Here is a 57,671-nt window from a genome sequence, read left to right on the forward strand (position 1 = left end):
GTCTGTCAAAAGCTCGCAGCACTATTGCTGTTTTAACCACGCCAGAATGAACGCCACAATCTCGTCAGTATTATTCAAATCCAGAACCGGGCTCTGAACTGCCAAAGGAACATCACTGGCGATGGCGATCACATGCTCATCAAGCACTAATTCTTTTGCGTCGTGACTACCGCCCTTTCTGAAAAGCATAATTTTTGCCACTGGTTCGTGCTTAAATCCCTCGACAAGAACCAGATCCAGCGTCGAGGCATCCATTCTGCTGACGAGCCAGTTAAGATCCAGCTCAGGTTCTTCCGGCGTTTCAGTCATGAGCGCCCAGCGTTGTGCACTGGCCACAATAGTCTGGGCGGCGCCAGCCTTGCGCAATTCATAACTGTCCTTACCTGGCGTATCAACATCCATATTGTGATGCGTATGTTTTATCAGTCCTGGACGCACACCGGCTGCACACAGCGCAGGGATTAGCTTTTTAAGCAGGGTTGTTTTGCCCGTTCCGCTCCAGGCGGCAACCGCAAGTAGTGGAATCATGCCTTCTCCTGCCAGCGGGCGAGATCTTCTGGCGTATTCACGTTTGCAAACGCTGGTTTAAGGTGACTCAAATCCACACTGTGCCCGCCGTTTTCACGCATAAAAACCATTACCCTGCGCTCGCCTCGCGCCAGATAGTCAGCCAAAGCCGGAATAATACGGCGATGCATTAACGCGATAGTTGGATGATCGCGTTCGCCATCATGAACCCATACGACAGGCGCATCGTGTCGTTTATCCTGTAGACACGCTGCCAGTGTCTGAGGGATATGAGGGGTATCGCAAGGGCAAAACAGGAACCATTCATTGTCACTGCAGTGCTGCATTACCGAAAGCATACCCGCTAATGGCCCGGGGTAATCCGCCAGGCCGTCCTGAATAACCAGAAGACCACTTTCCTGATAAATTTCCAGATTTCGGTTAGCGCTAATAACCACAGACGCGACCTGTGGTGCCAGTGTATCAGCAACATGTTTCCAGAGCGGTTTACCGTTCAGCATCAGCAATCCTTTATCCTGGCCGCCCATGCGCGATGCTTTTCCTCCTGCCAGTATCACTCCGGTCACCGGTCCTAATGCATTCACCAGTATCGCCTCTTTTATTGTGGGATTGACCCTGTTACCGTGTCTCTCTCAAGAGTAAGGAGCACGACCATGAAATGTAAACGTCTGAACGAAGTTATTGAACTTCTCCAGCCAGCCTGGCAAAAAGAGCCGGAACTGAATCTTATGCAATTTTTGCAGAAACTGGCGAAGGAGTCAGGTTATGACGGTGAACTGGCTGATTTATCCGATGATATTCTGATCTATCACCTGAAAATGCGCGACTCCAGCAAAGATGCCGTCATTCCTGGCATTCAAAAAGATTACGAAGAAGACTTCAAAACGGCGCTGTTACGCGCCCGCGGTGTTATTAAAGAGTAAAACCTTGTAAGCAGAGCCACCGAAATTGCTGTGAAATGATATCCTGAATTATTCGTATCGTTTTCGGGAACAGGATGAACGACAAGGCTTTCACATTCCAGACACTTCACCCGGATACCATCATGGATGCACTGTTTGATCAGGGGATTCGGGTGGATTCGGGTCTCACTCCTTTAAACAGTTATGAGAACCGTGTCTATCAATTTCAGGATGAAGATCGTCACCGTTATGTGGTGAAGTTTTATCGTCCTGAGCGCTGGTCCGCAGAGCAAATTCTTGAAGAACATCAGTTTGCACTGGAGCTGGAGCAGGATGACGTCCCCGTTGCCGCACCGCTCGTCTTTAACCATCAGAGCCTGCTGACACATCAGGGCTTTTATTACGCCATATTTCCCAGCCTCGGTGGGCGCCAGTTTGAGTCGGATAACCTTGACCAGATGGAGTGGGTTGGACGCTATCTTGGCCGGATACATCAGACCGCGCGTAAAAAACGCTTCGTGGTCCGGCCGGATATGGGCGTCACAGAGTATCTGATTGAGCCTCGCCAGATTTTCGAAACTGCTCCCCTTATTCCCGGTAGCTTAAAAGCGGCTTTTCTTGCAGCAACGGATTCGCTCATTGATGCTGTCATGGCGCAATGGCATGGTCGGTTTAATACGCTGCGTTTACATGGTGATTGCCATGCAGGCAATATTCTCTGGCGCGACGGCCCGTTATTTGTGGATCTCGATGATGCCCGCAACGGCCCGGCCGTCCAGGATTTATGGATGCTGCTAAACGGTGACAAAGCTGAGCAGCGTATGCAGCTGGAGATGATCATTGAAGCATATGAAGAATTTAATGCCTTCAATACCGATGAGATCGCCCTCATAGAACCTTTACGTGCCATGCGTATGGTTTACTATCTGGCATGGTTGATCAGACGCTGGGACGATCCTGCCTTTCCCAGAAATTTTCCGTGGTTAACCGGGGAAGATTACTGGCGTAAGCAGATCGCAACTTTTCTAGAGCAGGTGAAGGTTCTGCAGGAACCCCCTCTTCAATTAACGCCAATGTATTAATTTGATATTTCAGGAGAGAATGACATCATGAAAAAAATTTGGCTGGCGCTGGCCGGTATGATTCTGGCATTTAGCGCATCCGCAGCGCAGATCACCGACGGTAAACAATACATTACCCTCGATAAGCCGGTTGCAGGAGAGCCTCAGGTACTCGAGTTCTTCTCCTTTTATTGCCCGCACTGTTATCAGTTTGAGGAAGTGTTGCACGTTTCCGATACCGTGAAGAAAAAGCTGCCGGAAGGCACCAAAATGACCAAATATCACGTCGAATTCCTCGGACCGTTGGGTAAAGAGATGACCCAGGCATGGGCTGTAGCGATGGCGCTGGGCGTAGAAGACAAAATCACTGCACCGATGTTTGAAGCTGTGCAAAAAACACAGACTGTGCAGACGGTAGCAGATATCCGTAAAGTGTTCGTGGATGCCGGTGTGAAGGGTGAAGAATACGACGCAGCATGGAACAGCTTTGTGGTGAAATCGCTGGTTGCTCAGCAGGAAAAAGCGGCGGCAGATCTTCAGTTGCAGGGGGTCCCGGCAATGTTCGTTAACGGTAAATATCAGCTGAATCCGCAGGGCATGGATACCAGCAGTATGGATATTTTTGTTCAGCAATATGCCGACACAGCGAAACAACTGGTCGAGAAGAAATAAACAAAAACGCCGGTCAATGACCGGCGTTTTTACAGGCAGATTTAATCGCTTCTATCTGAATATCTTTTTCATTCCACAGGGTATTCAGCCACAGCTGGAAACGGCGCTTAAAATTCTTATCGTTAACGTAGTCACCGTGTAAATCCTCAGCCACTGGCTCCATATTGATACGCACCACAATCCGGGTTAACCGGCCGGAAATCATATCAAAAAACGGTGTTTTATCATTTTCCGGGTAGCACAGCGTAACATTTAACAGTTTATCGAATTGCGAGCCCAGCACGTTTAACGCCATGGCAATACCCGCCGCTTTTGGCGGTAACAGATTCTTGTATGGCGAACGTGTCTGGCGCTTTTTCTCTTCGGTAAAACGAGAGCCTTCCACAAAATTCACAATCGTGGTGGGATGCGCGCGGAATTTCTCACACGAGCGGCGTGTGGTTTCGACATCTTTTCCACGGCGTTCCGGATGACGAATCAGATAGCTTCTGGAATAGCGACGCATAAAAGGCATATCCAGCGCCCAACACGCCAGACCAATAAAAGGCACCCATGCCAGCTGCTGTTTCAGAAAGTATTTATTCATCGGAATATGCTTGCGGAACAGTACGCACAACACCACGATATCGGCCCAGCTATGGTGGTTACAAATCAGCAGATACCAGTTTTTTTTATTCAGCCCTTCAAGCCCTTCAATATCCCATTTCAGCCAGGGATTAAGGTGCAACAGCATCGCCAGACCTTCACACCAGCAATACATCATGAAATTGCAAAAAGCCGAGATCGAACGCCAGACGGCTGGAACGGGCAAAAGAAGTTTAATCATCCCGGCAAGAATGATCGGCACGGAACACAGCACTGTGACCAGAATAGTAAGAATAACGCTAAGCAGGAGCGTTAAAAGAGCGAGTAATCTCGACATAGTTCATTATTTCAGATAGTTAGCCACACAACGTGCTCTGAGACCCGGCACAGGGGGCTGATTTTATCAGAAAATGCACACTATGATGGGGCTTCGCGGGTGAGAAAAATAAATATTACTTATATCCACATGGAACAAATTGTCATCGTTTTGTTTTATAGCGGCTTGATCATATTATAATTTATTGAAATATTTGACTTAATTTAATCCCCCGTGACGTTGTGACTATGGTTTTATTAGTCATCACAATTCTATGCACAAACTTATCCACAGGTGAGTTTTGCGAGCGATCTTCTGGATCTGCAAATCTTCTCAACAAATGTGGCGAAAAATTCATGTTTTCAGTCCGTCTGTGGCATCCTTTACCCCTATTCTGAAAAACAGGCACGGAAATTATGGTTCAGATCCCTCAAAACCCACTCATTCTTGTTGATGGCTCTTCCTACCTCTACCGGGCGTATCATGCGTTTCCTCCGCTGACGAACAGTGCAGGCGAACCCACCGGAGCGATGTATGGTGTGCTGAACATGTTGCGCAGCCTGATCATGCAGTACCAGCCTACCCATGCGGCGGTTGTTTTTGATGCGAAAGGTAAAACCTTCCGTGACGAACTATTTGAACATTACAAATCCCATCGCCCGCCGATGCCGGACGATCTTCGTGCGCAGATCGAGCCACTACATGCGATGGTAAAAGCAATGGGGTTACCGCTGATGGCTGTCTCTGGCGTTGAGGCGGATGATGTTATCGGCACCCTGGCGCGTGAAGCCGAAAAAATGGGCCGCCCGGTGTTGATCAGCACCGGTGATAAAGACATGGCGCAGTTAGTCACGCCAGGTATCACGCTTATCAATACCATGACCAATACCATCCTTGGTCCTGAAGAGGTGGTAACGAAGTATGGCGTACCGCCAGAACTTATTATCGATTTCCTCGCATTGATGGGGGATTCTTCAGATAACATCCCTGGTGTACCGGGCGTTGGCGAGAAAACGGCGCAGGCGTTGCTGCAAGGGTTAGGTGGTCTGGATACGCTGTTTTCTGAGCCAGAAAAAATCGCCGGGCTGACCTTCCGTGGTGCGAAAACCATGGCGGCGAAGTTGCAACAGAATGAGGAAATGGCCCGTCTTTCCTATCAACTGGCTACCATCAAAACGGATGTTGAACTGGAACTGACCTGTGAACAACTGGAAGTCCAGCAGCCGATCGCCGATGAACTGTTGAGCCTGTTCAGAAAATATGAATTCAAGCGCTGGACGGCAGACGTCGAAGCTGGCAAATGGTTACAGGCCAAAGGCGCCAAACCTGCAGCAAAACCGCAAGAGACGCTGGTGATTGAAGCTGAGCCAGAAGCACCTGTTTCAGCACTGTCAGCCGAAAACTATGTCACCATTCTTGACGAAGAGACGCTAAAAAGCTGGATCGAAAAACTGAAAAAAGCGCCGCTCTTTGCCTTCGATACGGAAACAGACAGCCTGGATAACGTCAGCGCCAATATGGTTGGGCTCTCTTTTGCAACTGAACCTGGCGTTGCCGCGTATGTGCCGGTTGCCCATGATTACCTCGACGCGCCAGCGCAAATCCCACGAGATCGGGTTCTGGAATTATTAAAACCGCTACTGGAAGATGAAAAGAGCCTGAAAGTGGGGCAGAACCTGAAATACGACCGGGGGATCCTGCAAAATTATGGCATCGAGCTGCGTGGTATTGCCTATGACACCATGCTGGAATCGTACACGCTGGACAGCGTTGCGGGTCGCCATGATATGGACAGCCTTTCCGATCGCTGGTTGAAACACAAAACCATCACTTTTGAAGAAATTGCCGGTAAGGGCAAAAATCAGCTCACGTTTAATCAGATAGCGCTTGAAGAGGCGGGACGTTACGCGGCAGAAGACGCGGATGTTACTCTGCAATTGCACCTGAAAATGTGGCCGAAGCTGCAACAGGATAAAGGACCGCTGAATGTCTTTCAGAACATTGAAATGCCGCTGGTGCCAGTGCTTTCACGCGTAGAACGTAACGGCGTAAAAATCGACCCTGTGGTGCTGCACAAGCATTCAGAAGAGATTGCTAAACGGCTGGTGGAACTGGAGCAGAAGGCGCACGACATCGCCGGAGAGCCATTTAACCTCTCTTCCACCAAGCAACTGCAAACGATTCTGTTCGAAAAACAGGGCATTAAGCCGCTGAAGAAAACACCTGGCGGTGCGCCATCGACGTCGGAAGAGGTGCTGGAAGAGCTGGCCCTGGATTACCCGCTGCCGAAAGTCATTCTGGAATATCGTGGTCTGGCGAAGCTGAAATCGACCTACACCGACAAGCTGCCGTTGATGATCAACCCGAAAACCAGCCGTGTGCACACCTCTTATCACCAGGCGGTAACGGCAACCGGGCGTTTATCTTCTACAGATCCGAACCTGCAAAATATTCCTGTGCGTAATGACGAAGGGCGCCGCATTCGTCAGGCATTTATTGCCCCTGACGATTACCTGATCGTTTCTGCTGACTACTCGCAGATTGAGCTGCGTATTATGGCGCATCTGTCGCGTGATAAGGGGTTGCTGAAAGCATTTGCTGAGGGGAAAGACATTCACCGCGCCACGGCGGCGGAAGTCTTTGGCCTGCCGCTGGAGAGTGTCACTGGCGAACAGCGCCGCAGCGCGAAGGCGATCAACTTTGGCCTGATTTATGGCATGAGTGCGTTTGGTTTGTCCCGTCAGCTCAATATTCCGCGCAAAGAGTCGCAGAAATATATGGATCTCTACTTCGAACGTTACCCGGGCGTACTGGAATATATGGAGCGCACCCGCGCACAGGCGAAAGAGATGGGCTACGTTGAAACCCTTGAAGGGCGTCGCCTCTATCTGCCGGACATCAAATCCAGTAACGCGGCGCGTCGCGCTGGAGCGGAACGTGCCGCGATTAACGCACCTATGCAAGGAACCGCCGCGGATATCATTAAGCGTGCAATGATCGCTGTGGATGCCTGGCTGCAAAAAGAGCAACCCCGCGTGCGTATGATCATGCAGGTACACGATGAACTGGTGTTCGAAGTGCACAAAGATGAGCTTGAGGCGGTATCGAAGAAAATTCACGAGCTGATGGAAAACAGCACAACGCTGGATGTTCCGCTGCTTGTGGAAGTCGGTAGTGGCGAAAATTGGGATCAGGCCCACTAAATCGGCTTTCCTGACCGCGATTTTTTGTAACTTAGCAACATAACTTATCGCATTTTGTGATGGTTATTAGAATTTGCTATGTAAACAATGAAAAAAAACTACAAAAAGTGCTTTGTTACACGCACAAAAAAGAGTAGAGTTACTCGCGTAGGGTACAGAGGTAAGATGTTCTATCTTTCAGACCTTTTACTTCACGTAATCGGATTTGGCTGAATATTTAGCCGCCCCAGTCATTTATGACTGGGGCGTTTTTTATTGCGCCAAAGAAAAAGCGCGCTCAGTGTTATTCTTCAGCCACCGCCTCTTCGGGAGGGATGTCGCTAAACCAGATGTCCAGCTTCTGGCGAAGCTTATCCACCCCCTGTTTTTTCAGGGAGGAGAATACTTCCACCTGCACGTCGCCGTTAAAGGCAATCACCGCTTCGCGAACCATGTTGAGCTGCGCCTTACGCGCCCCGCTGGCCAGCTTGTCGGCTTTCGTCAGCAGAACCAGTACCGGAATGTTGCTGTCTACCGCCCACTCAATCATCTGCTGATCGAGATCTTTCAGGGGATGACGGATGTCCATCAGCACCACCAGACCTTTCAGGCACAGGCGTTTTTCCAGATATTCACCCAGTGCGCGTTGCCATTTCCGCTTCATCTCTTCCGGTACCTGGGCATAACCGTAGCCCGGCAGGTCGACCAGGCGCTTGCCTTCTGCCGTTTCGAACAGATTAATCAACTGCGTACGGCCTGGCGTTTTTGAGGTGCGGGCCAGGTTTTTCTGATTTGTCAGCGTATTCAGGGCGCTGGATTTACCCGCGTTGGAGCGGCCTGCAAACGCCACTTCGATCCCGGTATCTTCCGGCAAGTGGCGAATATCCGGCGCGCTGGTGATAAAACGCGTCAGTTGATAATTGTAATTTGCCAAAACGGTCGTCTCCGTTAATTCATGTTATTGCGGGGATTATACCTGAACCGGGGGAAAACGCTGTTTTTCCCGTTGTGGGGCTGTCAGAAAATGCCCTCGCCGCTGTGAGATTATTGCCCGAGTACTTATAAGAAATCTAAGAGAAGCCTCAGGTGACGGAATTTTTGAAATTAGAAAAATCAATGGGTTAGACTTAAGAAAAAATCCTAAAGATGAGATTTGGTCATTTTTTGACTTGTTAGTTTCCTGGAACACGGTAAAGTAGCTTTCAACGGAGAGGACGCCGTTGGATAACAGACTCAGGACGAGGGTCAGGAGCGCCAGGAGGCGAAGACGAAAGGATTGTCAGGAAGACAAAACGTCCGGAGACGTTAGTGTAAGGATAAGGAACTGCACACGGAACGTTCACGCTAAGGGAAAGACAGGGTTCGTCGATAGCAGACAAGGAATGTGAAACCCGAATGGGTTGTGAGTCAAGAAAAAGGCGGCAGATTACTCTGTCGCCTTTTTTCTTTGTGCGGATTCTGCTAGATTCCGCCTCAATTCTATACTGAAAAAAAGCGTAAAGACCCACAATCATGAAAAAACCGACATCCGCACCGCGCGGTAAAGCACCGGCAAAAAATCGCCGTAAAACGCGCGAAGAACTGAATCAGGAAGCCCGCGACCGTAAACGCGAGAAAAAGCATCGTGGTCACGCGGCGGGCAGCCGTGCGAATGGCGGGTCTGATGCATCGTCGAAAAAACAACAGCAGCAAAAAGATCCACGAATTGGCAGCAAAAAACCTATCGCGCTGGGCGTTACCGACGCGCCAGTGACCAAGAAGCAGCACAAACCACAGAGCGAGAAACCTATGCTTTCACCGCAGGCTGAGCTGGATATGCTGGAAACTGATGAGCGCCTGGACGCGCTGCTGGAACGACTGGAAGAAGGTGAAACCCTGAATGCTGAAGAGCAGTCATGGGTGGATGCCAAACTGGATCGTATCGATGAACTGATGCAGCAACTGGGTCTTTCCTACGATGACGACGAGGAAGAAGACGAAGACAACGGCAAAGAAGATATGATGCGCTTGTTGAAAGGCGGAAACTAACATTTGCATCCCGTTGGTCTTATTGTCCTGCTTATAACCCTTCCGGTTATATGTTATCTGGCGTGGTTATTCGTTAAACTACGAAGGTTGTCGCAGCAGCAAAAGTGGCTGCGCAACCGGCTGCTGAACCGTTATTCGGGCAGAGCGGTGCGTCGTACCCGCCAGCGACACCATCGGAAGGAGTGAACATGTCTGAGCAACAAATCGACTGGGATCTGGCCCTGATCCAGAAATATAACTATTCCGGGCCACGCTATACGTCGTATCCGACCGCGCTGGAATTTAATGAGAATTTCGGCGAGTCCGACTTTTTGCAGGCGGTGGCGAAATACCCGGACCGCCCGCTGTCGCTGTATGTTCACATCCCGTTCTGCCACAAACTCTGCTATTTCTGCGGCTGCAATAAGATAGTGACCCGCCAGCAGCATAAGGCTGATCAATACCTCGATGCGCTGGAGCAAGAAATCAGGCATCGTGCGCCGCTTTTTGCCGGGCGTAATGTCAGCCAGCTTCACTGGGGAGGCGGTACGCCAACCTACCTCAACAAGGCGCAAATCAGTCGCCTGATGGGGTTGTTGCGCAGCTATTTCCAGTTTAATGGTGATGCTGAAATTTCCATCGAAGTGGATCCACGCGAGATTGAACTCGACGTACTCGATCACCTCCGTGCGGAAGGCTTTAATCGCCTGAGCATGGGCGTGCAGGATTTCAATAAAGAAGTTCAGCGTCTGGTGAATCGCGAGCAGGATGAAACCTTTATTTTTGCGCTGCTGAACCATGCGCGTGAGATCGGTTTCACCTCCACGAACATCGATCTGATTTATGGTTTACCGAAGCAGACGCCGGAGAGTTTCGCTTTCACGCTGAATCGCGTGGCGGAACTGAATCCTGATCGTCTGAGTGTTTTTAACTATGCGCATCTGCCGACGCTGTTCGCGGCGCAGCGTAAAATTAAAGATGTCGATCTCCCCTCCGCACAGCAAAAGCTGGATATTCTGCAGGAAACCATCGCTTCACTGACCCGAGCGGGCTATCAGTTTATCGGCATGGATCACTTCGCCCGTCCTGACGATGAGCTGGCGGTGGCGCAACGCAATGGCGTGTTGCACCGCAATTTCCAGGGTTACACCACCCAGGGCGATACCGATCTGCTGGGCATGGGCGTTTCCGCCATTAGTATGATCGGCGACTGTTACGCGCAGAACCAGAAAGAGCTGAAGCATTATTACCAGCAAGTGGATGAAACTGGCAATGCCCTGTGGCGTGGCATTGCGTTAACGGAAGATGATTGTCTTCGTCGTGACGTGATCAAGGCGCTGATCTGTAATTTCCGGCTTGATTTTACTGCGGTCGAAAAACAGTGGGATGTGGATTTTCAGGATTACTTTGCGGAAGATTTGAAACTGCTCGCCCCACTGGCGAAAGACGGGCTGGTGGATGTCGATACGCAGGGCATTCAGGTGACGCCAAAAGGGCGCCTGCTGATCCGCAATATTTGCATGTGCTTTGACGCGTATCTGCGTCAGAAAGCGCGGTTACAGCAGTTCTCGCGAGTAATTTAAGCGTTTGAGGCCCGTTCCCGGGCCTCAACTAGCTAAACAGCCCGACCAGTGCCGCACAGAGCAACGCGGCCACCGCCGTTTGTGGCGTATGGCTGTCGACTGCGCCGCTCGACACCAGATTGATCAATGATTCAAGCATGATAACCCCCTGCGTTGCCGCGCAAGATCATACCCAACTCATCGGAACAGTAAAGCGCAAAATAACGGCACTTTGCGCCAGGCCGCTATTCTTTACATTCCGCCGGAGATTACTCCATCCCCAGCTCTTTCAATTTGCGCGTCAGCGTGTTGCGCCCCCAGCCTAACAGGCGAGCCGCTTCCTGTTTATGTCCCTGCGTATGGCGTAACGCGGTGGTTAACAGCGTGCGTTCCATCTCCGGTTGTGCTTCCGACAGCAAATTTTGATGACCGGAACGCAGCGCCCTGTCCGCCCACTGCGCCAGAAGCGTGGCCCAGCTGTCGGTTAACGCATGCGTCGGGCTTTCCGGCATGGTGGTTTCGAACAGTTCGCCAGGCAGATCCTGAATCAGCACTTCCTGACCGGCAGCCATTACAGTTAACCAGCGGCAGGTATTTTCTAACTGGCGAACGTTACCCGGCCAGGCGAGACGTGTCAGCGCCGCTTCGGTTTCCGCATGCAACTGTTTAGCTTCAACACCCAGCTCACGCGCGGCGATTTGCAGGAAGTGGCGCGCCAGGCGGGGAATATCTTCCCGACGCTCGCGCAGCGGCGGTAAATGCACCCGAATCACGTTAAGGCGGTGAAACAGGTCTTCGCGGAATTTGCCTTCCTGCACCCGCAATTCCAGATTCTGGTGCGTGGCGGCAATAATGCGGACATCCACTTTCACCGGTGCATAACCGCCGACGCGGTAAAACTGCCCGTCGGCCAGCACGCGCAGCAAGCGCGTCTGTACATCCAGCGGCATATCGCCGATTTCATCAAGAAACAGCGTACCGCCGTCTGCCTGCTCAAAACGGCCCTGACGCACAGTATTAGCACCGGTGAACGCACCCTTCTCATGACCAAACAGCTCAGATTCGATGAGATCTTTTGGAATCGCCGCCATGTTCAGCGCAATAAAAGGCGATTTAGCGCGCGGGCTGTGACGATGCAGGGCATGCGCCACCAGTTCTTTACCGGTGCCGGATTCACCATTAATCAACACACTGATCGACGAGCGCGACAGGCGGCCAATAATGCGGAACACATCCTGCATGGCCGGCGCTTCACCGATGATATCCGTGGTTGGGCCGTTGACCTGTACATTGCGCGGCTGCTGCTGTTCCTGATAGTGGCTGATAGCACGTTCAACCAGCGCGACGGCTTCATCAATATCAAATGGTTTGGGCAAGTAATCGAACGCCCCCTGTTGGTAAGCGCTTACCGCGGCGTCCAGATCAGAATGGGCGGTCATTATGATGACCGGAAGCATCGGGTGGCGTTGTTTAATCTGCTTGAGCAGCGCCAGCCCGTCCATGCCCGGCATACGGATATCCGACAACAACACATCCGGGGTTTTCGTCGTCAGTGCGTTAAGCACCTCATTACCGTTTTCAAACGTGGTACACGCCAGACCTGCGCCCGTGAGCGCGCGTTCAAGCACCCAGCGGATAGAGCTATCGTCGTCAACGATCCAGGCAATCCCTCGTTGCATAAACTAACCCCTCTATTTCCGAATTGGCAGGTAAACCGAAAACTCGGTATGGCCCGGCCAACTGGTAAATTCAATTTTGCCGGAGTGTTGATCAATCAGGTTACGGGCGATGGACAATCCCAGCCCCGTTCCGCCTTCGCGTCCGCTGACCATCGGGTAAAACAGCGTATCCTGCAGATACGCCGGAATGCCAGGGCCGTTATCTTCTATATCGATACGCGCCGCCAGACGGTGGCGCTCGCCATGCAGTGTGAACTGAAACGCCGTACGGGTGCGGAGGATAATTTCGCCACCGGTTGGCCCCAGCGCTTGTAGCGCATTACGGACAATATTCAGCAATACCTGCTCAATCTGGTCGGGATCGTGCGGGAATTCTGGCAGACTTGGATCGTAATCGCGTACCAGCTGGACGTTAGCTGGCAACTCCATGGAGACCAGATTCACCACCCGTTCCGCCACTTTGTGAATGCTGTCCGTCACATGCATGCCGGGCTGTTGCGGGCCAAGCAGGCGATCGACCAGATTACGCAGCCGGTCTGCCTGCTCGATAATCACCTGCGTATATTCGCCCAGTGACGGATCCGGCAGGGCTTTGCTGAGCAGCTGCGCCGCGCCCCGTAATCCACCCAGCGGATTTTTAATTTCATGCGCCAGACCGCGAACCAGATCGCGCGCGGCCACTTGCTGAGCGTGCTGTAACTGCTCCTGGCTCAAACGGCGCTGATTATCCATGGGTGACATTTCCAGCAGGATATAGCCGTCAGGCAGACGCTGAGCCGTTAAAGAGAGCACATGCGAGCGACCATCAATCACCAGCGTGACTTCGTTATCCGTAAATCCCTGACCCGAACGCAGACTTTCTTGCATCAGGTTGATATTTAATGAGAACCAGGTCAGCAATTCCGGCAGCGGCGTACCGAAGAGCTTGCGTGAGCTTTGGGCCAGCAGCTGCTGTGCCGCCGGGTTGGCGTAATGTATCGCCAGGTCGTCATCCACCAGCAATATGCTGTTGATTAACGAATTAAGGATCTGCCCAGCATCGGGCAGCATGCCTGTTGCCATTCAGCAGTCCTCCAGGATGTGCACCATTTTAGTGCAGTATAGCGTTTATTGGATGAAAAGCGCGTGATATCAGTTCGTTGGTGGTGAAAAAAGCCCATCATGAGATGGGCTAAAAGTTTCCACGGCAACTAAAAATCCTCTGTGTCTTTCTCGCCGTAGCTGTGTTGGCTGCCCTCAGTCACCCGAATCACTTAGTGGACTAAGCTCATCGGGATTCCTTCGGTTGCCGCCTTGCTACGACAACAAATCCACTGAGTATTTACTAATAAATGGTACTGTTAAACGCTGTAATACAGCTCAAACTCAACCGGGTGCGGTGTCATGCGAACGCGGTCGTTCTCTTCCAGACGCAGCGCAATGTAGGCATCGATTGCTTCATCGGTGAACACGCCGCCTGCTGTCAGGAACTCACGGTCTGCGTTCAGTTCGTTCAATGCTTCTTCCAGCGAGCCAGCAACCTGTGGGATCTCTTTCGCTTCTTCCGGCGGCAGGTCATACAGGTTTTTATCCATGGCTTCGCCCGGATGGATTTTGTTCTTGATACCGTCAAGGCCTGCCATCAGCAGTGCTGCGAAGCACAGGTACGGGTTCGCTGCTGGATCCGGGAAACGCACTTCGATACGACGCGCTTTCGGGCTGGCAACCACCGGAATACGGATGGATGCGGAACGGTTACGTGCGGAATAAGCCAGCATAACGGGTGCTTCATAACCCGGGACCAGACGCTTATAAGAGTTGGTGGTCGGGTTAGACAGGGCGTTAATCGCTTTCGCGTGTTTGATCACACCGCCGATGTAGTACAGCGCGGTTTCAGACAGGCCTGCGTATTTGTCGCCAGAGAACAGGTTGGTGCCATTTTTGGCCAGTGACATGTGGCAGTGCATACCGGAGCCGTTATCGCCAAACATCGGTTTTGGCATGAAGGTCGCGGTTTTGCCGAAACGGTGTGCGACGTTGTGCACAACGTATTTGTAGATCTGAATTTCGTCCGCTTTTTTGGTCATGGTGTTGAAGCGGGTCGCCACTTCGTTCTGACCTGCGGTCGCCACTTCGTGGTGGTGTGCTTCAACGACCAGGCCCATCTCTTCCATCACCATACACATGGTGGAACGGATGTCCTGTGAAGAGTCTACCGGCGGAACCGGGAAGTAACCGCCTTTCACGCCAGGACGGTGACCTTTGTTACCACCTTCATATTTGGTGGAGGAGTTCCAGGCACCTTCGATGTCATCGATAGACACATGAGAACCGGAGATGGAGCTGCCGAAGCGAACGTCGTCAAACAGGAAGAATTCTGGCTCTGGCCCGAACAGGACGGTGTCAGCGATGCCCGTGGAGCGCAGGTACTCTTCAGCGCGCTTGGCGATGGAACGCGGGTCGCGATCGTAACCCTGCAGTGTGCCAGGTTCGAGTATATCGCAACGGATGATCAGTGTCGGTTCTTCGTAGAACGGGTCAATGACAGCAGTGGTGTGGTCAGGCATCAGCACCATGTCTGATTCGTTAATGCCTTTCCAGCCGCCAATCGAGGAGCCATCAAACATTTTGCCTTCTTCGAAGAATTCAGCATTTACCTGATGAGCCGGAATGGTGACGTGCTGTTCTTTACCTTTGGTATCGGTGAAGCGCAGATCGACAAACTTCACTTCATGCTCATTCAGCATCGTCAATACATGTTCAGCGGACATACTTAAACTCTCCCGGATTGGTCATTGTCGTCGTGGTAACGAACTACATAACACTGCGTCTAAATGGCGTTGTTGCCGTAAAAATATCAAAGCGAAAACTGTGCCAACTTTTAAATACCCCCCAAAAGGCTGTATCATGCGCACCATAGTGCAAAAGGGTTGCACCATGGCAGTTGGATTGCACCAGTATAGTGCTTCAATGTGAACATTAAGCACCATATTGGTGCAATTTACGTTTTAAAGCCCTTTTCCTACACCGTGAAAGCGATCACAAAGCAACTCTGTAATACTTGTTTGCGGAGGATGTTTGTGATCCTGTTTAGTCCTTCGATTAATACGTGTACAATAACGCGCTATTTCTAATGCCTGAGGCAAAGTTGTGATCGAAAATCTGCGTAACATCGCCATCATTGCGCACGTTGACCATGGTAAAACGACCCTGGTTGACAAGCTGCTGCAGCAATCTGGTACGTTCGACGAACGTGCTGAGACACAAGAGCGTGTGATGGACTCCAACGATTTGGAGAAAGAGCGTGGGATTACCATCCTCGCGAAAAACACTGCAATCAAATGGAATGATTACCGTATCAACATCGTTGATACTCCTGGGCACGCCGACTTCGGAGGTGAGGTTGAGCGTGTAATGTCCATGGTTGACTCTGTGCTGCTGGTGGTTGACGCTTTTGACGGCCCGATGCCGCAAACGCGCTTCGTGACCAAAAAAGCCTTTGCCCATGGCCTGAAGCCTATCGTTGTTATTAACAAAGTTGACCGTCCTGGCGCGCGTCCTGACTGGGTTGTGGATCAGGTGTTTGACCTGTTCGTCAACCTCGACGCCACCGACGAGCAGCTGGACTTCCCTATCGTTTACGCCTCTGCGCTGAACGGTATTGCCGGTCTGGATCACGAAGACATGGCTGAAGACATGACCCCACTGTATCAGGCGATTGTCGATCACGTACCGTCGCCGAACGTTGACCTTGACGGTCCGTTCCAGATGCAGATCTCCCAGCTTGATTACAACAATTATGTGGGTGTTATCGGCATCGGTCGTATTAAGCGCGGTAAAGTGAAGCCGAACCAGCAGGTCACCATCATTGATAGCGAAGGCAAAACTCGTAACGGTAAAGTCGGTAAAGTACTGGGCCATCTGGGCCTGGAACGTATCGAAACCGACGTTGCGGAAGCGGGCGATATCATCGCGATCACCGGTCTTGGCGAACTGAACATCTCTGACACCATCTGCGACACACAGGCGGTTGAAGCACTGCCGGCGCTGTCCGTTGATGAGCCAACCGTTTCTATGTTCTTCTGCGTAAACACCTCGCCGTTCTGCGGTAAAGAAGGTAAATACGTCACGTCCCGTCAGATTCTGGACCGTCTGAACAAAGAACTGGTGCACAACGTGGCGCTGCGCGTTGAAGAAACCGAAGACGCCGATGCGTTCCGTGTTTCTGGCCGTGGTGAACTGCACCTGTCTGTTCTGATTGAAAACATGCGTCGTGAAGGATTCGAACTGGCGGTTTCCCGTCCGAAAGTTATCTTCCGCGAAATTGATGGCCGTCGTCAGGAACCGTTCGAAAACGTCACGCTGGACGTGGAAGAGCAGCATCAGGGTTCTGTGATGCAGGCGCTCGGCGAGCGTAAAGGCGATCTTAAAAACATGAATCCGGATGGCAAAGGCCGCGTACGTCTCGACTACGTGATCCCAAGCCGTGGCCTGATCGGCTTCCGCTCTGAATTCATGACTATGACTTCTGGTACCGGTCTGCTGTACTCCACCTTCAGCCACTACGATGATATTCGTGCGGGCGATGTTGGCCAGCGTCAGAACGGCGTGCTGATCTCCAACGGTCAGGGTAAAGCGGTTGCGTTTGCGCTGTTCGGTCTGCAGGATCGCGGTAAGCTGTTCCTTGGCCATGGTGCCGAAGTGTATGAAGGCCAGATCATCGGTATTCACAGCCGTTCTAACGACCTGACAGTTAACTGCCTGACCGGTAAGAAACTGACCAACATGCGTGCGTCAGGGACGGATGAAGCCACCGTGCTGGTTCCGCCGGTTAAAATGACGCTCGAACAGGCGCTGGAGTTCATTGATGATGACGAACTGGTCGAAGTCACCCCGACGTCTATCCGTATTCGTAAGCGTCATCTGACGGAAAACGATCGTCGCCGTGCTAACCGTGGCGCGAAAGAAGAGTAATTAAAACGCGCTCAAATAAAAAACCCCAGGCCAATGTGACCTGGGGTTTTCTTTTAGCGGTATCGCGATTATCAGAAGCTGTATTTAATGCCCAACATGCCCTGGGTATTGCTGTAGCTCTTCTCACCGACCTGTTGAGCAACGTTGCCCCACATCGTCAGACGCGGTGTAATCTGACCTTCCACACCGATTTTCAGCTCACCGATGTTTTTCGCACCACGCATATCGACGCTGACATCGTCCATCCGCACGCTTTGATCCTGCGTGTTGTGGATCCAGTTCGCTTCAATGAACGGCTGGAAGCCACGTGCATTTTCAACGCCTTCCGGCTGCTTGCTGTTCATCTGTGCTCTGACTCCCAGACGTGTCATCAGATTGCCGTCGGTTTCGTCCTTAATGCGGGTACCGTTTTTCTCACGATGATCGTCAGCCTGCACGTCCATCCATACCAACTGTGCTTTCGGTTGGATCCAGTAGCTGAAGTTTTCGCTTTCACCAACCCGGAAGCTGTAACCGGCTTCAACAGAGGCACTCAGACCACTGGAGTCATACTCTTCGGTCGGTCTGTCCTGACCGGTGACTTTGTTATTAAACCAGTTGTACAGTGCCCAGGTATCCACATAGGCGCCGGTTTTATCTGCTTCGTTGGCATACCAGGTGCCGTACAGCCCGACGCTATAACCTGACACTTCACCACGTGAAGCGTAACCATTCAGTTTCGACTTCGTGTGGTTAGAGCTGTTCGCGTAGCCTGCCATTGCCCCCAGATGCCAGCGGTCGAGACCGTTGGTACTCCACTGCGCCAGGTCGCCCCCAATCTGCAGGACATAGCTGTTGCTTCGGGTGGTTAATGTGCCGCTGCTGTCTTTAAAGCGGTTATGGTTACCAACGTTACGCATCCACATGCTGGTGACTTTTTCTTCGCCAGTCAGCACATCGGTATACTGGGTTTCACCCAGGCGATCATGCAGTCGGGTCATAAACAGCGTATTCGCCGCGTAGTTGTTGGCCAGATAGCTGCCCCCTTCCGGACGAACCTGACGCGGACCTTCCGGCTCCACTGGTGGTGCAGGTGGTACTGGCGGTACTGGTGGTACTGGTGGTACTGGTGGTTCAGGTGGTACCGGTGGTTCAGGTGGTACCGGTGGCTCTGGCGGTACCGGTGGCTCCGGTGGAATCGGATCATCTGGCGTCAGCGCACTGGTCAGGAACCAATCATTGCCTTTTTTCACCACATCATAGTCATAAGCACCGGCAACGATACGACCCGCTTTGGCGAATACGCCGTCAGAGGAACCATCAACCTGTATAATCTTGATCCCTTCAACGGTTTGCGAGCCGGTACCGCCGATGTTTTCCACAGCGACTTTTGCATTACCGGAGGTGTTGCCCAGTACGTGCATCAGGTCAGTATTCGACGAGTCGTCAAACAGCACCGTATTAAAGCGAACTGTACCGCCGTTACCGACAAAGTCCTTATTAACCGTCAGTGTCTGCCAGGTCGTACTATCCTCTGCATGCTGGAAGTTCACCGTACTGCCGTCGTTGAGCGTCAGGTTGGTCACGGTGGAGCTGTCCGTCATGTTCCAGGTGGCGTTGGTCATAGAGAGATCAATCACCCCGGTCCCGGCTGTGGTAGTGGCAATATAGGAAGCCCCGTTCCACAGAGAGCCGTCCATCATATTCAGTGTAATGGTACTGTCCTGTGCAGGGGTTGTACCGCTGGCAGCAACACCGCCATTGGCTAAAAGGTCGCCGTCGATGGTGAAGCGGCCCCCGGTTGAGGCATCAATCACCCCACCGGTTTCTGCGTTCATAGCGTAGACTTGATCGCTATTGGTGCCTGCCATGGTGATCGCTGCGCCGCCGGCCAGGTTAATCTTGCCGCGGGAAATGGCATATAACCCTGACGGGGATTTGGTGGCAAAGCCGCTTGCTTTCGTCGTGCTATTCACAGTGATATTTGCGTTGTTCCCGATATTCGCCGTTGCTGTGTAAGCATAAACCCCGTGTGAGCTGGCACCGTCAACGGATAATGTCGCGTTGTCTCCGAGAGAAACAATAGACGAGCTGGCTGAGTAAACCGCAGACGCACTCGAACCTATGGTCGTGATTTTTGCATCGTTTCCAAGGTTGATCTTTGAAGATGATGCCGCATAAAGTGCGTGTGAGGAATCCCCCGTCGTTTCAATAATTGCAGTGTCGCCCAGGAGAACAGAAGAGCCGCTCTGCCCTGTTCGAATACCTTCAGCACTACCTCCTGTGGTGACAATGTGTGCACGATCACCGACGACGATCTGGTTTTTTGCCTGGCTGGCATCTCTCATTGCGTTCGCAGTGATACCTCGCCCCTGAAAACCTGTCGTTTTTATATATAAATCATTGCCGACATAAATATTTGCTGATCCAATCCAGCCCTGGCTCAGTGAGTTATAACCTGCGTTGATACCGTCGCCGGATTGACCATCCACAAAAATCTGAGTCCGATCACCGGTAATAATAAATACCGGATTGTTTGGTGTGTTTGCACCATGCGTACGGATACCATCAACGTCTGTACCGTTGTTTGCAGGGTTTTTGGACTGGGTTTTGATGGTCAGATCATCACCAAAAATCACGCCTGGACTTCCCGATGAAGAGTTCTGAAGTACCATGACGGTGTGTTCAAAAGCTTCCATCCCCGGGCCATTCAGCGTCAGACCATCGCCATAAACCGTAATTGGCCCCGTGTCCCATTTATAGACATAGTTAGGAGTTGATGTGTTTTTTGCAAACGACGAATTTGCGCCCGCTGGGATCAGAGCCTGAATCTCAGCGGGTAAATCGGTTACCAGCCCGGTGGCCGGTAAACTGTCAAAATCTATATATGACGCCTGCGCAGAAAAAACCATAGACGCAAGCGCTGTTGAGACTGCAACAGCAATTCGAGAATATTTCTTAGGATACGGCATAATTACCTCTAGCCTTCCAATGTAGGGTTTTACCACGTCGAAAAGATGTGGTATTCCAGTTGCTTAATTAGCGGTAATCGAATCAGGTAAACGTTGCTCGTTGAATTTGGTGTCCTGGTTTATTAAGTAAATACTTACCTGCGTGATAGCGACGGATCACGTAGGAGGATTTTAAAATGCTAATAAAAATCAGAGGATTAATAACCTGCCGTGGTTGTTGCTACATCCCTGGCGGAATATAATTAATCCTTATCGTACTGTCTTTATAAAAAACTGATGTAAATCATCATAAGTGATTTACTTAGTTTCTTAAGTGCAATATTTCATTGGTTACTGAATGTGTCAATATGCTTAATAAATGTTTCGCACAAGAGCAGCAAAGCTAAATGTTTGCACTGATATAAATTCTTATTATTTCTCTTCGTAGTGGGAATATACTTATGTTTTATCTACTCTCCTTTAAAAATGAATAAGAATTTATTTCCATATTCAGGAATATCTTCTATGAATTCTGAATAGTAAATAAAGCTTAACATAGCACTATTTGCTAAAAGCCTCAGAGGGATAGCGCCTGAGTAAAGGATTACTCAGGCGCTATCCGGGCACTGAAGGGGAGTATGTGATACAGGCCCCCTACAGGACATGAGAGATGATTTTATGGATGCTGTGCCCCAGCTTCTGTTCGAGACGAAGTTTATGGACATACACTTTCTTCACATCGATATTATCAATCCTGATGATCTGCTGGATGCTTGCGCCAGACATAAAGCGTTTGAGCAACGTAAACTCAGCAAAGTTGAGCGTACGCCCACGCTTGGTGTTAGCAAGTCGTCCGGTAAACAGGCGACGAATCTTTTGCTGTTGGATGAACTCATCATCATCAGCATAGATTATCCCCTGAATTTTATTACTCTTCGTCAGCCAGTAGTTCGCAAGCGGCATCAGACTTTTATCAGCAATAATAACAATGTGCATCCCTGTCTCTGCCAGATGGTCGACCCACTCCTGATCGGCAAAATAGCGTAGATTGGGAAACGAAAAATCGACAAAAACAAAACCACTGGATAAATGATTTTGATTCTCAAGTAATAATTTACCAATAACTCCCGACTTCAGGAAGTTATTGCCCTCTGGCCAAATAGAAAATGTTGCATTGCTGCAATAATGTGATCGAACTGTATTATCGGGATATAATTGACAGGACAATTCACAACTAATACAGCGAACAGTTTGATTCGACTTTTTCATCATTCAAAGCGACTCCTGTCGTTTCTTAGATTTCAAATATTTCATTGGCAAATAAATGTGTCAATGCGGAAACATTTTATTCGCACGATGGTTAATTACGGATTGTAATCACTAACGAAATAAATTCTTATGCCACTTCTTAAATGCGAAGCGGTATACTATGTTTTAATAGGTTATTACCTGTCTTTAATGGCGGATTTTTTACCTCTCGTCCAGGAATTTTATACACAATTGCCCAATTTTGATGGGGTTGGGCAATAGCACTTATTGCTAAAAATATTGCCGGAAGCAGCGACAGGACTGAGACATACGTCATGTTCTGGTGTTGGCCTGCTTCGTGTCGGCAATCAATATAAATTTAAAAAATAAAAAGCTGTAATGAATTCTTATTATTAAACATGAAATAAATTTTAAATGTGCTATTTCACATATAACTTATTGTATTAAAAGGAGTTTATTTAATTTCTTAAATCGAAATTAATGGGTGATATAAACAGTGATCTTAAATGCTCATATGAATTATCATGTAACAACAATGTTTATTTCGCGCTGAGGTGTACTTTTTTTTCACATAATTATGGAAATAAAGGAAAAGCGTTGCATCATTTTTATGCGCTGAAACGAGGCAGGCAGATGGGGTAACCCATCAATTTTACTAAACAGATACGTATTGCGAGAATTCCCGCAAGATTCACGTTTATTCACCCATCAGAACCTTGTTACCGGTAAAATCTGGACGGGGCTGCCTGAGCGTTTATTGCTGGTAAGTAAAATTTTTCTCAGGACCGGGTGGTGCGTAGTCAAACCCTCTCTTTCCCGCTACAGTTAATCTTCGACGGCGTGAAAGGGGACAAAAATGCTCTATATCTTTGATTTAGGAAACGTGATTGTCAATATCGACTTCAACCGGGTTATGGGGGCATGGAGCGATTTCACGCGTGTTCCGCTGGCAACGATCAAACAGAAATTTACGATGGGTGAGGCATTTCACCAGCATGAACGCGGTGAAATCAGTGATGAGGTATTTGCTGAGAAATTATGTCTCGAGATGGACTTGCCGCTCAGCTATGAACAGTTTTCCCATGGCTGGCAGGCGATCTTTGTCGCGTTACGACCAGAAGTGATAGAGATTATGCATAAGCTGCGCGAGCAGGGGCACCGTGTGGTGGTGCTGTCCAACACCAACCGGCTACATACCACGTTCTGGCCGGATGAATATCCGGAAGTTCGCCAGGCGGCAGACCACATTTATCTCTCCCAGGAAATGGGAATGCGCAAGCCCGAAGCGCGGATCTATCAAAAAGTCCTGGAACTGGAGGGTTATGCGGCTGCCGATGCGGTCTTTTTTGATGACAATGCCGATAATATAGAAGGGGCTGATCAGCTTGGTATCACAACCATCCTGGTGACTGACAAAGAGACCATTCCGCACTACTTTGCGAAACAGCTATGCTAAAAACCGTTCATCAAAAAGCCAAAGCACGAATGGGGCCGCTGACCGCATGGCTCAGGCTGCTCTGGCATCGTATTGATGAAGATAACATGACGACACTGGCGGGGAACCTCGCTTATGTCTCTTTGCTTTCGCTGGTACCGCTCGTCGCGGTGGTTTTCGCATTGTTCGCAGCGTTTCCTATGTTCTCAGACGTCAGCATACAGTTGCGGCATTTCATTTTTGCCAATTTCCTGCCGACGACAGGGGATGTCATCCAGCGCTATATCGAACAGTTTGTCGCGAACTCCAGTAAAATGACGGCAGTCGGCGCCTGTGGTTTGATCGTCACTTCTCTGTTGTTGATGTATTCCATTGATAGCGCCCTTAATGTCATCTGGCGCAGCACGCGCGTGCGCCCTCGCGTCTATTCGTTCGCCATTTACTGGATGATATTAACGCTCGGCCCGCTGCTGGCTGGTGCCAGTCTTGCCATCAGCTCCTATTTACTGTCACTGCGCTGGGCCAGCGATTTCAACAGCGTGATTGATGATGTCCTGCGGATTTTCCCGTTAATTCTTTCGTGGCTGGCTTTCTGGCTGCTCTACAGTGTCGTTCCGACTACGCGCGTCCCCAATCGTGATGCGATTGTAGGAGCGTTTGTCGCGGCGCTCCTGTTTGAGCTGGGAAAGAAAGGGTTTGCCCTCTACATCACGATGTTTCCCTCATATCAGCTGATTTATGGCGTGCTTGCCGTTGTGCCGATCCTCTTTGTCTGGGTGTACTGGACGTGGTGTATCGTCTTGCTTGGTGCAGAAATTACTGTCACTCTCGGTGAGTACCGCAAACTTAAATTAGCCGCAGAACAACAAGAAGCAGAAGAACCATGATCGCATTAATTCAACGCGTAACCCGTGCCAGCGTCACCGTGGAGGATGAAGTGACGGGTGAAATCGGCCCAGGACTTTTGGTACTGCTCGGTGTCGAAAAAGAGGACGATGAGCAGAAAGCGAACCGCTTATGTGAGCGCGTCCTGGGATACCGCATTTTCAGCGATGCGGACGGTAAAATGAATTTAAACGTACAACAGGCGGGGGGCAGCGTGCTGGTTGTATCTCAGTTTACGCTGGCTGCCGATACAGAACGCGGGATGCGTCCGGGCTTTTCAAAAGGCGCTTCGCCGGAGCGTGCAGAAGCCCTGTATGAGTATTTTGTGGCGCGCTGTCGCCAGCAGGAAATGAATACGCAAACCGGGCGATTCGCTGCGGATATGCAGGTTTCGCTGGTCAACGATGGTCCCGTGACGTTCTGGTTGCAGATATGAGCCAGCTTGCTGGCTGGTCGCGGGCCGCTAAAGAGAGTGCCGCTATGTATCACCTTCGTGTACCGCAAACAGAAGAAGAATTAGAAAGCTACTACCAGTTCCGCTGGGAAATGCTGCGTAAGCCGTTGCATCAACCTAAAGGCTCAGAACGAGACGCCTGGGATGCGATGGCGCATCACCAGATGGTTGTTGATGAAGATGGAAAACTGGTCGCTGTCGGGCGCGTCTACATTAACGCGGATAACGAAGCATCGATCCGTTTTATGGCTGTGCATCCTTCCGTACAGGATAAAGGCCTGGGCACGCTGATGGCGATGACGCTGGAATCGGTTGCCCGTCAGGAAGGGGTGAAGCGCGTGACCTGTAGCGCAAGGGAAGATGCGGTTCCGTTTTTCGCCAAGCTCGGTTTTGTTAATCAGGGAGAGATCACGACGCCGCAAACCACACCAGTTCGCCACTTTTTAATGATTAAACCCGTCGCCACGCTGGATGACATTTTGCATCGCGGCGACTGGTGCGGGCAGTTGCAGCAGGCGTGGTATCAACACATTCCGCTCAGCGAGAAAATGGGGGTGCGCATTCAACAGTACACCGGGCAGAAATTTATCACCACCATGCCGGAAACCGGCAATCAGAATCCGCACCACACGCTCTTTGCCGGTAGTCTGTTCTCTCTCGCCACGCTGACGGGCTGGGGGCTCATCTGGCTGATGCTGCGCGAGCGCCACCTCGGCGGCACCATCATTCTGGCCGATGCACATATCCGTTACAGCCAGCCGATCAGCGGTCGCCCGATGTCGATTGCCGATCTCGGCTCCCTGAGCGGTGATCTCGACCGTCTGGCACGTGGTCGCAAAGCGCGCGTTCAGTTGCAGGTGGAGATGTACGGAGACGACAAACTCGGTGCTGTCTTTGAAGGGATTTACATCGTGCTGCCCGCTAAACCCTTTGGGCCGCTGGAAGAGGGCGGTAACGAAGAGGAGTGACTGGCGGGATTCTGAAAAGCGCCTCGCAGAAGCACATTTTATTATGCAGAACGCAGGCGTTGTGACGCCTTATCAGCTTTAGCCGGGCAACGCTGCGCCGCCCGGCAAACACAATGGCGATTATTCCCCTTCTCCCGGGAACAGGAACGGATTGATGGAGCTGCGGGCAAAGCCTTCCTGCTCCATACGTGCGTCCAGCACCAGCGAGGCGAGATCGTCCGCGACCGCTTCGACATTCGGGTCTTTTTCCTGATACAGGATCTTCAGGTACGTCCCGCAGTCGCCGCAGCTTTCCGCTTTTACCGCCGCCTGCTCGTTATCCAGTGACCAGTAATGCAATTCACGGCTCTGTTCACAGTTGCTGCATTTCACGCGTACCACATGCCACTCGGTTTCACACAGGTTGCAGTGCAGGTAGCGCAGACCTTGCGTCGTCCCAATTTGCACCATGCTGGAAACCGGCATCGAACCGCAGACCGGGCAATACTGGCGTGCTTCGCCATACTCTGCGCGCGCTTTGCCGGGAATAAGACTGGCCATTTGCGCCCAGTAGAGTGACAGCGCGGCCCAGATGAACGGGGCTTTATCGCTGCTGACTGACGCAAAGTCAGAGGCAAACAACGCGCTCGCCATCTGCTCCAGCTCTTGTTCAGAGGCTTTTTCGAGGTTTTCAATCACCGCCAGCGCCTGACCGCTCATCTCGGGCTTCAGCTCGGCAATCATCGAGTGCAGCAGCGTATGCCAGTGTTTGTCACGGGGCAGAACATGAATATCCAGCGGTGGTTTGCCCTGAGCAGCGGCTTCTTTGATTCGCGCGGTTAAATCCATTTGCAGCGGATGATCGTAAAGTACCACTTCCTGGGCGTGAGCGATGAGTGCCGCAAAGCGCAGGAAATCGCCCAACGGGTTATTTTCCGCCAGCTCGCGCAGACGCTCGGCACGACGGTTATAAAGATTTTTCAGTCTGGGGAATAATAAGGGCGGAATTGCTTCCGCTGCGCGTTTCTCGCTCTTCTCCAGCTCATCTTGCGGGATGATGCGAATGCTCATTCAGTCACTTCCTGGTTTCGGCGAATTGACAAAATCCGCCTGGTGATTTGGCAAGCCAGGGATCGCAGGCCTGGCCAGGTGAATGTCATAATGATAACCGCAATCGGTCTGCAGGAGATACCCAATGCATCTCAATGCGTGCTCACGATACCTGATAACGGTATCCCAGACCATGCACCGTTCGGATTAGCTGGGGGTGATTAGCATCCACTTCTATCACTTTACGTAACCGGGAAATATGCTGATCGAGTGTGCGACTGTTAGGCAAGTAATCGTAGCCCCAGGCGGCGTCAAATAACATGTCGCGCGTTACCACCTGATTTTTATGCCGTTGCAGACAGCTCAGGATATGCACTTCCCGCAGCGTCAGTTCCAGTTTTTGCTCGCCACGCCACGCACAAAGTTCGTTGGGGTAAACGGTTAAATCGCCGAAAGGAAAGCTAATGTTGGGCTGGCTGGCGTTATGACTCAGGCATCGCCGGGCAATGGTTTTAATTCGCGCCCGCAACTCATGAATACCAAACGGTTTGCTGATGTAATCATCCGCGCCCAGTTCCAGCCCCACAACGCGGTCGATCTCTTCATCTTTGGCGGAGAGAAATACAATCGGAATGTGTTCGTCGTGGCGGCGTATTTCCCGGCAGACCGAATAACCGTCCATTTCGGGCATCATGATATCCAGCAGGACAAAATCCGGCTTGTCGCGATGATAACTCTCCAGCGCCGCTCGCCCGTCAGGCGCGGCAACAAGGGTATAGCCTTCGCGCGACAGCGCATCCACCAGGCCCTGGCGAATGTTAGTATCATCTTCCGCAATTAATATCTTCATTATGTCATCCTTGCGGTAAGGTCAGCGTAAAACGGACACCGGGGTTTTCCTGCGTGACGCGTATCTCCCCATGCAGGCGTTGCGCCAGTTGTGAGGCGATGGTCAGTCCGATGCCGGTGCCAGAAACCCCTTCGGTAATTGACGATTTTACCCGGTAGAACGGGCGGAAAATCATCTTCATCTCTTTTTCCGCGATACCCGGCCCATAATCACGAACGGCGATTTCGACGCGGTCCGTTAATGTCTGCACGTTAATATCCACTCGCTTGCCCAGCGCGGCATATTTTTCGGCATTGCTCAGGAAGTTACTGACAATTTGCGTAATGGCGTCGCGATCGGTATGCAGTGTGATATCTGGCGGACAGGTCATTTCAATTACCATTCCCCTGGCGTGGAAGGCCGGAGTAAAGATATGGGTGATCTCTGCCATCAGGCGGGGGATATCTACCGTCTGCAAATGTGTTTTGGGTGCTCGCGTAAAGGTCAGGATGTTCTGGATAAGCCGTGATAAGCGCTGCCCTTCCTGGGTGATGACATCCAGATAGCGTTGCTCGTGCGTTTGCTCATCGTCCAACCCTTCTCGCAACAGTTCGGCATACAGCGTGATGTTGGTCAGGGGGGTTTTCAGCTCATGCGACACCTGGCTGACAAAATCCACCTGCTGGCGCGCCTGGCGGGCGGAGCGGGTATATTCCCGCCACAGGGAATAGCCCAGCAGGGCCACCACCGCCAGTAACAAAATAATTAATGCACTGCCCCACAGCCAGACGTGGTAAAGCGGCGCCTTCACCCCATAAACGCTGATTTGCCACGTGGTCAGCGGGTATTCCAGCGTGCGGGTATCCAGTTCTGTTAACTGCTGCAGTTGCGCCGCTTTGTTCTGATAAAGCTGGCGACCGTTCTCGGTTACGCGCACAACCGGGTCGTCTTGTGCCTCGCTGACCTGAATACTATTGACGATGTCCATCATCAGTTGCACATAGGAGAGGCGAAAGCCGATGACCAGATTGCCCTTCTGTCGCCAGTAGAGCAGCAGCGGCTCCTGGGTTTCATGAGTGATAAACCAGCCGGCCTGCGGTGTTTCCTGCTCCGCATGGGGGATATGGCTGGTCAGCAGGCTGGGATCGTTAACCAGTGGTGTCAGTTGCCGCACCCACTCCCGCTCTTCGTTGCTTAACGGCTGACGTTCATCCGGGTAGAGCAGTTGGTTTTTGCGCAGGGTAAACACGGCATTAATGTCCCTGTCCTGATCATTGAGCGCGGTAAGGGCCGTGGCATCGTCAGGATCGATAAAATCGCTGATGGCATGCAGGCGCGAGGCTTTTTGTTGCAGGAGATTTTCAATGCCTGCGGCGACGCGGGCGGTCTCCGCTTCAGCAAGGGTCTGCGTCTGGTAATGGCGTAACAGCACCTCATGCTCCAGCGTACGGATGCCCAGATAAGCAAGCAGAATAAAAAACATCACGGTAGCGATGAGATATACCAGCTTGTTTCTGAGCATCCGGCACTCCTTGTGGATCAGTTCGATTTCGACTTCTGGTTTTTGGTGTTGTAATTCTGCTCTTTCAGCGACTTACGAGACACTTCTTTGCTTTCGGTTTCCATTTTTCCCAGTACTTCGAGGTTTTCCTGCGCGCTGGCTTGCGCTTTCATCCTCGCGGCGGGTGCGCTGACGGGCAGGGAATTCAGTTCATCGGAACTCTGACGCAAGACCGCTTTCGCCTCATCCATTTTGCCTTCGTCGATAAGCTCCAGCGCCCGCTCATTCTCAATCGCCGATTTCTGAATCGCGGAATCCACAATCACCTCATCGACCTGTTCTTTCTGGACTTCACTGGCCGAGGCGGTATAGCGCATCGCCAGTTTTTCGTCCCAGCGATCTTTCTGTTTCGTGACCAGGTTGCTATAGCTGACGTTCACGTCGGCCAGCGGCTTGCTCTGTGCCGCGCTGCCTTTTGCCGGAAGTACCTCCAGCATCACGTATTTTTCCTGATTTGCGTACAGCTGATTCAGTTTCACGGTGACGGTATCGCCGCGAATTTCGCCTTCGCGACCCAGCAGGCGCAGCGGTTTGACGTTATCGGCCATCCTGATTTCGACGACCACATCCTGCGCAACAACGGACATCACATCGCCGAATTCATGGGCGAAGGCCTTTTCCAGATCGCTCGTGTTCTGTACGAAAACATGGTTACCGTCGCTGTACTGGGCAATCGCCGCCATCAGATCTTCATTGTAGCCATCGCCAATGCCCATCGTCGTGATAGCAATCCCTTTGCTGGCGGCGATTTTTCCCAGTTCTGCCAGCTCACCGGTGGTTGACGGACCAACGTTCGCCTGCCCGTCGGAGAGCAGAATAATGCGGTTAACCTGATCTTTTTTCAGGTATTTACTGGCTTCTTTAATGCCACGACTGACGCCTGCAAACAATGCGGTACCACCCCGCGCGGTGACGCGTTCGCGGATCTGGCTAATCAGTGCTGCTTTATTGCTCACTTTGGCTGGTGGCACAATGACATCCACCACATCGTCATAAATCACCACTGACAGCGTGTCCTGACTGCTGAGGGTATTCACCGCCATCACGGCCGCTTCTTTGGCTTGTTCGATACGATCGCCGCTCATAGAGCCGGAACGGTCAATGACCAGCGCGAGATTAATAGGGCTGCGTTTGCCGGCGTTCAGCGGAAAACCCACCAGCGACACTTTCAGGTAGTTTTTGTCTTGCGAGTTTTCCAGCACTACGGGAGAGGCCAGTTCTGATTTGATCGCCACTTTCTGGACGGGTTCCTGCGCGCCTGCGCCCGTCGTCATGACCTGCAGACTGAGCGCCAGGAAGGTGAAGAGGTGTTTGAGATTCACGATACGTCTCCTTGTCAAAAGAATCGAATCCATTCTTATGCGTTCAGAAGCCCGGTTGGTCTGTTATCTGTATAAAGTTGTCAAAAAATTGTCAAAACAGCGTGTTCCAGAAACGAAAATGGCGCCGGACACAACGGTCTCCGGCGCCACGCCATGCACTTCAGGGACGTAATTTACGGGATAGTTTTATCCTGTTTTTCACGCACCTCACGGTACCAGCGGGGGTGATGTTTTCTTGCCCACGCTTTGGTGACCCAGCCTTCAACCATCGCAGTAATGGTGCCTTTCACCCACAGAGCGGCGTAGATATGCACCATGATAACCACAATCAGCGCTACGGCCGCAAATGAATGCAGCATTAACCCAAATCGGATCACAGGAATGGAGAACGCTGGCGCAAAGTACGGACGCCAGATAATCACACCGCTGACCAGTAACAGCACCAGCAGGATAATCGCCGCCCAGAAAACACATTTCTGACCGAAGTTGTACCGTCCGGTATCGCCCACTTCATCGTTGACGACGATCTTGCGAATATTCTTCGCCCAGAAGATATCGTCACGATTGATCAGGTTGTGATGCCAGTAACGGAAGAACATGATGATGAATGAAGCAAACATCACCACGCCAACGAACGGATGCAGAATACGCGCCAGCTGCGGCGTACCGAGAATGTGCATCAACCAGTTAAAGGACGGGAAGAAAAAGCCCAGCCCGCTTACCGCCGCCAGAACGAAGCAGAAAGCGGTTATCCAGTGGTTGATACGCTCCGGCGCCGTGTAGCGCACGATGGTGTCACGTCTTTTCATTTGCGCACCTCGTCTTTCTCTTCGTGGAGGTTATCATCTTCCTCTTCCGCACGGTTCGGACCGACCCCGACATAGTGGAAGATGCTGGCGGCGAAGGTGGCCGCAAAGCCGATAGCGGCCAGCGGTTTCCAGACTCCTTTCCAGAACTTCACGGTTTCGCTGATCGCCGGGTTTTCCGGCAGGCCGTGGTACAGATTCGGCTTGTCAGCGTGATGGAGGACGTACATGACGTGCGTACCACCAACACCCGCCGGATCGTACAGGCCCGCGTTGTCATAACCACGGGTTTTCAGCTCGCTCACACGCTCGCTGGCGAGGGTTTTCATCTCTTCCTTCGAGCCAAAGTGGATAGCACCCGTCGGGCAGGTTTTCACGCAGGCCGGTTCCTGGCCCACCACCACACGGTCGACGCACAGCGTACATTTATAGACGCGATTGTCTTCCGGGTTGAGGCGCGGCACATCGAACGGGCAACCGGCGATGCAGTAGCCACAACCAATGCACTGCTCGGACTGGAAATCGACGATGCCGTTAGCGTACTGAATGATAGCGCCTTCAGCCGGGCAGGCTTTCAGACAGCCCGGATCAGCACAGTGCATGCAGCCATCCTTACGGATGAGCCATTCCAGTTTGTCGTTTTGCTCCACTTCCGAGAAGCGCATCACCGTCCAGGATTTGGCGGTCAAATCGGCGGGGTTATCGTACACCCCGACGTTGTGTCCCACTTCATCACGCAGGTCGTTCCATTCCGAACAGGCCACCTGACAGGCTTTACAGCCGATACAGGTCGTGACGTCAATGAGCTTCGCCACTTCCTGCTGGTGATCCCGCGCCTGTGGCGCGGGGGTGAAACCGTTAGTCGCGGAACGACGAATAATGTCTTGCGATTGATAAGCCATAAGTCGTCTCCGTTACACCTTTTCCACGTTCACGAGGAAGGCCTTGAACTCCGGCGTCTGCGTGTTCGCATCACCGACGAACGGCGTCAGCGTATTGGCAATAAAGCCTTTTTTCGCCACACCTTCATAGCCCCAGTGGATCGGAATGCCGATAGTATCGATATCTTTCCCGTCTGCCTTCAGCGTGCGAATGCGCTTGGTCACCACCGCTTTGGCCTTGATATAGCCGCGGTTGGAGGAGACTTTCACGGTATCGCCCTGGCTGATGCCAAGCTTGTTAGCGAGTTTCTCGCCAATTTCCACAAACTGCTCCGGTTGCGCGATGGCGTTCAACAGCGCGTGCTTGGTCCAGTAGTGGAAATGCTCGGTCAGACGGTAAGTTGTACCGACGTACGGGAACTGATCTGCTTTGCCCAGCGCTTCCATATCATCTTTAAAGATACGGGCCGCCGGGTTAGAGATAACCTTCGGATGCAGTGGGTTGGTACCTAACGGCGTTTCAAACGGCTCGTAATGTTCCGGGAACGGCCCTTCGGCCATTTTATCCACGGCGAACAGACGACCCATCCCTTCCGGTTGCATGATAAACGGCCCGACATCACTGCCTGGCGCCGCGGTGCTGTAGTCCGCAATATCCACACCGCCCCATTTCGCGCCGTCCCATTTCAGCAACTGACGCTTCGGATCCCACGGGTTGCCCTGCGGGTCAGCGGAAGCACGGTTGTACAGGATGCGGCGATTGAGCGGCCACGCCCACGCCCAGCCGAGCGTATTGCCCAGCCCAGACGGGTCGGCGTTATCGCGGTTGGCCATCTGGTTGCCGTTCGGCGTCCAGCTGCCAGCGAAGATCCAGCAGCCGCTGGATGTGGTGCCGTCGTCACGCAGTTGGGCAAACGAGCTTAACTGCTGGCCTTTCTTAACGATTACCGCGCCGGTTGCCGGGTCGGTGATATCCGCCAGTGCTTTACCGTTGCTCTCCATCGCCACTTCTTCAGACGATGGTTCGTCAGGCGTGGAATAGTTCCAGGTCATATTGAGTACCGGCTCAGGCACCGGACCGCCTTCGGTGGCATACATCTTGCGCAGACGCAGGAAGATGCCCGCGAGGATTTCACCGTCAGTTTTGGCGATCCCCGGTGCGTCCGCGCCTTTCCAGTGCCACTGCAGCCAGCGACCAGAGTTGACGATAGAACCGTTCTCCTCCGCAAAGCAAGTGGATGGCAGGCGGAACACTTCAGTCTGGATTTTCGACGGATCAACATCGTTCGATTCGCCGTGGTTCTGCCAGAACGTTGACGTTTCGGTATTGAGCGGATCGATCGTCACCAGGAATTTCAGTTTCGACAGTGCCGCAACCACCTTGTTCTTGTTCGGGAACGAGGCCACCGGGTTAAAGCCCTGGCAGAGGTAGCCGTTAACCTGGCCTTTATACATCATGTCGAAATACTGCAGGACGTCGTAGCCTTTGTCCCACTTCGGCAGCCAGTCAAAGCCCCAGTTGTTTTCAGCTGTCGCTTTGTCGCCGAAGAACGACTTCATCATCGAGACGAAGAATTTCGGGTAATTGCCCCAGTAGTTAACCTGACCCTCCAGCAGCGGTTTCGGCGTGTTGGCGGCGAGATACGTCTGCAGGTCAGTCTGTTTTTCGCTCGGCAGGGTCATATAACCCGGCAGGCTCTGTGACAGCAGACCGAGATCGGTCAGGCCCTGAATGTTGGAGTGACCGCGCAGGGCGTTTACGCCGCCGCCAGCCATCCCCATGTTGCCCAGCAGCAACTGAACCATCGCCATCGTACGAATGTTCTGCGCACCGATGGAGTGTTGCGTCCAGCCGAGGGCGTAGAGGAACGACGCGGTTTTATCTTTTGCGCTGGTTTCTGCGATGTATTCGCATACTTTCAGGAAATCTGCCTTCGGCGTACCGCAGATGGTTTCAACCATTTCTGGCGTATAACGGGAAACGTGCTCTTTGAGTAAATTCCAGACGCAACGCGGATGGCTTAAGGTCAGGTCGCGTTTCGCGTGACCGTTCTCATCCATCTCGTAGTTCCAGCTGGTTTTATCGTACTTGCGTTTATCCGCGTCATAGCCGGTGAAAAGACCGTCTTCAAAGCCATAGTCTTCACGCACGATGAGGCTGGCGTTGGTATAAGCTTCGACGTATTCACGGTTAATTTTGTTATTGGTGATCAGGTACAGCAACACGCCTGACAGGAAAGCAATGTCAGTACCGGAACGAATCGGTGTATAGAAATCGGCCACGGATGCCGTACGCGTGAAACGCGGATCGATCACAATCAGCTTCGCGCCGTTGTGGATCTTCGCTTCCATCGCCCAGCGGAACCCTACCGGGTGCGCTTCGGCGGCGTTACCGCCCATCACCACGATCAGGTTGGCATTCTTCATGTCGACCCAGTGGTTGGTCATCGCACCGCGACCAAATGTTGGAGCAAGACTTGCTACCGTTGGTCCGTGTCAGACACGCGCCTGGTTATCAACCGCGAGCATACCGAGCGCGCGGGTAAATTTCTGGGTTAAATAGCCGGTTTCGTTACTGGATGCGGACGCACACAGCATGCCGGTGGAGAGCCAACGGTTAACCGTCGTGCCTTCCGCGTTTTGCGCGATAAAGTTGGCATCGCGATCGGCTTTCATCAGTTTAGCGATACGATCGAAAGCATCTTCCCAGCTAATTTGCTGCCATTTATCAGAACCCGGAGCGCGATATTCCGGATACTTCAAACGACTTTCGGAGTGGATAAAATCAACCAGCCCGGCGCCTTTCGGACAGAGCGCACCACGACTTACCGGATGGTCCGGGTCCCCTTCAATATGGAAGATGGATGCTTTGGCGTTTTTAGCACCGTCGCCGAGGCTATACATTAACAGCCCACAGCCCACGGAACAGTATGTACAGGTATTACGGGTTTCGCGGGTGCGCAACAGCTTGTACTGCCGCGTTTCCGCCAGTGCTGCGCCGGGTGCAAATCCCAGCGCCGCCGCCGTGGTGCCTGCCATACCGCCAGCGCAGATCTTAAAGAACTGCCTTCTGCTGACCTGCATGGTTTGCTCCTTGTTTCTTTTAGACATTGTCACGTGTAGTTATTAGCCTTTGCGGATAACGCCACAAAGGTACAGAATTGGAGTTAATACCCTCATCTATGGAGGGAATTGCACCAGAATACCACATTGTCGGTATACCTGTTCCAATACGGTTAATACAAAGTGAACAAAATCTATCCAAAACAAGTCAATAGTGTGACGGATGTCACGGGGATGCGCCAAATCGCCCTCTGGAAGCGGCAGGATTTGCAACATTCTCAGCCAGACGAGTTAGCTGAAGAGGTTCCGGTTGCGCTGGTGTATAACGGCATTTCCCATGTGGTGATGATGGCCTCTCCGAAGGATCTGGAGCTTTTTGCTCTCGGTTTTTCATTATCCGAAGGGATTATCGAAAACCGAAGTGAAATTTACGGGATGGATGTGGTGCAAGCCTGCAATGGTCTGGAGGTGCAAATTGAACTCTCCAGTCGCCGGTTTATGGGGCTGAAAGCGCATCGTCGCGCCCTGGCGGGGCGCACCGGATGCGGCGTCTGCGGTGTGGAGCAACTGAACGAGATTGGCAAACCCATCTCGCCGTTGCCATTTACCCAGACTTTCGATCTCCGTCATCTCGATCTGGCGCTTGAGCGCCTGAACGATGTGCAACCGATCGGCAGGCATACCGGTTGCACGCATGCCGCTGCATGGGTGATGCCATCGGGCGTGCTGGCGGGCGGTCATGAAGATGTCGGGCGGCATGTTGCTCTGGACAAACTCCTCGGACGCCGGGCGCTGGAAGAGGAACGCTGGTCGCAAGGGGCGGCGCTGGTGTCCAGCCGCGCCAGTTATGAAATGGTGCAGAAGTCGGCCATGTGTGGGGTGGAGATCCTGTTTGCAGTTTCCGCCGCAACCACGCTGGCGGTCGACGTGGCAGAGCGCTGCAATCTGACGCTGGTGGGCTTCTGCAAGCCCGGTCGGGCAACGATTTATACTCACCCGCAACGCCTGATTGCAGGCTAAAATTCATTCAATTTTTTTGAAAAAAGAGAGCAAATCCTTCCGCTTTTCGTTGATAGAGTCCGGCGCTATTATTTATCACATCAAGGCACAGCGCCTTATCTCAATAACGAAATTGAAGGGTTTATATCATGAAAAGCATCAAAACTTTTGTCGCAGTTATCGCTCTCGCTACTACTTTCGGTTCTTTTGCTGCACAGAACGTGACGGCAACCAGCTCAACGCTTGATGGCGCAGAAGCGAAAATCGCCGCCCAGGCTCAGGCTGCGGGTGCATCGTCTTACACCATCACTGAAGCCTTCAGCGGCAACCGTGTTCACATGACGGCTGAACTGAACAAATAAAATCACAATTATTGTCGAAAGAGCGCCTCCGGGCGCTTTTTTTGTTTATCCGCGCAGCAATGCCAGAAAATCATCATAACCGCTAAGCTCTGAAATTGTTGTCTGCGGATAGCGATACAGCACACTCGCCAGATAGCTAAAAATCTTCAGTTCATGCCGCGCGCTCGCCGAAGCGCAGGCAATCAGCACGTGACTGACCGGTTCGTTATTTACCAGTAGTGGCCGGGCAAGAGTAATAAAGTAGCCGCGGAAATGGCTTTGTCGTTCACTCCAGCAGTGCGGAATGGCGAGCTGATTCACGATCAGGTTTTCGCCTTCCCGTTCACGTTGCTCAATACGCCATGCTTCGTCTACTGTGAGATGACCGCCGTCGGTCAGTTGCTTGCAAATATGGGCAATCACGCTTTGCCAGGTTTCATCGCTGTCATTGGCGTAATGAAAGCTACCCTGCGACAGGAAAAAACGTTCCGGGCGCTGGCGAATGAATGCCGATGCCAGCAAGTCTTTGATCTGGCCGATCGCGGCAGGCGTAATAATATTCCTGACGATCAACACCTCTCCCGGGATCTCATCAAGCAAATGGTGGCTGTTGTTAACGATTAGCGCCGGTTCAATGTCGGCGCACAGATCGCGTATTTCTCCCGGCGTGCGCGCAATGATCACCCGGCAACTCATCACATCGCGCTCAATGGCCTGTTTGTTGATCGTCGCAATCGCGTTTTGATCGGCCAGCAGAATCACCGGGTAGCGATCCTGCTGGTGGCGCTCCAGTGCACAGGCGAAGTACAGTCCGATCAGATCGCTGTCAAACACCGGAATGTCCTGCTCCTCACGCAATTTATTAATAAACTGGATCCCTAAATCGAATGCCGCAGGCCACGCTGCTTTCAGGTTATTCATGCTGCCCTGACGGTTTTCCGGCAGCCAGACCGGCGAAGCGCTACAGCGGGCGATATGCCCGGTAAGATCCTCAATGAGTTGGGGATCGATAACATGTAGCGGCGCCAGCTCTGGCAGGCTGCGCAGCAGGCCGGAAATATAGTGCGTGGTGATGGTTTCCGCGCGCTGCTGGTGACTGTCGAGAAAATGTACTGCCGCACTGAAGGCGTCTGCACCCAGCCATAACCCCACGTCATCGGTGATACGTTGTAGCGTATCGTTATGAAAATGCGGCAAATCCGGTGACAGCCGGTTACGCAACGCATACACCGCCAGAATAATACTCGCCAGATAATCCGCAGGAATGGCCGGCCAGTCGCGGGCGTGGCGACAGGCATCCTGTAAGCGGGCAAGCGAATCCGGGTCGATACCAGGAAGAGGAAAAAGCAGTGGGTCTTTTTTCAGCAGATTCGCCAGTAAAACGAGACATTTCTCTTCCGGTGCATCAATATAGTGGCCAGCGCCAGGGCGACTTTGAATACTGAACGCTTTCTCATAGCGCGCTTTCAGGCGCACCAGCCGTTCAGCAACCCAGGTTTCCGGCAGATTCAGCGTGTTTGCCAGCTGCGTGCGCGTGACGAACGCGTTAAGCAGGAGCATCGCCAGCAACCGGTCATCATTATCATGTCGCTGTAAAAGTTCGAAATAGCTGCGCCTGTCGAAAATTTCCAGCTGATAACCGACGCTGGCGACGGCCATGACCCGCGCTTTTCCGCTGAGGGTAAAGTTCAGGTAATCAATGTCGCGCAGGATTGTACGCCCGGAAACACCCGTGAGCTGCGCCAGCACATTGAGCGAACAGGGCTGGTGTTCGAGTCTGGCAAGCAGCGTCAGCTGGCGTTCATTGAGCATAATTCCCCTTAGCGAAAATCGCCCAGCACACGGGCGCTGTTCTGATCCAACGACTGTAGCAGCTCGCGGAGAATGGATAGCGTTGCCGTGTAGTCCTGCGCTGAGATCATACCGCTGTTGGCATGCAAATAACGGGTCGGCAGGCACAGAGAAATCACCGGACGACCACCACCCATGACATTGTAGCGGCCGCCGTCGGTGGCGCCGGTTTTCATCGTGCAGAACTGGATGGGCGCTTCAGCCCGTGCTGCGCTGGTTTTCAGCGCTGCCAGCAACTTCTGATTAGGGAAATAACGCTTATCAAATAACATGACTGCCGGTCCCTCGCCAAGTTTGAGTGGGTATTTAATGGCATCAATGCCGGGAACATCGCCCGCAACGGCGGTATCCAGAACAATCACGATGTCCGGTTTGATGTGCTCTGCGGAGGTTTGCGCGCCGCGCAAACCTACCTCTTCTTCCACACTACCTACGCCGAAAAGCGTAATCTCTGGATTATCAACCGTTTGTAACAGCTCAACCATCAACGCGCAGCCGACGCGATTATCCAGCGCCTTTCCTGTTATTTTATCGGCCGACCAGCGGGCAAAATTAGCTTCCGGGCTGACAAAATCGCCGAACGCAATACCCGCGTTGACCACATCTTCACGGCAGTTCGCGCCGATATCGATAAACATCTCGTCAAAATTAAGCGGCTGCTGTTTCTGTTTTTCGCTAAGCGCGTGAGGCGCCACAGAGCCGATAATCCCCGGAATTTTTTTACCGCTGCGGGTGCGGACCATCACCCGATGGTTGAGCATCGACTGATTCCACCAGCTACCGATGGTCTCAAAACGGATGAAGCCCGCGTCGCTGATGTGGGTCACCATAAAACCGACTTCATCCATATGGCCGACAAGGGCGACTTTCGGCCCGCGCGACCCTTTGCGGGCGATAATACTGCCAAGCCCGTCAAAGGTAATTTCATCAGCATGCGGTTCGAGCGTCTGAAGCAGGATCTGGCGGACTTCCTGCTCGTCACCGCTGACCGCGCACGCATTGCATAACGTTTCCAGCAAATCACTGTTCATGAACCAGCTCCGGTTTTGCCGCTTTACGCTTCATCCACAGTCCTTTCAGTATGATAATCAAGGCGATATTCATCACCAGCCCGATGCCCAGCACCAGATAAAATGACCCGGCGGGCGACATCAGCCCGATCAACGGATCGAATATACCGAGGCCCGGTGCCAGACGTTTGATGCCAAAAGCGATCACCAGCATGCCGGTGATCCCGCCACTTAATGTATTCGCGGTAATCATCGGCAGCGGTGCGGCAAGGGCATAAGGAATCGCTGGTTCGGTTGCCACCGTCGCACCCACCACAATCGCGCTGCTGGCGGCGGCTTTTTCCTGTTGCGTAAAGAGCTTAGGGGTAATGTAGGTGGCGATCCCTGCGGCCATTGGCGGCATCAGCGTGACGACGCCCACAATGGCGTACCAGTCGTAAATATGCTTTTCCAGCAGCGAAAAGCAGAAGAACCATGCGGTTTTGTTGATCGGGCCGCCCATATCAAAGGCCAGCATTGCGCCAACCAGAAACGCGGCGCCGAGCTTCATTGACGGTGGAATCGTATTGAGGAAATGCAACAGGCCGCCCATAACGTCAGACATCAACGGGCCAATGACGTAATACGTCAGCACGCCGAAGATAAACAGCGTTACGAAGGGGATGAGCATCGAGCCCAGCAACGGTTGCAGTGCTTTACCCAGTTTGATTTTGCGAAACCACAGTACAAAGTAACCAATCGCCAGACCCAGCACGACGGCGCCAAGAAAACCTGCGCCGGACTGCGTACCCAGCAACCCTTTATCGTTAGCCAGATAGCAGACCAGGAAAGCCGGTGCGAAGGCGGGTTTATCGGCAATCGACAGGGCGATGTACGCGCCCATAATCGGGATCATAAAGGTAAAGCCCAGATAACCGATCGACTCCACAACCCAGGTAAACGACGGCGCGCCTTTCGCCATGTCGGTATAAGGCAGGCCGAGTTGCACCAGCATGTTGGCGATGGCGACCAGGATACCGCCGCCGATCACGAACGGCAGCGCGGCGGAGACCCCCGCCATCAGGTGGCTCATCACGCTGCCCTGTTGCACTTCCTGCTGACCGAGCTTCACGCCACTTTCGGCCGCGAAAAGGTGCGAGTGTGTCGGTAACTGCGTGAAAATCTGGTCGATGTTTTTCAGTGCCTGAGAAATGGCGATTTCATATACCTGTTTCCCGGCGAAACGACTGCGGTCGTCAGCACTAAGTCCACGACCGGTGGCTAAAATGACGTAATCGGCGTCGGCAATCTCTTGCGCGGTGAGGCGATTTTCCACACCGCTCGACCCCTGTGTTTCGACTTTAATGGTATGGCCCAGCGCACGCGCTTTCTGCTCCAGCGCTTCGGCGACCATATAAGTATGTGCGATCCCCGCCGGACAGTTGGTTATCGCCACCAGACGTAATGTTGGTTCCATAGACAGCCCCTTATTCGCTAATCGTTTGATTTAACAGAGCAACTATCTGGCTGACGTCGCCATTTTTGAGTTTCTCAATGAATTCCGCATGAATGATTTTTCGGCACAGGGCACCAATCAGCTGTACCTGATTTTCTTCACCCTCCTGCGGCACACCGAGGCAGATCCAGCAGGTAACCGGTGCGTCATCGCTGGCTTTCCAGTCCACACCGTGCGACTGGCGAGCAAACATAACGAAAGGGTGTTTTACGCAAGCGCTTTTGCCATGCGGCACCGCCACGCCGGAGCCGAAACCGGTGGAGTGTAATTTTTCGCGTAGCAGAAGCGTTTGCAGGAAGCGATTTCTGTCGGTGACGAAGCCATTTTTCCCGGCCATTTCAGCCAGCTGTTTGAGGATTGAATAAACCGTGTTGCCACGAATATTCAGGTCGATGCAGGAAGGGGTTAGTACAGCCATTGGGTCACTCCGTCTACGATAATCGTTTAGATTGTAGCGGGGCGACGATCAGGAAATGAGCGGGAATATGTCAGAAGCAGGTGACAAGACGCCGCCCATCTGGCGGCGTTTTTTGTGTCCTGAAACACACTTTCGCTTTTGTTTAATAAGCGGGAATAACGTATTGCATTACACCAGATAAAACACCGGCTTCAATTCCACACTGACCGGGCTGTTGTCCGGATTGGCGGACATCACATCACGCATATGTTTCCACCAGCGCTGGCATACGTCGGTGCTGGCGACGGCATCCCAGCGTTCTTCTGATTCAATCTCAACGCTGGCGAACAGCAGATTGCGTGCTTTGTCGAGGTAAATCGCGTAGTGGTGCGCGCCGTGGGCCTTCAGCGTAGCTTCCAGCTCTGGCCAGATTGGGTTGTGGCGACGCTCGTATTCTTCGTGCGCGTCAGGATTAACCTGCATGACGAACGCTTTGCGGATCATAATGCCTCCAGATACAGCTCACGAACCTCGTCGCGGCTGGCGGTACGCGGGTTACAGGGCGCGCACGGATCGGCGAGCGCTTTGTCCAGCCAGCCTTCGATATCCGCTCTGGTGACGCCCAGTTTGCTGAAACCGGACGGAATGCCAACTCTGGCGCTTAGCTGACGAATCGCGTTGATGGCTTCCCTGCTGGCGGCTTCGTCACTCATGCCGCACGTTTCCACACCCATGGCGTGCGCCACACGGGCAAAGCGTGCCACGGCGTTCGGGCGGTTAAAGTTTTCGATGATCGGCAGCAGGATGGCGTTACAGACGCCATGTGGCAGGTTATGCGTGGCGCCCGGCTGGTGCGCCAGCGCGTGAACCAGCCCCAGACCTGCGCTGTTAAAGGCCATTCCCGCCAGATACTGACCAAACGCCATTTGCTCGCGCGCTTCAAGGTTGTGGCCATCGTCGACGGCTTTCGGCAGCCAGAGGGTGATCAGCCGAATCGCCTCCAGCGCGTTAGCATCGGTCAACGGATGCGCACCGACAGAAACATACGCTTCAATGGCGTGCGTCAGCGCATCCATGCCGGTGGCTGCGGTCACGGACGCCGGGATCTCCAGCATCACGCTGGCATCGTCAACGGCAATATCCGGAATAATGTTCGCGTCGATAATCACCTCTTTGACCTGCCGTTCGCTGTCGATGATCACCGCGTTGCTGGTCATCTCCGCCGCTGTACCGGCGGTGGTGTTGATCGCCACCAGCGGTACGCCCGGTTTTTTCACTTTACCCACGCCGGAATAGGCCGTTGACGGGCCTGGGTTGGCGGTAAGGATCTTAATGGCTTTGGCGGTATCAATCGGGCTGCCGCCGCCGAAAGCGATCAGGTAATCGCACTGCGATGCCTTGTAAGCGCTGAAGCCTTGTTGCACCAGCGCTTCTGTCGGGTTCGGGAACACGTCATCAAACAGGTGATACGGCATCTGATGGGCATCCAGCGCGGCAAACAGGCTGTCGAGCAGCCCCAGTTTGACGAGCTGCCCGTCGGTGACAATCAGCGCCTTGCCCCACTGTTTGCCTGCCACCATGTTCACCATATCGCCAATCGCGCCCGCGCCATGCAGGCTGATTTTGGGTAGTGCCAGCATAAAACTCATATAACTCTCCTTAAATGTTTGCTGTGATTTTTCCGGCGGCAGGCGCGTGGTTATGGGTAAAGTTCGAGTGCGCTAGCCAGCGGGGTGACGCCAAAGCGTTGACCCAGCGCGATGAGTTGCTCGCGGGTAATGGTCTGCTTCATGCCGCCCATCGAGTAGACTTTCACCAGTACCTGCGCGGATTTTTCGGCGGTGTCGATCAAACCAAAGGTTTCATCCAGCGTCGGGCCGCTGCCAAAGACACCGTGGAAGGGCCACAGCACCAGCGCGTGTTTTTGCATTTCCTGAGCCGTGGCCTGCCCGATGTCATCCGTGCCCGGCACCATCCACGGCAGAATGCCGACGCCGTCAGGGAACACCACCAGACACTCGGTACTGCCTTCCCACAGCTTACGGGTGAAGAGATCGGTACGATTTTCCAGTACGTAGGTCAGCGCAATCAGATTCGTGGCATGACAGTGCATGATGACGCGGTCTTTTCCGCCTGTGGCGGTAATACGCTCACAATGGGACTGGAAATGTGCAGGTAACTCCGACGTCGGTACGGCGTCGTCCGTCAGCCCCCACAAAATGTGATAACCGGCACCGTCGTTATCGACTTTCACCACACCGAGATTCGCGGTTGGATTGAGTTGCACGTTGCGGAAAAACTTACCGGAACCGGTGACGATAAACGGCATGCCCGCGAGTTGAGGCAATGGCTGGCTCAGTGCGATGTAGCGCGGCTGAGGGTGAAAATCGGCGCGGTACGGTGCAATATCCGCATCGTCCAGACGCAGCGTCAGGTTGCCGCCGTTGCGTTCGTCCCAGCCTTTCAGCCAGGCGTCAGAAGTGGCTTTGATCATACCCTGGACGAACCAGGAATCGAGAATGGTCTGCATAGTCTTGTGGTTCCTTTGAAAATGCCGGGTGACTCTGTACTTGTAGGCCCGGCAAGCGAAGTGCCGCCGGGCAATGTATTTACTTGCGACTGGCCAGTACGTCTTTCTCGTACGCGCGGACGTTCTCCAGCCACTGGCTGCCTGCTGGCGTATCATGGCGCTGGCAGTACATTTCCCATACCGCCTGCCACGGCAGCGATTTCTGCTCCTCCAGCAGCGCCAGGCGGGCGGTGTAATCGCCGTCCAGCTCCAGCTGACGCAGTTCGGCGGTCGGCTCCAGCAGCGCGCGCAGCAGGGCTTTCTTCATATTGCGGGTGCCGATGACCCACGCCGCGATGCGGTTGATGGAAGCGTCGAAGAAGTCCAGACCGATGTGAACGCGGTCGAACAGATCGTGACGGATGATTTCGCTGGCAATGGCCTGGGTTTCGTCATCCAGCAGCACCACATGGTCGCTGTCCCAGCGCACCGGGCGGCTGACGTGCAGCAGCAGGCGCGGCACAAACAGCATCGCGGCAGAGATTTTGTCAGAGATGACTTCTGTCGGGTGGAAATGACCCGCATCGAGACACAGCGCGGTCTGGCGGCTGGTGGCGTACCCCATGTAGAACTCGTTCGAGCCCACGGTGTAGCTCTCGGCACCAATGCCGAACAGCTTGCTTTCCACGGCATCAATGTGGTGCGCCGGGTTCAGTTTTTCGCTGATGATCTCGTCCAGTGCATTCAGCAAACGCTGGCGCGGTGCGAAGCGGTCAACGGTAAGGTCTTTCATACCGTCGGGGATCCAGATGTTCATCACCGACGGGGTGCCCAGTTGCTCGCCGAAATACGCTGATACGCGGCGGCTGGCCTTGCAGTGGTCAATCCAGAACTGGCGGATCTCGTCATTCGCGTGGGCGAGGGTGAAGCCATCGGCGCTCAGCGGGTGAGAGAAGCAGGAGGGGTTGAAATCCAGTCCCAACTGGTGGGTTTTGGCCCATTTTACCCAATTGACGAAATGTTCCGGTTTGATGTCGTTACGGGCGACCGGTGCGTCGGATTCAAGATAAATCGCGTGCAGATTCAGGCGCTTTGGTCCCGGGATCAGGCTTAACGCCAGTTCGAGATCGGCGCGAAGTTCCGTGGCGTTGCGTGCTTTCCCAGGATAGTTGCCGGTAGCCTGGATCCCGCCGGTTAACGCGCCGGTCGGGTTTTCGAAACCGGCCACGTCGTCGCCCTGCCAGCAATGCATTGAAACCGGTAAGCGATCGAGCTGGCGCAGTGCCTGCTCGACATCCACGCCGACGGCGGCAAAACGCTGTTTAGCCAGTTCCCATGCCTGTTCTGTTTGAGTGGTCATGCGCAAAGCTCCTTTGTCTGTGGTTGCGGCTGAAACTGCGCAACATAGCGGGCAATTTCATGGTTCGGATTGGGTGTATAAGTGATCAGGTCGTAGTTTTTACTTACCACCTGACGAAAATCGTCGACGTTATTCAGCTCATCCAGCGTCATCAGCTGAATACCGATGTTGCCGAGTGTTGATGCCTCTGTCGGTCCGGCGATCACGGTGATACCGCAGGCGTCGGCGCACAGTTGGTTAAGCAGTGGGTTCTGGCAGCCGCCGCCCACAATATGTAACTGGCTGAATGGCTGACCGCGCAGGGCGGTGAGTTCTGCCAGCACGCGGGCATACAGCAACGCCAGACTGTCAAAAATACAGCGCGCCAGCTGCGCCGCTGTAGCGGGTACCGGTTGCTCGCTTTCGCGGCAAGCGGTCTGGATTTCCGCGCTCATGTTGTCGGGGTTAATGAAGCGGTCGTCGTTGGGGTTGATGACGAAGCGGCAGGCCGGCAGCGTTGCGGTGTCGGCGATCAGCGCCTGCAGATCCGTAACGTTTTGTTCCCGCAGCACGCGTTGCAGCAACCACAGACCCATAATGTTTTTCAGCACGCGATAGCGGCCTTCCGCACCGCCTTCATTGGTGATGTTGGCCTGCAAGGCCGCATCGCTGGTGCAGGGCGTTTTGCTCTCAAAGCCCATCAGTGACCAGGTACCGGAAGAGAGATATGCCGCATCATTGCCGTGCAGCGGCGAGGCGATAACCGCGCTGGCAGTATCGTGGCTGGCCACCGCCACTACCGGAATGGCATTACCTTGCGGGCAGCGCCAGTGACCGATGATGTTGCCAGGGTGCGTCGGCGTGCCAAACCAGCGGCGCGGAACGCCTGTCCAGTCGAGCAGTTTCTCGTCCCAGTTATCGGTGTTAATGTTGACCAGTTGTGTGGTGGTGGCGTTGGTATATTCCCAGTTCAGCTTGCCGGTCAGGCGGTAGCTGAAATAGTCGGGGATCAGCAGGGCATGGGCCACGCGGTCGAGCAGTTCCGGCTGTTGCGTTGCCAGCGCATGAAGCTGATAGAGTGTATTAAACGACAGAAACTGAATGCCGCTACGCTGGTAAATATCAGCTTTGCCCAACTGCGCTTGCGCTTGTTGCATCACGCCCTGCGTGCGGCTGTCGCGATAGGAAACCGGCAGCCCGACGCGCTGGCCCTGCTTGTCCAGCAGCACATAGTCGACGCCCCAGGTGTCGATGCCGATGCTGTCGATGAGAATGCCCCCGGCGCAGATGTTTTCCAGCCCGCGACGAATACCCGCCTCAAGACTATCGATATCCCAGCAGTCAAAGCCGTCCCTTTTTTGCAGGCAGTTCACAAAGCGATGCGCTTCGCGAAGCGACAAAGTACGATGTTCGCGGTCGTAGCTGGCAAGCATCACACGCCCGCTGGAAGCGCCTAAATCTACGGCGACACAATGGCGAAAAGTCATCTCAGGGATCCTTCAGATAATCAGTGCATTCAGTCTAAAAAGAGCGCAGCGGCGCTACCTTCTCGTTACTGACAGGCGAAAATTGGCGCTGGCAAGAAAGCAAAGGTGAAGGTGAGACAGCTCACAGTTTCCAGTTTTGAGCCTGATCTGGCCTGGTGTGACGTTCGCCGCATTTCCTGATTTTTCCGGACGTTTCTTGAAAAAATGGCAGGCTATGCGTGCTTTATTGTCAAAAATTCAAGGTGAGATTGCCGCGCCCCACTTATTATCCTGATAACTTTTCTCATCGGGTGGGAGGCGTTATGACCGTGTTGCACTGTGTGGATTTTTTCCCGTCGGGCATCGCTTCGGTGGCGATCGAACCGCGGCTCCCACAGCCCGAATTTCCCGAACATCATCATGATTTTCATGAGATTGTTATCGTTGAGCATGGTACAGGCATTCACGTTTTTAACGGTCAGCCTTATACCATAAGCGGCGGTACGGTCTGTTTTGTGCGTGATCATGACCGCCATCTTTACGAGCACACCGATAACCTCTGCCTGACTAATGTGTTGTACCGCTCGCCGGAGGTGTTCCAGTTCCTCGCCGGGCTGCACAGGCTGTTGCCGCAGGAGCAGGACGGCGTGTATCCCTCCCACTGGCGTGTCAATCAGAGCGCATTACAGCAGGTGCGGCAGATCGTGGCACAAATGGAAAGGCAGGACGAGGGCAACGATGCGCATACCATCGCCAATCGTGAAATCCTGTTTATGCAGCTGTTGATCCAGTTGCGCAAAAGCAGCCTCGCGGCGGAGGCCACCAATAACGATGCCCGGTTGAATCAACTGATTGCCTGGCTGGACGATCATTTTGCCGACGAGGTGTGTTGGGAAGGGGTCGCAGAACGCTTTTCGTTGTCGTTGCGCACCCTGCACCGTCAGCTCAAGCAGCACACGGGGCTGACGCCGCAGCGGTATCTGAACCGGGTACGCCTGACGAAAGCACGTCATCTGTTGCGTCATAGCGATGAAAGTGTGACAGATATCGCGTTTCGCTGCGGTTTCGGCGACAGTAACCACTTTTCGACGTTGTTTCGCCGCGAATTTAACTGGTCACCGCGGGATATTCGTCAGGGGCGAGACGCCAGCCTCCAGTAACGCGAAACCAGTCACCGTTTTTTGCCAGCTAAAAAGTCAATAATGGCGGGTTGTTAGCAATGAGGTGGCACTATGCCTGGTGAGCTTATTCTTCGCAAAGCGGACTTTTTTGCGTCGCCCGACCAGGCGGTGGCGGTGGCTGATCGTTATCCGCAAAACGTGTTTGCCGAACATACTCATGAATTCTGCGAACTGGTGCTGGTGTGGCGCGGCAACGGCCTGCATATCCTCAATGACCGTCCTTACCGCATTACCCGCGGCGATCTGTTTTATATTCGTGCCGAAGACAAACACGCCTACGCCTCGGTGAACGATCTGGTTTTACAGAATATTATTTACTGCCCGGAGAGGCTGACGCTGAATCTCGACTGGGCGGCGCATATTCCCGGTCTGCATGGTTCGCGCTGGTCATCGCACTGGCGGATCGGCAGCAGCGGAATGGCGCAGGCACGGCAGGTGATAAGCCAGCTCGAACATGAAAGCAACCGGCAGGATGTGCTATCCGGCGGAATGGCGGAGCTACTGTTCGCGCAGCTGGTCTTAACCCTGGGACGTCACCGCTACGCCACGGATAATCTCGCCGCGACGCACCGCGAAGCCCTTCTGGATAAGCTGATTACCGCACTGGCTGGCAGTCTCAACCGACCCTTCGCGCTGGATGCGTTTTGTGTTCAGGAGGGATGTAGCGAGCGGGGATTACGCCAGCAGTTTCGTAGCCAGACCGGCATGACTATCAGTCAGTATCTGCGCCAGCTGCGGATTTGCCACGCGCAGTATCTGCTTCAGCATACCGAGCAGCTGATCAGCGATATCGCGATGTTGTGCGGCTTTGAAGACAGTAACTATTTTTCAGTGGTGTTTAACCGGGAAGTGGGGATGACGCCAGGGCAGTGGCGTCATCGCAGTCGCGTTACTTAATTCGCCATGCCGAGGCCCACGATATTGGCGGCAATGATAATCACCACACAACCGAGGCTTAGCACACCCACCGGACGGCGTCCCGCATTGTTCCACTCTTTCAATACCAGCCCTACCAGTCCACCGCACAGCACATAGAAACTCATGTGCAGCATCCAGCTCATATAGTCATACTGCGCCGGAATGCGGGCGTGACCCCAGGCATAAAAGAAGAACTGGAAATACCACATCAGACCGCCCAGCATAGAAAGCAGAACGTTGCTGATGATCAGTGGTTTTGCCAGTGAGAAGTCGGCTTTTACCGACAGTTCCTTCACTTTTGCCAGACGAATGAAGCAGAAACCCAGGTTGATGATCGCCCCGCCGCCCATGATAACGACATAGCTCGGCAGCGCGACATACAGCGGGTCGACGCCTAACGCGGCGGCGGCTTCGTGCATCGGTTTGGCGGCGTTCATGGCAAATGACATGCCGGCTGAGAAAATCCCGCACATGATCGCCAGCGCCAGGCCTTTCTTCAGGTTGAACTCTTCCGCCGTGATGCCCATTTTGCGCTCTTTTAGCTGCCCTGCGCGGGTCACGATCCCCACGCCGATGAGCGCAACCAGAACACCCAGCAGCGTCATCTGACCGCCAGGGGTGTGAATCAACACACCAAAGTTGCCGTTAATAATCGGCGTCATCAGTGTTCCGACCACCAGGGTGATGCCGATGGCGATACCGATCCCCATCGACATACCGAGATAGCGCATGGTCAGGCCATAGTTGATGTTACCCACCCCCCACATGGCGCCAAACAGAAATACCGGCAGCAACGTGGAGGAGGAGAAAGAGCCGTAATAGGCCCAGAAATCAGGAAGCAGCATGGCGCTGACGGCCCAGGGCAGGATCAGCCAGGAGACAACGCCCCCGATCGACCACATGGTTTCCCAGGACCAGTGTTTGACTTTTTTAAACGGGGCATAGAAACAGGCTGCACTGGCTGCGCCTATCAAATGCCAAAAAATACCCATCGTAATCGCGTGACTCATTGTTTTTATCCTCACCGTTGAAGTCGATGAATCTTCATCTGACGGGATGAGTGTAAAAATTGTACAACGCATTAACCTTCGATCGGTTGCCGCGATATGCGCCAGACTGGCAATGAGCACATAATGGGGATGAGCGGCCTCACAAAAACAACGTCATAACCAAAAGTTATAACCTTATTAAAACTACGGCATTGATAAACATTTTCAATATCATTTAATTAACTATAATGAACCAACTGATTACGCGGCGTTAACACCTCTGCCGCCCGACAATAATGGAGATGACTATGAGCTATACATTACCATCGCTGCCATACGCTTATGATGCACTGGAACCGCACTTCGACAAACAAACGATGGAAATCCATCACACTAAGCATCATCAGACCTATGTGAACAACGCGAATGCGGCACTGGAAAGCCTGCCGGAATTCGCCAGCCTGCCGGTTGAAGAACTGATCACTAAACTGGATCAGCTGCCAGCGGACAAAAAAACCGTACTGCGTAACAACGCAGGCGGTCACGCTAACCACAGCCTGTTCTGGAAAGGCCTGAAAAAAGGCACCACTCTGCAGGGCGATCTGAAGGCCGCGATTGAGCGCGATTTCGGTTCTGTTGAGAAATTTAAAGAAGAGTTCGAGAAAGCCGCTGCCACCCGTTTCGGCTCTGGCTGGGCGTGGCTGGTACTGAAAGGCGACAAACTGGCGGTGGTTTCTACCGCAAACCAGGATTCCCCGTTAATGGGTGAAGCCATTTCTGGCACGTCCGGTTTCCCGATCCTGGGCCTGGATGTGTGGGAGCACGCTTACTATCTGAAATTCCAGAACCGTCGTCCGGACTACATCAAAGCGTTCTGGGATGTCGTTAACTGGGACGAAGCTGCTGCCCGTTTCGCCGCGAAAAAATAAGTTTTCACTGCCTTCGGGCATGAACGAAACCCCGCCTTTCACGGCGGGGTTTTTTATTGCCTGTCTTCCGTCTCATGTGATGTTTATCACCTTTAGAAACATTGATCTGATAAATTTAAAATGGAGTTTCAATTTGTAATTTAGATCACTTTTCTCTCTTACAAGAATGTCTATTGTGGCTGCATCAAATACTGCTGATGGGTATGTGGAAAGCAGAAGTCGGCGGCAACAATTTATAATTCAGTAAGTTAAGGTGAGAATATGCAGATCAAACGTGCGATAGAAAAAATACCGGGTGGTATGATGCTTGTTCCGTTGTTTTTGGGCGCGCTCTGCCATACCTTCTCCCCCGGCGCTGGTAAATATTTTGGGTCCTTTACCAATGGGTTGATTACCGGCACCGTGCCAATTCTGGCCGTCTGGTTCTTCTGCATGGGGGCTTCCATCAAGCTCAGCGCAACCGGTACGGTATTACGTAAATCCGGTACGCTGGTGGTGACCAAAATCGCCGTGGCGTGGGTGGTGGCAGCGATTGCGTCGCGCATTATTCCGGAGCATGGCGTTGAGGCTGGTTTCTTTGCCGGTATGTCCACACTGGCGCTGGTCGCGGCGATGGACATGACCAATGGTGGTCTGTATGCGTCTATCATGCAGCAGTACGGCACCAAAGAAGAAGCGGGTGCGTTTGTTCTGATGTCACTGGAATCTGGTCCGCTAATGACCATGATTATCCTCGGCACTGCGGGTATCGCCTCCTTTGAACCGCATGTGTTTGTCGGTGCGGTGCTGCCGTTCCTGGTCGGTTTCGCGCTGGGCAACCTTGACCCGGATCTGCGCGATTTCTTCAGTAACGCCGTCCATACGCTGATTCCTTTCTTCGCCTTCGCGCTGGGTAATACCATTGATTTGACCGTGATCGCACAGACCGGTCTGCTGGGTATCCTGCTGGGTCTGGCGGTGATTGTGGTGACCGGTATTCCGCTGATTATCGCGGATAAGTACATCGGCGGCGGCGACGGGACGGCGGGGCTTGCCGCGTCCAGCTCTGCAGGCGCGGCGGTAGCAACACCGGTGCTGATTGCGGAAATGATCCCGGCATTCAAACCGATGGCGCCAGCAGCTACTTCACTGGTCGCAACTTCGGTGATTGTCACCTCCATTCTGGTGCCTATCCTGACCTCCATCTGGTCACGTAAAGTGAAAGGTCAGGCAGCCGCGGTGGAGATCCGCGAAACGGTTAAATAACTAATCGTTATAGATCATAAAAAAGCCCGGCACTGCCGGGCTTTTTGTCGTTACTGGATGCCAAATACGCTGTCGATGTGCTGGCATTGTGCGGCGCTAAGCTCGCCACCAAAATTGCGTGAGTGAGGCTGGCAGTAGCCAAACTTGCGCGATACCACCGTTTTAATGGTGGTGACAAAATCATCGCCAATCGAATAGATCGACATGAAACGACCAATCTCCCGCTGAACATTGTGCAGCGTCTGGAAATCGCCAGCGGCCCAGGCTTCCCGCGCCTGCACGAACAACTCTGGCATGATGTTGTTCAGCCCGGAAATGATCCCCGCGCCGCCGGCCAGCAGGTTAGGAATGAAGTATTCGTCATAACCGGAAAGCACCGCGAAATCATTGCGTACAGCTTCGGTGGCAAGAATGATATTGCGCGTATGGGACTGGCAATCCACGGTGTCTTTAATCCCGGCAAAATTCGGAAACTCTTTCGCCAGCGTCGCGGTGATTTCCGGGGTGATGTCGCAACCGGTACGCGCCGGGAAATTGTAGGCGAACCATTTACCGCTGAACTGTTTGCCGAGCGCTCTGAAGTAGCTCAATAACTGGTTAGCGGTTTGCCCGTAATAGTAGGGCGGCAGCACCATCACGCCATCATAACCAGTCCGGAACGCTTCTTCCGCCATGCGCACGATATCCGCCACGCAGGTGGAAGAGACGTTAGCGACCATCGCCAACGGTGACATGGCGCGCGCCTCGCGAATGAGTTTCAGTCTCTCCACAAGGCTTAGCGAAGCAAATTCGCCGATACTGCCCATCAGCAAAATGACATCGATTCTCGCCGCCGTCAGGCGGGCGAGATGCTGAGAGAGACCGTTCATATCGAGCGCGCCCTGTGCATCCATCGGCGTAATCGAAGGGCACCAGACGCCGGAAAAACGAGAATGCGTGGTCATAGTGTAGACTCCTTTTTGTGAAATGGCGTTTCAAATAATCTTCATGAATAACACGAACAATGAAACATAAGGTTTACGCCAGTCGCATTTTGCTTAGTCAATGCGCAAAAAAATGTGTTCTACTATCGTCTGCGATGACAAAAGGGAAGGGAGAACAGATGCGATATCCGGTGGAGGTTTTTACAGGCAGGATCCGTGACTATGCAGGCAGTGGGCCGAGCGCCATCGCCAAAATTCAGCTCGACGGCGAACTGATGCTGACAGATCTGGGGCTGGAAGGCGACGAGCAGGCGGAAAAGAAGTATCACGGTGGGCCTGATCGCGCGCTGTGCCATTATCCGCGTGAGCATTACGCTGACTGGGCGCGGCAGTTTCCCGAACTGGCAGAGCAGTTCTGCGCCCCGGCATTTGGTGAGAACTTATCGACCGAGGGGCTGACTGAACAGAACGCCTTTATCGGTGATATCTTTCGTTGGGGCGAGGCGCTGATTCAAATCACACAGCCGCGCTCTCCCTGCTACAAGCTCAATTATCATTTTAACATCAGCGACATGGCATCGCAGATGCAGAGCAGCGGCAAGGTAGGCTGGCTGTATCGCGTCATTGCGCCAGGAAAAGTGTCCAGTGAATTACCGCTGGAGCTGGTATCGCGGCTGAGCGAGATTTCGGTTTATGAGGCAGCGGCCATTGCCTGGCATCTGCCGTTTGATGACGAGCAGTATCACCGTTTATTGTCGGCAGCGGGGTTATCGGTCAGTTGGGCGAGAACGATGCAGAAACGGCGTTTAAACGGCGAGATCGAGGATAATTCGCGGCGGCTGACGGGGAAATAACCCTCTCCCCGGGGAGAGGGGGGCGTTTTATTATGGCGCACGCTTGTACAGCGGCAGCCAGATCGTCAGACGTAAGCCACCGAGCGGACTGTCGTCCGCTTTCACCCAGCCGCGATGTTGCTGGATGGCGGTTTCAACAATCGCCAGACCCAGGCCAGTGCCGCCGGATTCGCGATCCCGCGCCTCGTCGGTACGGTAGAACGGGCGGAAAATCTGCTCTCTGTCTTCCGGGCTTACGCCCGGGCCGTCATCATCCACGTTAATGGTGATGCCGTCTTTATCCACCGCGAACGCCACCGAGATTTTGGTGTGCGAATAACGCAGCGCGTTGCGAACGATATTTTCAAACGCACTCTCGAGCGCATTCGGGTTACCGTACAGCGGCCACGGGCCCGGCGGGTATTCTACGGTGAAGGATTTGCCGACCTGTTCGGCTTCGAATGCGGCATTGTCGAGCACTTCACTCCACAGTTGGTTCGCTTTCAGCGTTTCACTGACCAGCGCGTTCTTCTGCTGATTGCGCGACATCACCAACAGATCATTGATCATGCTGTCCAGACGCTGCGCTTCCGTCTCAATGCGCTCCAGCTCTTTGCTCTCACCCGCACGGCGACGCAGAAGCGCTGTACCGAGCTGTAAGCGCGTCAACGGCGTGCGAAGCTCGTGGGAGATGTCCGACAGCAAACGCTGCTGGGTGGTCATCATACGCTCCAGCGCGGTCACCATCTGGTTAAAGCTGGCGCCTGCCGCCAGGAACTCCTGCGGCCCGGCTTCCAGTTCCGGGTGCTGGCGTAAATTCCCCTGCGCCACTTCATCTGCCGCGTTTTTTAGCTTACGGGCGGGTTTCGCCAGGCTCCACGCCAGCCACAGCAACAACGGCGAACTGACCAGCATGGTGACAATCAATAACAGCAACGGGCGGTCAAACAGCAGATTGATAAAATCGGATTGCGAACTGCTGGCAGGACGAATCAGATAGAGCTGGTAATTATCCTCCCCATCGCGGATGGCAAAGGGCCCTACCAGTTCTACCCGACCATACTTTTTCTTTTGCGGGTGATCGGCGTTATCTGCCTGGCCGATGAAGTTACGGATGATCTGCATTTCGCTGCGCTCGGCGCCGATCACGCGTCCTTCACTGGTGACCAGCAACAGGCGCTGCCCCGGAGGTGCCCATTTATCAATAGCGCGAAACAGACGGCGCCACCACATCAGGTCATTAGGAGGATCGTTGGCCAGCTCAGCTTCAACGTGCTGTTCAATCATCAGACCCTGACGCTGCTCACTCTCCAGCAATTCGGTCATCTGACGCGAATCCAGTTTCGGCAACATCAATACCAGCATCAGCACCAGTGCCAGCGTTAACCAGAAGATGGCAAAGATACGTGCGGTCAAACTTCCTATCATGAAGCGGATACCATCAGATAACCGCGGCCACGCAGGGTTTTAAACCACGGATGACCGTCCTTGCGCTCTGGCAACTTACGGCGCAGGTTGGAGATATGCATATCGATCGCGCGGTCGAAAGGTGTTAAGCGTTTGCCCAGCACTTCCTGGCTGAGGTGTTCGCGGGAGACCACCTGGCCGAGATGCTGCGCCAGCAGGTATAACAGTGTGAATTCGGTACCGGTCAGTTCCAGCGCCTGGCCGTCGAAGCTCGCTTCCTGACGCCCCGGGTTGAGGCTTAATGCGTCGACTTCGAGCGTCGGCGAACCGTTGTCACTGTTCTGCTGTTGTTCGCTCCAATGGGAACGACGCAGAATCGCGCGAATACGGGCTACCAGTTCACGATCGTTGAACGGTTTCGGTAAATAGTCATCTGCGCCAAGCTCAAGGCCCAGCACGCGATCCAGTTCGCTGCCGCGCGCGGTCAGCATAATAACGGGAGTCTGGTGTGTCTGTCGTAACTCTTTAAGCGTGTCGATACCGTTTTTCTTCGGCATCATCACATCGAGTAAAAGCAGGTCGATGCTGTCGTCGAGCAGCGCCAGCGCCTGTTCACCATCATGGGCAACCAGAACGTTGAAGCCTTCCATGTCCAGCAACTCCTTTAACAGGGAGGTGAGCTCCCGGTCATCATCAACTAACAGGATTTTATTCATTGTTTAAATACCTCCGAGGCAGAAATTACGTCATCAAGGCTCGCTAATCCATGACTTTACGTTGTTTTACACCCCCTGACGCATGTTTGCAGCCTGAATCGTAGACTGTCTCTCGTTGAATCGCGACATTAAAGTTTTTGGGAGCAAGTGATGCGCAAAGTTATCGCTGCCGTCATGGCCTCAACGCTGGCGCTAAGTGCTTATAGCCAGGCTGCTGAAGTCGTCACCAGCGTTAACGGGCAGCCGAATGTCGGCTCCGCCCAGCGAAACGGCCAGAACCAGATGTTTGATGGCATAAGTTTAACCGAACATCAGCGCCAACAGATGCGGGATCTTATGCAACGAGCGCGGCACGACCAGCCCCCCGTTAATGTTAGCGAACAGGAGATAATGCACCGGCTTATCACTGCAAATCATTTTGATGAAACCGCTGTCCGCGCCCAGGCTGAAAAGATGGCGCAAGAACAGGTCGCTCGCCAGGTTGAAATGGCGAAGGTACGAAATCAGATGTACCACCTGTTAACCCCGGAGCAGCAGGCGGTTTTAAATAGTAAGCATCAGCAACGAATGGATCAGTTGCGAGAGATTGCCAGGATGCAGCAAAACGCAGCCATGGCGCTTTCCAGTAGCAGTAGTACCCTGAGTCACCAGTAACAAACCCTGTTTTCCTTGCCATAGACACCATCCCTGTTTTCTTTGCCCTTATCCCCGAATGATTCGGGGATTTTTTTATCAGACACTTAGATAAATCCCTTTAAAATCAATTCCCCCTGTTTCAGACTGAAGCGGATGCAGGGGGATAAATACCCGTATGGCGTAGTCAGACTGTAGTCAACATTGTCATACGGACAGGCCTCCACCCAGCGGGTTCAGCGTCACAGCATGCTGCAGAAAATCCGGTGCCAGATGTGCATAAACCATCGTCTGTTTTATGCTGGCATGCCCGAGTGTCTGTTGCAGTGCGATGATGTTTCCCCCGTTCATCATGAACCAGCTCGCAAATGTGTGTCGGAGTACGTGCGTCGCCTGACCGCGAGGCAGATCCGGCTTGACATCTTTCAGACGTTCGCAGAACTTTTCGTAATCCACATTGAACAACGGCCCGCTTTCCCGTGTTTTTATTTCCCTTTCCAGCACATCAGAGATCGGCACCACGCGTTTTTTGCCGTTCTTTGTTTTCAGATACGTAACGCGACCATGTATCACCTGCTCTGCCCGCAGACTGCTGGCCTCGCCCCATCGGGCGCCAGTACTCAGGCAGAGTAATGCCACTCTGCGATCATCACCATCAAGCGCCTCGAGCAGACGACGAATTTCTGATTTTGTGAGATACGTCATTTCCGGTGGTGTTTCTTTCATCGGCTCAAGCCCGGTGCATGGGTTTTCATTTCTGAACTCACCAAGTTTTATCAGAGTGCTGAACATACCGGACAGGCGGTATATGTCGCGGTTAATTGTTGATGCCTTGATCCCGCATTCAAGTCGTAGCCCGCGAAGCCTGGCGATACTCTGCCTGTTCAGGCGGTTAACTGCCGGATCACCAAGTGCCCTGATGGTTTTTGCAAGATGCCGCTTTTCCGCCTCGCCGTTCTCCAGTGTTTGCCCGTACAGCAGCCACCAGATGCCAAGCAGATCACTGAGTGTTCGCCGATCAGTAGTGGCGCCAAGCCATTCCTTTTTTTCGACGTTAGCCATTACCCAGCGTTCAAAAAGAACAGCCTCCTGCTTCTTGTCAAATCTCCTGCGGATACGCTTTCCGTTACGTCCACGCGGGTACATGTCCACTTCATACTGTCCACCTTCGAGCTTCTTAATCGACATAGCGAAGCCCTCCGGTCAGGTTGCTGTTTTGCGTCTGATGTTCTAGCGCATAAAAGAACCAGATTTTTAGCCAGATTTCTGGCCTGACTGGCGAAATTTTGTGCTCTCTTGACCATCAGGGGAGAGAGCCGGGGAAATCTGCCCCGCGGCCAGCGCTGTGCTGTCAGTCATCAGCCATAGTGCATATTTTTTAAATCTTGGATGTTTTGTGATCCTCAGCAAAATATCGCTACCAACACTCTCAACTCTTCCAGTTTCGTAGTATTTCTGCGTACCTGCTGGAATGCCTGTTAATTCAAAGAATTGCTGCCTCGTTAGACCTTCCGCATCTCTTACTGCCCGAATTTTTTCGCCGATACCGCTTGACTGGGTTGGTATTTCTACCATAATCTCTCTCCTAAAGGGTGGTGATTTATACCGTTA

Annotated in this window: 52 protein-coding genes; 20 read left to right on the plus strand and 32 right to left on the minus strand. The window is 53.0% G+C overall.

The window, feature by feature from the left end:
- Positions 1–21 precede the first annotated feature (21 nt).
- Together mobB and mobA are read right to left on the minus strand one after the other, a co-directional pair.
- Positions 22–528 carry a molybdopterin-guanine dinucleotide biosynthesis protein MobB gene (mobB, locus tag GTGU_RS19970; protein WP_038161413.1) on the minus strand — a complete coding sequence of 169 codons (507 nt, stop codon included), beginning with the start codon at positions 526–528 and terminating at the stop codon, positions 22–24.
- Positions 525–1,112 carry a molybdenum cofactor guanylyltransferase MobA gene (mobA, locus tag GTGU_RS19975; protein ID WP_038161416.1) on the minus strand — a complete coding sequence of 196 codons (588 nt, stop codon included), beginning with the start codon at positions 1,110–1,112 and terminating at the stop codon, positions 525–527. The genes mobB and mobA overlap by 4 nt, the downstream gene beginning before the upstream one ends.
- 69 nt (positions 1,113–1,181) lie before the next feature.
- Here mobA and GTGU_RS19980 point away from each other — a divergent pair, with 69 nt between their 5' ends.
- The 3 genes from GTGU_RS19980 to dsbA all read left to right on the plus strand — a co-directional run bounded on the left by GTGU_RS19980 (position 1,182) and on the right by dsbA (position 3,163).
- Positions 1,182–1,451, plus strand: coding sequence for a YihD family protein (locus GTGU_RS19980; protein WP_038161419.1), 270 nt, complete (start codon positions 1,182–1,184; stop codon positions 1,449–1,451).
- A 74-nt stretch (positions 1,452–1,525) separates the two neighbouring features.
- A complete protein-coding gene (locus GTGU_RS19985; RefSeq protein WP_038161422.1) occupies positions 1,526–2,512 on the plus strand; it encodes a serine/threonine protein kinase in 987 nt (328 codons plus the stop codon).
- Positions 2,513–2,539: 27 nt separating this feature from the next.
- Entirely contained in the window at positions 2,540–3,163 is a 624-nt protein-coding gene (gene dsbA, locus GTGU_RS19990; protein ID WP_038161425.1) for a thiol:disulfide interchange protein DsbA, read from the plus strand.
- 13 nt (positions 3,164–3,176) lie between these two features.
- Here dsbA and GTGU_RS19995 read toward each other — a convergent pair whose 3' ends face one another.
- Positions 3,177–4,085 (minus strand): acyltransferase, encoded by a 909-nt coding sequence (locus GTGU_RS19995; RefSeq protein WP_038161428.1) that lies wholly within the window; start codon positions 4,083–4,085, stop codon positions 3,177–3,179.
- 395 nt (positions 4,086–4,480) lie between these two features.
- On the opposite strand from GTGU_RS19995, the gene polA reads away from it, so the two are divergent.
- Complete coding sequence (gene polA, locus GTGU_RS20000; protein WP_038161430.1) at positions 4,481–7,267, plus strand: DNA polymerase I; 2,787 nt, start codon at positions 4,481–4,483, stop codon at positions 7,265–7,267.
- Positions 7,268–7,432: 165 nt separating this feature from the next.
- Positions 7,433–7,480, plus strand: a complete 48-nt coding sequence (gene spfP, locus GTGU_RS27165) for a small protein SpfP (protein WP_071892919.1) — start codon at positions 7,433–7,435, stop codon at positions 7,478–7,480.
- Positions 7,481–7,550: 70 nt separating this feature from the next.
- Here the strand turns inward: spfP and yihA are convergent, their stop codons facing one another.
- The gene (yihA, locus tag GTGU_RS20005) at positions 7,551–8,180 is read right to left on the minus strand and encodes a ribosome biogenesis GTP-binding protein YihA/YsxC (RefSeq protein ID WP_038161431.1); all 630 of its coding nucleotides are present in this window, start codon (positions 8,178–8,180) and stop codon (positions 7,551–7,553) included.
- Positions 8,181–8,758: 578 nt separating this feature from the next.
- On the opposite strand from yihA, the gene yihI reads away from it, so the two are divergent.
- Entirely contained in the window at positions 8,759–9,274 is a 516-nt protein-coding gene (gene yihI, locus GTGU_RS20010; RefSeq protein WP_038161434.1) for a Der GTPase-activating protein YihI, read from the plus strand.
- A gap of 188 nt (positions 9,275–9,462) precedes the next feature.
- Positions 9,463–10,836, plus strand: coding sequence for an oxygen-independent coproporphyrinogen III oxidase (hemN, locus tag GTGU_RS20015; RefSeq protein ID WP_038161437.1), 1,374 nt, complete (start codon positions 9,463–9,465; stop codon positions 10,834–10,836).
- A 28-nt stretch (positions 10,837–10,864) separates the two neighbouring features.
- Here the strand turns inward: hemN and GTGU_RS25845 are convergent, their stop codons facing one another.
- From GTGU_RS25845 to glnA, 4 genes are all read right to left on the minus strand, one after another.
- Positions 10,865–10,975, minus strand: a complete 111-nt coding sequence (locus GTGU_RS25845; RefSeq protein ID WP_152958647.1) for a YshB family small membrane protein — start codon at positions 10,973–10,975, stop codon at positions 10,865–10,867.
- 109 nt (positions 10,976–11,084) lie between these two features.
- Positions 11,085–12,494, minus strand: a complete 1,410-nt coding sequence (glnG, locus tag GTGU_RS20020; RefSeq protein WP_038161440.1) for a nitrogen regulation protein NR(I) — start codon at positions 12,492–12,494, stop codon at positions 11,085–11,087.
- Between the two features lie 12 nt (positions 12,495–12,506).
- Complete coding sequence (gene glnL, locus GTGU_RS20025; protein ID WP_038161441.1) at positions 12,507–13,556, minus strand: nitrogen regulation protein NR(II); 1,050 nt, start codon at positions 13,554–13,556, stop codon at positions 12,507–12,509.
- Between the two features lie 278 nt (positions 13,557–13,834).
- On the minus strand, positions 13,835–15,244 hold the full coding sequence (glnA, locus tag GTGU_RS20030; RefSeq protein ID WP_038161443.1) for a glutamate--ammonia ligase: 1,410 nt from the start codon (positions 15,242–15,244) through the stop codon (positions 13,835–13,837).
- A 379-nt stretch (positions 15,245–15,623) separates the two neighbouring features.
- On the opposite strand from glnA, the gene typA reads away from it, so the two are divergent.
- A complete protein-coding gene (gene typA / locus GTGU_RS20035) occupies positions 15,624–17,447 on the plus strand; it encodes a ribosome-dependent GTPase TypA (protein ID WP_038161445.1) in 1,824 nt (607 codons plus the stop codon).
- Between the two features lie 71 nt (positions 17,448–17,518).
- Here the strand turns inward: typA and GTGU_RS20040 are convergent, their stop codons facing one another.
- Complete coding sequence (locus GTGU_RS20040) at positions 17,519–20,398, minus strand: autotransporter outer membrane beta-barrel domain-containing protein (RefSeq protein WP_038161448.1); 2,880 nt, start codon at positions 20,396–20,398, stop codon at positions 17,519–17,521.
- Positions 20,399–21,031: 633 nt separating this feature from the next.
- A complete protein-coding gene (locus tag GTGU_RS20045) occupies positions 21,032–21,649 on the minus strand; it encodes a helix-turn-helix transcriptional regulator (RefSeq protein WP_038161452.1) in 618 nt (205 codons plus the stop codon).
- 853 nt (positions 21,650–22,502) lie between these two features.
- On the opposite strand from GTGU_RS20045, the gene yihX reads away from it, so the two are divergent.
- Genes yihX through fabY form a run of 4 tightly spaced genes read left to right on the plus strand, consistent with a single transcriptional unit; the run spans position 22,503 to position 25,388 of the window.
- Positions 22,503–23,102, plus strand: a complete 600-nt coding sequence (gene yihX, locus GTGU_RS20050; RefSeq protein WP_038161455.1) for a glucose-1-phosphatase — start codon at positions 22,503–22,505, stop codon at positions 23,100–23,102.
- Positions 23,096–23,968, plus strand: a complete 873-nt coding sequence (locus tag GTGU_RS20055; protein ID WP_038161458.1) for a virulence factor BrkB family protein — start codon at positions 23,096–23,098, stop codon at positions 23,966–23,968. The genes yihX and GTGU_RS20055 overlap by 7 nt, the downstream gene beginning before the upstream one ends.
- Positions 23,965–24,402: a D-aminoacyl-tRNA deacylase gene (gene dtd, locus GTGU_RS20060; protein WP_038161460.1), complete on the plus strand. Its 438-nt coding sequence runs from the start codon at positions 23,965–23,967 to the stop codon at positions 24,400–24,402. The genes GTGU_RS20055 and dtd overlap by 4 nt, the downstream gene beginning before the upstream one ends.
- Positions 24,403–24,446: 44 nt before the next feature.
- Positions 24,447–25,388 (plus strand): fatty acid biosynthesis protein FabY, encoded by a 942-nt coding sequence (fabY, locus tag GTGU_RS20065; RefSeq protein ID WP_038161595.1) that lies wholly within the window; start codon positions 24,447–24,449, stop codon positions 25,386–25,388.
- A gap of 120 nt (positions 25,389–25,508) precedes the next feature.
- Here the strand turns inward: fabY and fdhE are convergent, their stop codons facing one another.
- From fdhE to fdnG, 7 genes are all read right to left on the minus strand, one after another.
- On the minus strand, positions 25,509–26,438 hold the full coding sequence (gene fdhE / locus GTGU_RS20070; protein ID WP_038161463.1) for a formate dehydrogenase accessory protein FdhE: 930 nt from the start codon (positions 26,436–26,438) through the stop codon (positions 25,509–25,511).
- 142 nt (positions 26,439–26,580) lie between these two features.
- Positions 26,581–27,267, minus strand: a complete 687-nt coding sequence (locus GTGU_RS20075; protein ID WP_038161466.1) for a response regulator transcription factor — start codon at positions 27,265–27,267, stop codon at positions 26,581–26,583.
- A gap of 4 nt (positions 27,268–27,271) precedes the next feature.
- Positions 27,272–28,768: a sensor histidine kinase gene (locus tag GTGU_RS20080; RefSeq protein ID WP_051857393.1), complete on the minus strand. Its 1,497-nt coding sequence runs from the start codon at positions 28,766–28,768 to the stop codon at positions 27,272–27,274.
- 17 nt (positions 28,769–28,785) lie between these two features.
- Positions 28,786–30,129, minus strand: coding sequence for a vWA domain-containing protein (locus GTGU_RS20085; protein ID WP_038161469.1), 1,344 nt, complete (start codon positions 30,127–30,129; stop codon positions 28,786–28,788).
- A 173-nt stretch (positions 30,130–30,302) separates the two neighbouring features.
- The gene (fdoI, locus tag GTGU_RS20090) at positions 30,303–30,938 is read right to left on the minus strand and encodes a formate dehydrogenase cytochrome b556 subunit (protein WP_038161471.1); all 636 of its coding nucleotides are present in this window, start codon (positions 30,936–30,938) and stop codon (positions 30,303–30,305) included.
- Complete coding sequence (fdxH, locus tag GTGU_RS20095; RefSeq protein WP_038161474.1) at positions 30,935–31,837, minus strand: formate dehydrogenase subunit beta; 903 nt, start codon at positions 31,835–31,837, stop codon at positions 30,935–30,937. The genes fdoI and fdxH overlap by 4 nt, the downstream gene beginning before the upstream one ends.
- A gap of 12 nt (positions 31,838–31,849) precedes the next feature.
- A complete protein-coding gene (fdnG, locus tag GTGU_RS20100) occupies positions 31,850–34,900 on the minus strand; it encodes a formate dehydrogenase-N subunit alpha (protein WP_156964216.1) in 3,051 nt (1,016 codons plus the stop codon).
- A 213-nt stretch (positions 34,901–35,113) separates the two neighbouring features.
- Here fdnG and fdhD point away from each other — a divergent pair, with 213 nt between their 5' ends.
- On the plus strand, positions 35,114–35,899 hold the full coding sequence (fdhD, locus tag GTGU_RS20110; RefSeq protein ID WP_051857394.1) for a formate dehydrogenase accessory sulfurtransferase FdhD: 786 nt from the start codon (positions 35,114–35,116) through the stop codon (positions 35,897–35,899).
- A 128-nt stretch (positions 35,900–36,027) separates the two neighbouring features.
- Positions 36,028–36,240, plus strand: coding sequence for a YdgH/BhsA/McbA-like domain containing protein (locus tag GTGU_RS20115; protein ID WP_038161483.1), 213 nt, complete (start codon positions 36,028–36,030; stop codon positions 36,238–36,240).
- Positions 36,241–36,285: 45 nt separating this feature from the next.
- Here GTGU_RS20115 and GTGU_RS20120 read toward each other — a convergent pair whose 3' ends face one another.
- The 9 genes from GTGU_RS20120 to rhaB form a co-directional block, all read right to left on the minus strand.
- Positions 36,286–38,031, minus strand: coding sequence for a putative frv operon regulatory protein (locus tag GTGU_RS20120; RefSeq protein ID WP_038161487.1), 1,746 nt, complete (start codon positions 38,029–38,031; stop codon positions 36,286–36,288).
- 8 nt (positions 38,032–38,039) lie between these two features.
- Positions 38,040–39,101 carry an aminopeptidase gene (locus GTGU_RS20125; protein ID WP_038161490.1) on the minus strand — a complete coding sequence of 354 codons (1,062 nt, stop codon included), beginning with the start codon at positions 39,099–39,101 and terminating at the stop codon, positions 38,040–38,042.
- The gene (locus tag GTGU_RS20130; RefSeq protein WP_038161492.1) at positions 39,091–40,536 is read right to left on the minus strand and encodes a PTS fructose-like transporter subunit IIBC; all 1,446 of its coding nucleotides are present in this window, start codon (positions 40,534–40,536) and stop codon (positions 39,091–39,093) included. Before GTGU_RS20130 ends, GTGU_RS20125 begins: the two co-directional genes overlap by 11 nt.
- A gap of 10 nt (positions 40,537–40,546) precedes the next feature.
- A complete protein-coding gene (locus tag GTGU_RS20135) occupies positions 40,547–40,993 on the minus strand; it encodes a PTS fructose transporter subunit IIA (protein ID WP_038161495.1) in 447 nt (148 codons plus the stop codon).
- 168 nt (positions 40,994–41,161) lie between these two features.
- Complete coding sequence (gene rhaM / locus GTGU_RS20140; RefSeq protein WP_038161498.1) at positions 41,162–41,476, minus strand: L-rhamnose mutarotase; 315 nt, start codon at positions 41,474–41,476, stop codon at positions 41,162–41,164.
- Positions 41,473–42,621 carry a lactaldehyde reductase gene (fucO, locus tag GTGU_RS20145; RefSeq protein ID WP_038161502.1) on the minus strand — a complete coding sequence of 383 codons (1,149 nt, stop codon included), beginning with the start codon at positions 42,619–42,621 and terminating at the stop codon, positions 41,473–41,475. The genes rhaM and fucO overlap by 4 nt, the downstream gene beginning before the upstream one ends.
- 50 nt (positions 42,622–42,671) lie before the next feature.
- Complete coding sequence (gene rhaD, locus GTGU_RS20150) at positions 42,672–43,502, minus strand: rhamnulose-1-phosphate aldolase (RefSeq protein ID WP_038161504.1); 831 nt, start codon at positions 43,500–43,502, stop codon at positions 42,672–42,674.
- A 79-nt stretch (positions 43,503–43,581) separates the two neighbouring features.
- Complete coding sequence (gene rhaA, locus GTGU_RS20155; RefSeq protein WP_038161508.1) at positions 43,582–44,841, minus strand: L-rhamnose isomerase; 1,260 nt, start codon at positions 44,839–44,841, stop codon at positions 43,582–43,584.
- The gene (gene rhaB, locus GTGU_RS20160; protein WP_038161511.1) at positions 44,838–46,307 is read right to left on the minus strand and encodes a rhamnulokinase; all 1,470 of its coding nucleotides are present in this window, start codon (positions 46,305–46,307) and stop codon (positions 44,838–44,840) included. Before rhaB ends, rhaA begins: the two co-directional genes overlap by 4 nt.
- 302 nt (positions 46,308–46,609) lie before the next feature.
- Between rhaB and rhaS the strand changes: the two genes are divergently transcribed.
- Positions 46,610–47,446, plus strand: a complete 837-nt coding sequence (gene rhaS, locus GTGU_RS20165; protein ID WP_038161514.1) for an HTH-type transcriptional activator RhaS — start codon at positions 46,610–46,612, stop codon at positions 47,444–47,446.
- A 72-nt stretch (positions 47,447–47,518) separates the two neighbouring features.
- The gene (rhaR, locus tag GTGU_RS20170) at positions 47,519–48,364 is read left to right on the plus strand and encodes an HTH-type transcriptional activator RhaR (protein WP_038161518.1); all 846 of its coding nucleotides are present in this window, start codon (positions 47,519–47,521) and stop codon (positions 48,362–48,364) included.
- Here rhaR and rhaT read toward each other — a convergent pair.
- Positions 48,361–49,395: an L-rhamnose/proton symporter RhaT gene (gene rhaT / locus GTGU_RS20175; RefSeq protein WP_038161521.1), complete on the minus strand. Its 1,035-nt coding sequence runs from the start codon at positions 49,393–49,395 to the stop codon at positions 48,361–48,363. The two genes, rhaR and rhaT, sit on opposite strands and share 4 nt — an antisense overlap.
- 287 nt (positions 49,396–49,682) lie before the next feature.
- Here rhaT and sodA point away from each other — a divergent pair, with 287 nt between their 5' ends.
- The gene (gene sodA / locus GTGU_RS20180; protein ID WP_038161524.1) at positions 49,683–50,303 is read left to right on the plus strand and encodes a superoxide dismutase [Mn]; all 621 of its coding nucleotides are present in this window, start codon (positions 49,683–49,685) and stop codon (positions 50,301–50,303) included.
- 261 nt (positions 50,304–50,564) lie between these two features.
- Positions 50,565–51,548: a 2-keto-3-deoxygluconate transporter gene (kdgT, locus tag GTGU_RS20185; protein WP_038161526.1), complete on the plus strand. Its 984-nt coding sequence runs from the start codon at positions 50,565–50,567 to the stop codon at positions 51,546–51,548.
- Between the two features lie 50 nt (positions 51,549–51,598).
- Here the strand turns inward: kdgT and GTGU_RS20190 are convergent, their stop codons facing one another.
- Positions 51,599–52,492 (minus strand): dihydrodipicolinate synthase family protein, encoded by an 894-nt coding sequence (locus tag GTGU_RS20190; protein ID WP_038161529.1) that lies wholly within the window; start codon positions 52,490–52,492, stop codon positions 51,599–51,601.
- Positions 52,493–52,626: 134 nt separating this feature from the next.
- Between GTGU_RS20190 and yiiM the strand changes: the two genes are divergently transcribed.
- A complete protein-coding gene (yiiM, locus tag GTGU_RS20195; protein ID WP_169741190.1) occupies positions 52,627–53,325 on the plus strand; it encodes a 6-hydroxyaminopurine reductase in 699 nt (232 codons plus the stop codon).
- Between the two features lie 30 nt (positions 53,326–53,355).
- On the opposite strand, the gene cpxA is transcribed toward yiiM, so the two are convergent.
- The gene (cpxA, locus tag GTGU_RS20200) at positions 53,356–54,732 is read right to left on the minus strand and encodes an envelope stress sensor histidine kinase CpxA (protein WP_038161535.1); all 1,377 of its coding nucleotides are present in this window, start codon (positions 54,730–54,732) and stop codon (positions 53,356–53,358) included.
- Positions 54,729–55,427 (minus strand): envelope stress response regulator transcription factor CpxR, encoded by a 699-nt coding sequence (gene cpxR / locus GTGU_RS20205; RefSeq protein ID WP_038161537.1) that lies wholly within the window; start codon positions 55,425–55,427, stop codon positions 54,729–54,731. The genes cpxA and cpxR overlap by 4 nt, the downstream gene beginning before the upstream one ends.
- 150 nt (positions 55,428–55,577) lie before the next feature.
- Here cpxR and cpxP point away from each other — a divergent pair, with 150 nt between their 5' ends.
- On the plus strand, positions 55,578–56,081 hold the full coding sequence (gene cpxP / locus GTGU_RS20210; RefSeq protein WP_038161539.1) for a cell-envelope stress modulator CpxP: 504 nt from the start codon (positions 55,578–55,580) through the stop codon (positions 56,079–56,081).
- A gap of 186 nt (positions 56,082–56,267) precedes the next feature.
- Here cpxP and GTGU_RS20215 read toward each other — a convergent pair whose 3' ends face one another.
- On the minus strand, positions 56,268–57,248 hold the full coding sequence (locus tag GTGU_RS20215) for a phage integrase (RefSeq protein WP_038161542.1): 981 nt from the start codon (positions 57,246–57,248) through the stop codon (positions 56,268–56,270).
- A 66-nt stretch (positions 57,249–57,314) separates the two neighbouring features.
- On the minus strand, positions 57,315–57,635 hold the full coding sequence (locus GTGU_RS20220) for a helix-turn-helix domain-containing protein (protein ID WP_038161545.1): 321 nt from the start codon (positions 57,633–57,635) through the stop codon (positions 57,315–57,317).
- Positions 57,636–57,671 lie beyond the last annotated feature (36 nt).

The sequence above is a fragment of the Trabulsiella guamensis ATCC 49490 genome (assembly GCF_000734965.1).
In the GTDB taxonomy this organism is placed as follows: Bacteria; Pseudomonadota; Gammaproteobacteria; order Enterobacterales; family Enterobacteriaceae; genus Trabulsiella; species Trabulsiella guamensis.

What these genes read in the sequence shown, in the direction of transcription:
- GTGU_RS20215 (WP_038161542.1), bottom strand. Translation starts at nt 57,248, where the DNA reads ATGTCGATTAAGAAGCTCGAAGGTGGACAGTATGAAGTGGACATGTAC.
- GTGU_RS19995 (WP_038161428.1), bottom strand. Translation starts at nt 4,085, where the DNA reads ATGTCGAGATTACTCGCTCTTTTAACGCTCCTGCTTAGCGTTATTCTT.
- rhaD (WP_038161504.1), bottom strand. Translation starts at nt 43,502, where the DNA reads ATGCAGACCATTCTCGATTCCTGGTTCGTCCAGGGTATGATCAAAGCC.
- rhaA (WP_038161508.1), bottom strand. Translation starts at nt 44,841, where the DNA reads ATGACCACTCAAACAGAACAGGCATGGGAACTGGCTAAACAGCGTTTT.
- GTGU_RS20190 (WP_038161529.1), bottom strand. Translation starts at nt 52,492, where the DNA reads ATGACCACGCATTCTCGTTTTTCCGGCGTCTGGTGCCCTTCGATTACG.
- cpxP (WP_038161539.1), top strand. Translation starts at nt 55,578, where the DNA reads ATGCGCAAAGTTATCGCTGCCGTCATGGCCTCAACGCTGGCGCTAAGT.
- fdxH (WP_038161474.1), bottom strand. Translation starts at nt 31,837, where the DNA reads ATGGCTTATCAATCGCAAGACATTATTCGTCGTTCCGCGACTAACGGT.
- GTGU_RS19980 (WP_038161419.1), top strand. Translation starts at nt 1,182, where the DNA reads ATGAAATGTAAACGTCTGAACGAAGTTATTGAACTTCTCCAGCCAGCC.
- GTGU_RS20080 (WP_051857393.1), bottom strand. Translation starts at nt 28,768, where the DNA reads ATGCTCAGAAACAAGCTGGTATATCTCATCGCTACCGTGATGTTTTTT.
- GTGU_RS25845 (WP_152958647.1), bottom strand. Translation starts at nt 10,975, where the DNA reads ATGCTTGAATCATTGATCAATCTGGTGTCGAGCGGCGCAGTCGACAGC.
- yihI (WP_038161434.1), top strand. Translation starts at nt 8,759, where the DNA reads ATGAAAAAACCGACATCCGCACCGCGCGGTAAAGCACCGGCAAAAAAT.
- GTGU_RS19985 (WP_038161422.1), top strand. Translation starts at nt 1,526, where the DNA reads ATGAACGACAAGGCTTTCACATTCCAGACACTTCACCCGGATACCATC.
- GTGU_RS20040 (WP_038161448.1), bottom strand. Translation starts at nt 20,398, where the DNA reads ATGCCGTATCCTAAGAAATATTCTCGAATTGCTGTTGCAGTCTCAACA.
- cpxA (WP_038161535.1), bottom strand. Translation starts at nt 54,732, where the DNA reads ATGATAGGAAGTTTGACCGCACGTATCTTTGCCATCTTCTGGTTAACG.
- fdhD (WP_051857394.1), top strand. Translation starts at nt 35,114, where the DNA reads ATGCGCCAAATCGCCCTCTGGAAGCGGCAGGATTTGCAACATTCTCAG.
- yihX (WP_038161455.1), top strand. Translation starts at nt 22,503, where the DNA reads ATGCTCTATATCTTTGATTTAGGAAACGTGATTGTCAATATCGACTTC.
- GTGU_RS20125 (WP_038161490.1), bottom strand. Translation starts at nt 39,101, where the DNA reads ATGAACAGTGATTTGCTGGAAACGTTATGCAATGCGTGCGCGGTCAGC.
- rhaB (WP_038161511.1), bottom strand. Translation starts at nt 46,307, where the DNA reads ATGACTTTTCGCCATTGTGTCGCCGTAGATTTAGGCGCTTCCAGCGGG.
- fdhE (WP_038161463.1), bottom strand. Translation starts at nt 26,438, where the DNA reads ATGAGCATTCGCATCATCCCGCAAGATGAGCTGGAGAAGAGCGAGAAA.
- rhaR (WP_038161518.1), top strand. Translation starts at nt 47,519, where the DNA reads ATGCCTGGTGAGCTTATTCTTCGCAAAGCGGACTTTTTTGCGTCGCCC.
- cpxR (WP_038161537.1), bottom strand. Translation starts at nt 55,427, where the DNA reads ATGAATAAAATCCTGTTAGTTGATGATGACCGGGAGCTCACCTCCCTG.
- rhaS (WP_038161514.1), top strand. Translation starts at nt 46,610, where the DNA reads ATGACCGTGTTGCACTGTGTGGATTTTTTCCCGTCGGGCATCGCTTCG.
- rhaM (WP_038161498.1), bottom strand. Translation starts at nt 41,476, where the DNA reads ATGATCCGCAAAGCGTTCGTCATGCAGGTTAATCCTGACGCGCACGAA.
- fabY (WP_038161595.1), top strand. Translation starts at nt 24,447, where the DNA reads ATGTATCACCTTCGTGTACCGCAAACAGAAGAAGAATTAGAAAGCTAC.
- mobB (WP_038161413.1), bottom strand. Translation starts at nt 528, where the DNA reads ATGATTCCACTACTTGCGGTTGCCGCCTGGAGCGGAACGGGCAAAACA.
- glnA (WP_038161443.1), bottom strand. Translation starts at nt 15,244, where the DNA reads ATGTCCGCTGAACATGTATTGACGATGCTGAATGAGCATGAAGTGAAG.
- GTGU_RS20115 (WP_038161483.1), top strand. Translation starts at nt 36,028, where the DNA reads ATGAAAAGCATCAAAACTTTTGTCGCAGTTATCGCTCTCGCTACTACT.
- fucO (WP_038161502.1), bottom strand. Translation starts at nt 42,621, where the DNA reads ATGAGTTTTATGCTGGCACTACCCAAAATCAGCCTGCATGGCGCGGGC.
- GTGU_RS20135 (WP_038161495.1), bottom strand. Translation starts at nt 40,993, where the DNA reads ATGGCTGTACTAACCCCTTCCTGCATCGACCTGAATATTCGTGGCAAC.
- yiiM (WP_169741190.1), top strand. Translation starts at nt 52,627, where the DNA reads ATGACAAAAGGGAAGGGAGAACAGATGCGATATCCGGTGGAGGTTTTT.
- dsbA (WP_038161425.1), top strand. Translation starts at nt 2,540, where the DNA reads ATGAAAAAAATTTGGCTGGCGCTGGCCGGTATGATTCTGGCATTTAGC.
- glnG (WP_038161440.1), bottom strand. Translation starts at nt 12,494, where the DNA reads ATGCAACGAGGGATTGCCTGGATCGTTGACGACGATAGCTCTATCCGC.
- fdoI (WP_038161471.1), bottom strand. Translation starts at nt 30,938, where the DNA reads ATGAAAAGACGTGACACCATCGTGCGCTACACGGCGCCGGAGCGTATC.
- polA (WP_038161430.1), top strand. Translation starts at nt 4,481, where the DNA reads ATGGTTCAGATCCCTCAAAACCCACTCATTCTTGTTGATGGCTCTTCC.
- kdgT (WP_038161526.1), top strand. Translation starts at nt 50,565, where the DNA reads ATGCAGATCAAACGTGCGATAGAAAAAATACCGGGTGGTATGATGCTT.
- GTGU_RS20045 (WP_038161452.1), bottom strand. Translation starts at nt 21,649, where the DNA reads ATGATGAAAAAGTCGAATCAAACTGTTCGCTGTATTAGTTGTGAATTG.
- rhaT (WP_038161521.1), bottom strand. Translation starts at nt 49,395, where the DNA reads ATGAGTCACGCGATTACGATGGGTATTTTTTGGCATTTGATAGGCGCA.
- GTGU_RS20220 (WP_038161545.1), bottom strand. Translation starts at nt 57,635, where the DNA reads ATGGTAGAAATACCAACCCAGTCAAGCGGTATCGGCGAAAAAATTCGG.
- GTGU_RS20120 (WP_038161487.1), bottom strand. Translation starts at nt 38,031, where the DNA reads ATGCTCAATGAACGCCAGCTGACGCTGCTTGCCAGACTCGAACACCAG.
- dtd (WP_038161460.1), top strand. Translation starts at nt 23,965, where the DNA reads ATGATCGCATTAATTCAACGCGTAACCCGTGCCAGCGTCACCGTGGAG.
- GTGU_RS20055 (WP_038161458.1), top strand. Translation starts at nt 23,096, where the DNA reads ATGCTAAAAACCGTTCATCAAAAAGCCAAAGCACGAATGGGGCCGCTG.
- sodA (WP_038161524.1), top strand. Translation starts at nt 49,683, where the DNA reads ATGAGCTATACATTACCATCGCTGCCATACGCTTATGATGCACTGGAA.
- hemN (WP_038161437.1), top strand. Translation starts at nt 9,463, where the DNA reads ATGTCTGAGCAACAAATCGACTGGGATCTGGCCCTGATCCAGAAATAT.
- GTGU_RS20075 (WP_038161466.1), bottom strand. Translation starts at nt 27,267, where the DNA reads ATGAAGATATTAATTGCGGAAGATGATACTAACATTCGCCAGGGCCTG.
- GTGU_RS20130 (WP_038161492.1), bottom strand. Translation starts at nt 40,536, where the DNA reads ATGGAACCAACATTACGTCTGGTGGCGATAACCAACTGTCCGGCGGGG.
- glnL (WP_038161441.1), bottom strand. Translation starts at nt 13,556, where the DNA reads ATGGCAACAGGCATGCTGCCCGATGCTGGGCAGATCCTTAATTCGTTA.